This window comes from Streptomyces nanshensis, from assembly GCF_001751255.1.
Classification (GTDB): Bacteria; Actinomycetota; Actinomycetes; order Streptomycetales; family Streptomycetaceae; genus Streptomyces; species Streptomyces nanshensis_A.
In genome coordinates this window covers 1-44,728 of record NZ_LJGW01000406.1, presented here as the reverse complement: position 1 = coordinate 44,728, position 44,728 = coordinate 1, and the positions used below count along the sequence as shown (strand labels likewise).

General features: G+C 71.7%; 39 protein-coding genes, 1 tRNA gene and 1 pseudogene. 23 read left to right on the top strand and 18 right to left on the bottom strand.

What is annotated here, in order from left to right:
* Positions 1-175: 175 nt before the first annotated feature.
* Together AN218_RS25460 and AN218_RS25455 are read right to left on the bottom strand one after the other, a co-directional pair.
* Complete coding sequence (locus AN218_RS25460) at positions 176-922, bottom strand: cache domain-containing protein (protein ID WP_070019264.1); 747 nt, start codon at positions 920-922, stop codon at positions 176-178.
* A 22-nt stretch (positions 923-944) separates the two neighbouring features.
* On the bottom strand, positions 945-1,796 hold the full coding sequence (locus tag AN218_RS25455; RefSeq protein WP_079132576.1) for a FadR/GntR family transcriptional regulator: 852 nt from the start codon (positions 1,794-1,796) through the stop codon (positions 945-947).
* Between the two features lie 123 nt (positions 1,797-1,919).
* Between AN218_RS25455 and AN218_RS25450 the strand changes: the two genes are divergently transcribed.
* From AN218_RS25450 to AN218_RS25435, 4 genes are all read left to right on the top strand, one after another.
* Positions 1,920-2,987 carry an ABC transporter ATP-binding protein gene (locus AN218_RS25450; RefSeq protein ID WP_070019259.1) on the top strand — a complete coding sequence of 356 codons (1,068 nt, stop codon included), beginning with the start codon at positions 1,920-1,922 and terminating at the stop codon, positions 2,985-2,987.
* A 134-nt stretch (positions 2,988-3,121) separates the two neighbouring features.
* The gene (locus AN218_RS25445; protein WP_171908789.1) at positions 3,122-4,309 is read left to right on the top strand and encodes an ABC transporter substrate-binding protein; all 1,188 of its coding nucleotides are present in this window, start codon (positions 3,122-3,124) and stop codon (positions 4,307-4,309) included.
* Between the two features lie 112 nt (positions 4,310-4,421).
* Positions 4,422-5,312, top strand: a complete 891-nt coding sequence (locus tag AN218_RS25440) for an ABC transporter permease (RefSeq protein ID WP_070019257.1) — start codon at positions 4,422-4,424, stop codon at positions 5,310-5,312.
* A 27-nt stretch (positions 5,313-5,339) separates the two neighbouring features.
* Positions 5,340-6,155, top strand: a complete 816-nt coding sequence (locus tag AN218_RS25435; RefSeq protein WP_070019256.1) for an ABC transporter permease — start codon at positions 5,340-5,342, stop codon at positions 6,153-6,155.
* 73 nt (positions 6,156-6,228) lie between these two features.
* Here the strand turns inward: AN218_RS25435 and AN218_RS25430 are convergent, their stop codons facing one another.
* The 4 genes from AN218_RS25430 to AN218_RS25415 all read right to left on the bottom strand — a co-directional run bounded on the left by AN218_RS25430 (position 6,229) and on the right by AN218_RS25415 (position 10,538).
* Complete coding sequence (locus AN218_RS25430) at positions 6,229-7,020, bottom strand: hypothetical protein (protein WP_070019255.1); 792 nt, start codon at positions 7,018-7,020, stop codon at positions 6,229-6,231.
* A gap of 154 nt (positions 7,021-7,174) precedes the next feature.
* Entirely contained in the window at positions 7,175-8,527 is a 1,353-nt protein-coding gene (locus AN218_RS25425; protein WP_070019254.1) for a hypothetical protein, read from the bottom strand.
* Between the two features lie 293 nt (positions 8,528-8,820).
* Positions 8,821-9,498, bottom strand: coding sequence for a peptidoglycan-binding protein (locus AN218_RS25420; RefSeq protein WP_244900700.1), 678 nt, complete (start codon positions 9,496-9,498; stop codon positions 8,821-8,823).
* 404 nt (positions 9,499-9,902) lie between these two features.
* Complete coding sequence (locus AN218_RS25415; protein WP_079132575.1) at positions 9,903-10,538, bottom strand: TetR/AcrR family transcriptional regulator; 636 nt, start codon at positions 10,536-10,538, stop codon at positions 9,903-9,905.
* Between the two features lie 80 nt (positions 10,539-10,618).
* Between AN218_RS25415 and AN218_RS25410 the strand changes: the two genes are divergently transcribed.
* The 3 genes from AN218_RS25410 to AN218_RS25400 all read left to right on the top strand — a co-directional run bounded on the left by AN218_RS25410 (position 10,619) and on the right by AN218_RS25400 (position 14,216).
* Complete coding sequence (locus AN218_RS25410) at positions 10,619-11,794, top strand: oxygenase MpaB family protein (protein WP_079132574.1); 1,176 nt, start codon at positions 10,619-10,621, stop codon at positions 11,792-11,794.
* Between the two features lie 327 nt (positions 11,795-12,121).
* Entirely contained in the window at positions 12,122-12,358 is a 237-nt protein-coding gene (locus AN218_RS25405) for a DUF5133 domain-containing protein (protein ID WP_070019251.1), read from the top strand.
* 253 nt (positions 12,359-12,611) lie between these two features.
* The gene (locus AN218_RS25400; RefSeq protein WP_141747692.1) at positions 12,612-14,216 is read left to right on the top strand and encodes an RNA polymerase sigma factor; all 1,605 of its coding nucleotides are present in this window, start codon (positions 12,612-12,614) and stop codon (positions 14,214-14,216) included.
* Between the two features lie 175 nt (positions 14,217-14,391).
* Here the strand turns inward: AN218_RS25400 and AN218_RS25395 are convergent.
* Positions 14,392-14,466, bottom strand: a tRNA-Cys gene (locus AN218_RS25395).
* 562 nt (positions 14,467-15,028) lie between these two features.
* On the opposite strand from AN218_RS25395, the gene AN218_RS38935 reads away from it, so the two are divergent.
* From AN218_RS38935 to AN218_RS25370, 6 genes are all read left to right on the top strand, one after another.
* Positions 15,029-15,142 (top strand): putative leader peptide, encoded by a 114-nt coding sequence (locus AN218_RS38935; protein ID WP_338059641.1) that lies wholly within the window; start codon positions 15,029-15,031, stop codon positions 15,140-15,142.
* A gap of 317 nt (positions 15,143-15,459) precedes the next feature.
* Positions 15,460-16,311 carry a glutathione S-transferase C-terminal domain-containing protein gene (locus AN218_RS25390; protein WP_070019249.1) on the top strand — a complete coding sequence of 284 codons (852 nt, stop codon included), beginning with the start codon at positions 15,460-15,462 and terminating at the stop codon, positions 16,309-16,311.
* A 184-nt stretch (positions 16,312-16,495) separates the two neighbouring features.
* On the top strand, positions 16,496-17,224 hold the full coding sequence (locus AN218_RS25385) for a glycoside hydrolase family 75 protein (protein ID WP_070019248.1): 729 nt from the start codon (positions 16,496-16,498) through the stop codon (positions 17,222-17,224).
* 491 nt (positions 17,225-17,715) lie between these two features.
* Complete coding sequence (locus AN218_RS25380) at positions 17,716-18,363, top strand: FMN-binding negative transcriptional regulator (protein WP_070019247.1); 648 nt, start codon at positions 17,716-17,718, stop codon at positions 18,361-18,363.
* 12 nt (positions 18,364-18,375) lie between these two features.
* Complete coding sequence (locus tag AN218_RS25375; RefSeq protein ID WP_070019246.1) at positions 18,376-19,083, top strand: B3/B4 domain-containing protein; 708 nt, start codon at positions 18,376-18,378, stop codon at positions 19,081-19,083.
* A 260-nt stretch (positions 19,084-19,343) separates the two neighbouring features.
* Complete coding sequence (locus tag AN218_RS25370; RefSeq protein WP_070019245.1) at positions 19,344-19,985, top strand: HAD family hydrolase; 642 nt, start codon at positions 19,344-19,346, stop codon at positions 19,983-19,985.
* Positions 19,986-20,167: 182 nt separating this feature from the next.
* Here AN218_RS25370 and AN218_RS25365 read toward each other — a convergent pair whose 3' ends face one another.
* The 3 genes from AN218_RS25365 to AN218_RS25355 are packed head-to-tail and all read right to left on the bottom strand — an operon-like array spanning position 20,168 to position 25,166.
* On the bottom strand, positions 20,168-21,610 hold the full coding sequence (locus AN218_RS25365) for an MFS transporter (RefSeq protein WP_244900702.1): 1,443 nt from the start codon (positions 21,608-21,610) through the stop codon (positions 20,168-20,170).
* A 53-nt stretch (positions 21,611-21,663) separates the two neighbouring features.
* On the bottom strand, positions 21,664-23,676 hold the full coding sequence (locus tag AN218_RS25360) for a PEP/pyruvate-binding domain-containing protein (protein ID WP_070019244.1): 2,013 nt from the start codon (positions 23,674-23,676) through the stop codon (positions 21,664-21,666).
* Positions 23,673-25,166 (bottom strand): ATP-grasp domain-containing protein, encoded by a 1,494-nt coding sequence (locus AN218_RS25355; RefSeq protein WP_070019243.1) that lies wholly within the window; start codon positions 25,164-25,166, stop codon positions 23,673-23,675. Before AN218_RS25355 ends, AN218_RS25360 begins: the two co-directional genes overlap by 4 nt.
* Positions 25,167-25,580: 414 nt before the next feature.
* On the opposite strand from AN218_RS25355, the gene AN218_RS25350 reads away from it, so the two are divergent.
* The 8 genes and pseudogenes from AN218_RS25350 (at position 25,581) to AN218_RS25315 (ending at position 33,138) form a co-directional block, all read left to right on the top strand.
* The gene (locus AN218_RS25350) at positions 25,581-26,876 is read left to right on the top strand and encodes a PAS domain S-box protein (RefSeq protein ID WP_070019242.1); all 1,296 of its coding nucleotides are present in this window, start codon (positions 25,581-25,583) and stop codon (positions 26,874-26,876) included.
* A gap of 53 nt (positions 26,877-26,929) precedes the next feature.
* Positions 26,930-27,456, top strand: a pseudogene (locus AN218_RS38510) (dihydrodipicolinate synthase family protein).
* 389 nt (positions 27,457-27,845) lie between these two features.
* A complete protein-coding gene (locus AN218_RS25340) occupies positions 27,846-28,616 on the top strand; it encodes a hypothetical protein (protein WP_070019241.1) in 771 nt (256 codons plus the stop codon).
* Positions 28,617-30,214: 1,598 nt separating this feature from the next.
* A complete protein-coding gene (locus tag AN218_RS39110) occupies positions 30,215-31,597 on the top strand; it encodes a serine/threonine-protein kinase (RefSeq protein WP_079132577.1) in 1,383 nt (460 codons plus the stop codon).
* 279 nt (positions 31,598-31,876) lie between these two features.
* Entirely contained in the window at positions 31,877-32,257 is a 381-nt protein-coding gene (locus AN218_RS25330) for an ArsR/SmtB family transcription factor (protein WP_275936997.1), read from the top strand.
* Complete coding sequence (locus tag AN218_RS25325; RefSeq protein ID WP_079132571.1) at positions 32,254-32,730, top strand: ATP-binding protein; 477 nt, start codon at positions 32,254-32,256, stop codon at positions 32,728-32,730. Before AN218_RS25330 ends, AN218_RS25325 begins: the two co-directional genes overlap by 4 nt.
* On the top strand, positions 32,730-32,960 hold the full coding sequence (locus AN218_RS25320; RefSeq protein ID WP_070019239.1) for a hypothetical protein: 231 nt from the start codon (positions 32,730-32,732) through the stop codon (positions 32,958-32,960). The genes AN218_RS25325 and AN218_RS25320 overlap by 1 nt, the downstream gene beginning before the upstream one ends.
* Positions 32,950-33,138 carry a DUF6126 family protein gene (locus AN218_RS25315; RefSeq protein ID WP_070019238.1) on the top strand — a complete coding sequence of 63 codons (189 nt, stop codon included), beginning with the start codon at positions 32,950-32,952 and terminating at the stop codon, positions 33,136-33,138. Before AN218_RS25320 ends, AN218_RS25315 begins: the two co-directional genes overlap by 11 nt.
* Before the next feature lie 100 nt (positions 33,139-33,238).
* Here the strand turns inward: AN218_RS25315 and AN218_RS25310 are convergent, their stop codons facing one another.
* From AN218_RS25310 to AN218_RS25275, 7 genes are all read right to left on the bottom strand, one after another.
* A complete protein-coding gene (locus AN218_RS25310) occupies positions 33,239-34,756 on the bottom strand; it encodes a hydrogenase large subunit (protein ID WP_070019237.1) in 1,518 nt (505 codons plus the stop codon).
* A 2-nt stretch (positions 34,757-34,758) separates the two neighbouring features.
* Positions 34,759-36,393, bottom strand: coding sequence for a proton-conducting transporter transmembrane domain-containing protein (locus AN218_RS25305; protein WP_070019236.1), 1,635 nt, complete (start codon positions 36,391-36,393; stop codon positions 34,759-34,761).
* Entirely contained in the window at positions 36,393-37,208 is an 816-nt protein-coding gene (locus AN218_RS38500) for a hypothetical protein (RefSeq protein ID WP_244900698.1), read from the bottom strand. Before AN218_RS38500 ends, AN218_RS25305 begins: the two co-directional genes overlap by 1 nt.
* A 6-nt stretch (positions 37,209-37,214) precedes the next feature.
* The gene (locus AN218_RS25290) at positions 37,215-38,168 is read right to left on the bottom strand and encodes a respiratory chain complex I subunit 1 family protein (protein WP_070019235.1); all 954 of its coding nucleotides are present in this window, start codon (positions 38,166-38,168) and stop codon (positions 37,215-37,217) included.
* Positions 38,165-40,204, bottom strand: coding sequence for a proton-conducting transporter transmembrane domain-containing protein (locus AN218_RS25285; protein WP_070019234.1), 2,040 nt, complete (start codon positions 40,202-40,204; stop codon positions 38,165-38,167). Before AN218_RS25285 ends, AN218_RS25290 begins: the two co-directional genes overlap by 4 nt.
* Positions 40,201-40,683, bottom strand: a complete 483-nt coding sequence (locus AN218_RS25280; RefSeq protein ID WP_070019233.1) for an NADH-quinone oxidoreductase subunit B family protein — start codon at positions 40,681-40,683, stop codon at positions 40,201-40,203. Before AN218_RS25280 ends, AN218_RS25285 begins: the two co-directional genes overlap by 4 nt.
* A 108-nt stretch (positions 40,684-40,791) precedes the next feature.
* The gene (locus tag AN218_RS25275) at positions 40,792-41,169 is read right to left on the bottom strand and encodes an ArsR/SmtB family transcription factor (RefSeq protein WP_070019260.1); all 378 of its coding nucleotides are present in this window, start codon (positions 41,167-41,169) and stop codon (positions 40,792-40,794) included.
* A 374-nt stretch (positions 41,170-41,543) separates the two neighbouring features.
* Between AN218_RS25275 and AN218_RS25270 the strand changes: the two genes are divergently transcribed.
* Together AN218_RS25270 and AN218_RS25265 are read left to right on the top strand one after the other, a co-directional pair.
* Positions 41,544-42,167, top strand: coding sequence for a TetR/AcrR family transcriptional regulator (locus AN218_RS25270; protein ID WP_070019232.1), 624 nt, complete (start codon positions 41,544-41,546; stop codon positions 42,165-42,167).
* The gene (locus AN218_RS25265) at positions 42,164-43,078 is read left to right on the top strand and encodes an SDR family oxidoreductase (RefSeq protein WP_070019231.1); all 915 of its coding nucleotides are present in this window, start codon (positions 42,164-42,166) and stop codon (positions 43,076-43,078) included. Before AN218_RS25270 ends, AN218_RS25265 begins: the two co-directional genes overlap by 4 nt.
* A gap of 31 nt (positions 43,079-43,109) precedes the next feature.
* Here the strand turns inward: AN218_RS25265 and AN218_RS25260 are convergent, their stop codons facing one another.
* Complete coding sequence (locus AN218_RS25260; RefSeq protein WP_070019230.1) at positions 43,110-44,435, bottom strand: acyltransferase family protein; 1,326 nt, start codon at positions 44,433-44,435, stop codon at positions 43,110-43,112.
* Positions 44,436-44,728 lie beyond the last annotated feature (293 nt).

Below are 44,728 nucleotides of genomic sequence, written 5' to 3'. Positions count from 1 at the left end.
GACCGTGGCGGAGGGGACGGGCGTGCTGCCGGGCCGGTGCGGCCAGGGCGTTCCGTGCGGACGGTGCGTTCCATACGGCCCATGATGGGCCCGCGTCACTTCGGCGGACGCCGAAGTGTGCGCCCGGTATCGCGGTAGCCCTCTCCGTCAGGGCCCGCCCGTCAGTCCCCGCCCGTCAGTCCCCGCCCGTGACCAGGATCAGCGGAAGGCCGCCGCACGCGCGCAGCGTCAGCCCCTCATGGGTCACGCGCCCGTCCGCGCTGTCTGCGCCGTCGCCGCTGTCTTCGCCCTCCGCGGGCCCGGACGGTACGGACGCGAAGTCCGGCCCCTTGAGCAGCGAGCCCGCCAGATACTGCGGATTCGTCGAAGCGGCCACGCGTCCGCGGGAGTTGACGAGGCACGCGGGCTCCGGGAGCCGCTGCAGAACCGGCATGACGGCCGCCTCGAAGTCGGGCAGATACACATCGGCGGCGCCCACGCCCGCGAACCGTCCGCCGACCGTCACCGGTGCCGAGAGCGTCAGGCTGTACTCGTCGGAGCACAGATAGTCCACGTACGGGCCCGCGACCGCCCGCCGGCCCGTGTCCCGGGCCAGCGCGTACCACTCCCAGTGCGTGTAGTCCGCGTACGCCGAGTGCTCCGGATCGAGGTCCAGCAGCAGCGGACGGATCTCGCCGCCCTGCCCCCGCTGCCACCACTCCAGCCACGCCTCCGCGTCGGCGAGCAGGCCCGGCGCGGCGACGAAGCCCGCGCCCGACATCAGCGCGAGCCGCTCCAGCCGCTCGCGCAGTCCGGGCCGGAGCGCGGCGAGGTCGGCGGTCGCCGGGGGTCTCTCCTCGGCCGCCACCCGGGCCAGAAGCGCCGCGGTCTCGGTCGTCGTCTCGGCCACCGCGTCGAAGACGCACTCCAGTGCGTCGCACACGCCCGCCGCCGCGGCGTCGTCGTCAAGGACGCGTGCCGCCCCGCCTCCCGCGGGCGCCGGACGCGCGTACGGAGGACGAGGAGGAGTCGGACTGCCGCCCACGGGCGCCCTCCTTGCTGTGCTGGCCGCCGGCCCGTACGGGCGAGCCGAGGCGGAGTTCGACCAGGCGCTTCATCGAGACCTGAACGCACTCCTCGGCATGGGCTCTTGCTTCTTCCGCCGCATCATCCTGCACCGCACAGATCACGGCGCGGTGACGATCGCAGACGTCTTTGAGATGCCTTTCCTCGCCGAGTACGAGACACACGAGCGCGCCCGCCTCGGCGTGCAGGCCCACCAGTTCGCGCGTCAGACGCGCCGACTGGGCCGCCGCGGCGAGTTCGACGTGGAAGCGTCCGTGCAGCCGGCCCCGCGCCGGCACCTCCGGAGCCTCGCTCAACTCCTCGACGGAACGGTGCAGTTGGCGCAGATCCTCGGGGCCGGTGCGCTGTGCCGCGAGGCGGGCGGCGGCACCGGAGACCGCCGTCCAGTGGTCGCCGAGGTCGCGCAGCTCCTCGGGGCTCCAGTCGTCGAGATGGGCCAGCAGCCGTTCCTCGACGGGGCCTTCGGGGACGGTGACGAAGCTGCCGCCGCCGCGTCCCCGGCGGGTGGTGACCAGTCCGCGCTGGCGCAGCGCCATCAGCGCCTCGCGCAACGTGACGGTGGAGACGCCGAGTTGGGCGGCGAGTTCGCTCTCGCCGGGCAACTGCTCGCCGTCCGCGAGCAGTCCGAGCTCGATGGCGTCGCCGAGGCGCCGTACGACGGCCTCGACGCGGGCCTGCGCGCCGATGGGCGTGAAGACGGTTCTTCGGGCGCCGTCTTGATCTCTCCTCACGGCCACCACCTTGTCAGTTGGCTCAGGCTTTACCCGAAGAGGGCTCGGGGACCCCTTGAAGCATGAACTATGACTTCATATATTTACCCGCCAACGACCACGGCGGCAGAAGGGTTCCCGTCCATGGAGGGAAAGGCCATCCGGTTGCGGGGCCTGCGCAAGGTCTTCGGCAGGACCGAGGCCGTCTCGGACGTCGATCTGGCCGTCTCCGACGGCGAGTTCTTCTCCATGCTGGGGCCCTCGGGCTCGGGCAAGACCACGGTGCTGCGCATGATCGCGGGCTTCGAGACGCCCACCAGCGGCACCGTCGAACTCGACGGACAGGACGTGACGGCCCTCGCGCCCTTCGAGCGCGACGTGCACACCGTCTTCCAGGACTACGCCCTCTTCCCGCATATGACGGTCGAGCAGAACGTCGCGTACGGGCTGAAGATCCGCAAGGTCCCCAAGGCGGACCGGCTGCGCCGGGCGGCCGAGGCCCTGGAGAGCGTCCGCCTCGAAGGCTTCGCCAAGCGCCGCCCCGCACAGCTCTCCGGAGGGCAGCGCCAGCGCGTCGCCCTCGCCCGCGCGCTCGTCACCCGTCCCCGTGTGCTGCTGCTGGACGAGCCGCTGGGCGCGCTCGACCTCAAGCTGCGCGAGCAGATGCAGATCGAACTCAAGGAGCTGCAGCGGGAGGTGGGCATCACGTTCGTCTACGTCACCCACGACCAGGACGAGGCGCTCACGATGAGCGACCGCATGGCCGTCTTCGACAACGGCCGCATAGAGCAGACCGGTACGCCCGCCGAAATATACGAGCGCCCGGCGACTCCCTTCGTCGCGGGCTTCGTCGGCACCTCCAACCTGCTCACGGGTGAGAGCGCCGAGCACGTCGTCGGCAAGGCGGGCACGTTCAGCGTCCGCCCGGAGAAGATCCGGGTGCTGAAGGAGACTTCGGACGGCACCGGGGGCGCGGACGGCGCCGCCGCGGCGCCCGAGCCCGGACACACCGCCGCCACGGGCACCGTCGCCGAGGTCGTCTACCTCGGGGACGCCACGCGCTTCCTCGTCGACCTCGACGCCGGCGGACGGCTCACCGCCGTCCAGCAGAACCTGGAGACCTCCTCCGAGGACGTCGCCGCCTACCGCGGCTCACGGGTGCGGCTCCAGTGGCACGAGCGGCACAACTTCCCTGTCACCGGGGCGACATGAGCACCCGTCGCCGCCGCGTCCCCTGACCCCTGTCCGTCGACTCCGCCCGTCCCGACGATCCCCGTACGCCCCGACCCCGTACCGCAGCCGCACTCACTCCGCCGCCCCGCCAACCGTGGGAGATCCACGTGCGCATGTCCCGATCGTTCAAGGCCCTCGCCGCGGCAGGCGCCCTGCTCCTGGCCGCCGCCTGCGGCTCCTCCGGCTCCTCGTCCTCCACCGGCGCCGTCGACCCGCCCGACCTCAAGCCGCAGAAGAAGCTCGGCAAGACCGAGAACGCGGTGAACCTCATCGCCTGGGCCGGCTACGCCGAGGACGGCAGCAACGACCCCAAGGTCGACTGGGTCACGCCGTTCGAGAAGAAGACCGGCTGCAAGGTCAACACCAAGACGGCCGCCTCGTCCGACGAGATGGTCAGCCTGATGAAGACCGGCCAGTACGACGCGGTCTCTGCCTCCGGCGACGCCTCGCTGCGGCTGATCGCCTCCGGCGACGCGGAGCCCGTCAACACCAAGCTCGTGCCCAACTACAAGGACATCTTCAAGGGGTTGAAGAACCAGGACTGGAACTCCGTCGACGGGAAGCCCTACGGCATTCCGCACGGACGCGGCGCCAACCTCCTCATGTACAACACCGAGAAGGTCAAGCCCGCCCCCGACTCCTGGTCCGCGGTCTTCGACGACGCCGGACAGCACAAGGGCAAGGTCACGGCGTACGACTCGCCGATCTACATCGCCGACGCCGCGCTGTATCTGATGAAGCACAAGCCCTCGCTGGGCATCAAGAACCCCTATGCCCTGGACCAGAAGCAGTTCGACGCCTCGGTGGACCTGCTGAAGAAGCAGAACGCCGACATCGGCGAGTACTGGAGCGATTACCTCAAGGAGATCTCCGCCTTCAAGAGCGGCGACTCCGTCGTGGGCACCTCGTGGCAGGTCATCCTCAACACCGCGCAGGACGAGGGCGCGAAGGTCAAGGCCGTGCTGCCCAAGGAGGGTTCGACGGGCTGGTCGGACACCTGGATGGTCTCCTCCAAGGCCAAGCACCCCAACTGCGCGTACAAGTGGCTCGACCACATCGCCTCGCCCGAGGCCAACGCCCAGGTCGCCGAGTACTTCGGCGAGGCACCGGCCAACGAGAAGTCCTGCAAGCTGACGGCGGACAAGAACCACTGCCGCGTCTACCACGCCGCGGACGAGCCGTACTGGAAGAAGGTCCACTACTGGACCACGCCCACGCAGCAGTGCCTCGACGGCCGCAAGGACGCCAAGTGCGTGCCGTACGCGAAGTGGGTCCAGGCCTGGACCGAGATCAAGGACTAGGCGCGACACGGCACTTGGCGCGACCGAGGGCCGGGACCGGCCGGGACCACGGACGAGAGCACAGACGAGAGCACAGACGAAAGCACGCACGAGGGCGAGGAGCAGGACACCGATGAGCGAGACCGAGCCGGCCGCCGGGCGCAGCACCGCCCGGCGGCTCGCCGGGGCCCTGCACCGCCGTCCCCGGCTGCAACTGTCACTGCTGCTCTCCGCGCCGCTGACCTGGCTGGTCCTGGCCTATCTCGGGTCGCTCACCGCGCTGTTCATGTCGGCGTTCTGGACGACGGACACCTTCACCTCCAACGTCGTGAAGGTCTGGTCGCCCGACAACTTCGTCACCCTCTTCACCACCGGCGTCTACCGGCAGGTGGCGCTGCGCAGCGTCGGCGTCGCCCTCGCGGTCACCGTCGTCTGCGTGGTGATCGCCTTTCCCGTCGCCTTCTTCACCGCGCGCGTCGCCGCGCCCAAGTGGCGTCCGCTGCTCGTCGTCGCCATCCTCACGCCGCTGTGGGCGAGTTACCTCGTCAAGGCGTACGCATGGCGGCTCATCCTCGCCGAGGGCGGACTGCTGGACTGGCTGCTCTCGCCGCTCGGCCTCGACGGGCCCGGGTACGGACTCGCCGCCACCGTCATGGTGCTGACGTATCTCTGGCTGCCGTACATGATCCTGCCCCTGCACACCGGCCTGGAGCAGATACCCGACAGCCTCCTCGACGCCTCCTCCGACCTCGGCGCCCGTACGGGACGCACCTTCCGCTCGGTGGTGCTGCCGGTGCTGCTGCCCTCGATCGCCGCCGGGTCCGTCTTCACCTTCTCGCTCAGCCTGGGCGACTACATCGCCGTGCAGATCGTCGGCGGGAAGACCCAGCTCATCGGGAACATCATCTACTCCAACATCACGCTGGACCTGCCACTGGCCGCGGCGCTCGGCACCGTCCCCGTGGTGATCATCGTCCTCTATCTGCTCGCGGTGCGCCGCACCGGCGCCCTGAGCAGCCTCTGACGGCACGAGACGCGAAGGCATCCGACGATGAAACTCTCCCGGCCCGCACGCATCACTCTGCGCGTCGCCGCCGTGCTCGGCTTCGCGGTCATCTATGTGCCGCTGCTGCTCGTCCTGGTCAACTCCCTCAATCCCGACCGCAGTTCGAGCTGGCCGCCGCCCGGCGTCACCTTCCACTGGTGGGCGGACGCATGGGGGAGCGCGGGCGCGCGGCACGCCCTGGTCACCTCGCTGAAGGCCGGAGCGGGCGCGACGGGCGCGGCGCTCGTGCTCGGCACGCTCGTCGCCTTCGCCGTGCAGCGCTTCCGCTTCTTCGGCCGGGAGGCGCTCTCGTTCGCGATCGTGCTGCCGATCGCACTGCCCGGCATCGTCACCGGCGTCGCGCTGAACACGGCCTTCCGTACGGTCCTCGAACCGCTCGGCGTCGGCCTCGGCCTGTTCACCGTCGTCGTCGGCCACGCCACCTTCTGCGTCGTGGTCGTCTACAACAACGTGATCGCGCGCCTGCGCCGGATGCCCGGAAGCTTCGAGGAGGCGGCCATGGACCTGGGCGCCAACACCTTCCGCGCCTTCACCGACGTCACCTTCCCGCTGGTGCGCTCCGCGCTCGTCGCCGGCGGACTGCTGGCCTTCGCGCTCTCCTTCGACGAGATCATCGTCACGACGTTCACCGCGGGGCCCGACACCCAGACGCTGCCCATCTGGATCTTCTCCAACATGGCGCGCCCGCAGCAGGCCCCGGTGGTCAGCGTCGTCGCGGCGGTGCTGGTGCTGCTGTCGGTCGTGCCGATCTATCTCGCGCAGCGGATGTCGTCGGACACGGCGTCCGGCAGCCGCATCTGAGCCGTCCGGCAGCCCTGTCTGAACCGTCCGGCAGCGGCGGGGATCCCGTCCGTACGACTGCCGCTTCCGCGGGTCAGAGCACGGGAGCGGTGCTCGGCTCCGAGCGTGTGCCGAGGGCGTCCAGCCGCTCGGGCATCGTCAGCTCCGTCAAGTGCCGCCAGCGGCCGCAGCGTTCGAGCAGGAACATGCCGTGGATGCCGGCGGCGAGCGAGGCCGTCTTGACCGCGGGCCAGTCCAGGAGACGTCCCATCTGGGACATCACCGACAGCGAGACGTCACGGTGCACGACGATCTCCGCGAGGGCGGTACGCCGCAGCGACCGCTGGATCGCCGCCCCGTGGCCCCCGGCGGTCAGCCGCAGCAACTCCTCGTGGCAGTACGCGAGATGGTTGTCCTCGTCGTTGCTGATCATCCGGATCGCGCGGCCGGTCTCCAGGTCCTCGTCGCAGCTCTCCAGCAGCATCGCCATCTGGTCGGAGGCCCGCTGCTCGGTGACCCTGCTGTGCGTCAGATAGACGATGACGTCGTGCTCGGTGAGCGGCTCGTCGCGGCGCAGCTTCTCGTGCATCAGACCGATGCCGCGCCGCTCCAGCAGCATCGTGTAGTCCGTCTCCAGCGGTACGGGCACGGGCTTGAGGCCGCGCTTCTTCAGCAGGGCGTGGAAGATCCGGCCGTGCTTGTCCTCGTCCGTGCCGTGCTTGGTGATCTTCGGCGCCAGGTCCCGCATGCTCTCCGGGACGAGCGCGGCGATCCGGGCGTTCTCCCAGCCGCCCTGCGCCTCGCCGCTCGCGGCGATCGAGCAGAAGAGCTGGAAGGAGCGGTCGTTCTCCAGGATCTCCCGGAACAGGCTTCGGGACGAGAGCATCAGTGCCACCTCCGTACGGCGTCCGCACCACCGAGTCAAAGCGGACCGCGGGCAACCGGCAACCGCGGCGCCGCTTCCGGTCTGCCAATCGAGTACGGCGTGCCTGACCGCGGCCGCCACGGGCCCCGGATGCGGTCCGGCACCCAGGCGCGGATCAGAAGCCTCCGCCGCCGAAGTCGCCGCCCCCGAAGCCCCCTCCGTCGCCGAACCCGCCGGTGCCGAAGTCGTCGCCGCCGCCGTCCCCGAATCCGCCGTCTCCGAAGCCTCCGTCGAAGCCCCCGTCCCCGTAGTCGCCGTAGCCCCAGGGCCCGAGGGCGCTCCCCAGCAGCGTGCCGGCCAGCAGCCCCGGCAGGATGCCGCCGCCGAAGTAGCCGCCCGCCCAGGGTCCGTAGACCGGTCCCGCCTCCCAGTACGGACGGCGCCCGTCCGGGGTGTCCACGGTGCGCGCCATCGGCTCCTCGCCGTACCGCAGCCGTGCCGCGTCCGCCGCGCAGACCGGCACCGTGCGCTCCGTGCCGCCGGGCGGCGCCCACCGCACGTCCTCCGTGGACGGCCCGTGGCGCGGGTCGAAGAAGCACGGCATGCGGCGCTCCGGCAGCGGTTCGCCCGCGCGCCGTGCCTCCAGCGTGGCGAGCGCGAAGCGCCCGTCCTCCAGGGACTCGGTGACAGGGCGTACCTCGCCGGGGCCGCGGGCGGCGTCCATCTTCTGCTTCGCATCGTCGTAGGAGTCGATGGCCCGGGTGTAGTCGGCGCGCATCGCGTCGTCCGAGCCGGACGCCTGCGGGTCGAAGCCGATGCGGTCCAGCTCCTCGCCGAAGGCCGTGATGTCCTCGTCCACCACGGGACGCAGCTTCTCCAGCTCCGCACGCTCCCGCTCCGCGCGGCGCTTACGGGCACGGCCGCGTACGAGGAACCCGCCCCCGGCGCCCAGGAGCAGCAGCACCACGAGGGCCCCCAGCACATAGCCGCCGCCCATGCCGCGGTCGGTTCCGCCGTTCCAGGAGGCGGGCGCGTCGCCGCGGGCGTCCGCGGTCGCCCCGTCGACGAACCGGTCGAGCTTCGCCTTCGTGTCGCCACCGGTGCCCTCGGCGGAGCGGCGCAGGTCGTTCACCCTGCCCTGCGGCATGACGGACCGGTCGGCGCCCGCCGCGAAGCGGTCGCCGAGCACGACCCCGTACACACCGCGGTCGCCGACCTGTGCGCGCAGATCCTGCAGCAGATTGCCCGGCGGGAACTCGCGGGCCTTCGGCAGCACGGCGATGAAGACCGGCTTGTCCGACTTCTTGATCTTGTCGGTGAGGTCCTTGGCGTCGGCGCCGGAGAGCCGGCCCGCGGCGCGCGGATCGACGTAGACGGGACCCTCCCGCAACGCGGCGGCCACCTCCCCGACGCTGTCCGCCCGGGGCGTCGCGCCCGCCGCGGGTGCCAGGGCGAGCACCGGTACGAGGACGGCGGCGAGAAGCGCGAGGACCACCCGCAGGGGGCTTGTTCGACGTATTCGGTCCATACGCCGTGAGTACCCCGGAAGGTCACGAGTGCACTGAATCCGCACGGTGTGCGGGCGGGGCCGGTCCGTGACCGGAGCCGGGGCGGGCACGGCCTGCGACGTCGTGTCACGCGTCCGCGGGGCCGCTGCTCCGTCTCCGTTGGGGGTCCCGCGAGGCGGGCGGAGGAGGCAGCGGCCCCGCTTCATATGGGGGGTGGAAAGCGGCCGTTGTGACGTCGGGACGCCGCGGACGACGTCGGACGCCGATGTGACGTCAGGGGCGCGACGTCAGGAGCGTGGCGTCAGAGGTGGCGTCACGGGATGGGGTCGACGCCGGGCCCTTCCTGGGCGAGCAGGTCGCGGGCGAACTGTTCCCACTGGGCGTACCGGTCGGGGAAGGCCGAACCCTGGACGGCCTGGCAGACGTCGCCGGGGGCCATGCTCTCCCAGCCGTCGATCTGGATCAGGCCGGGGTTGGAGCCGAACGGGGCGACGCCGTAGAAGGACTTGGAGGAGGTGGGGACGTCGGTGATCTGCTCCGGCGTGCCCCAGCCCGTGCTGGGACGCTGCTGGAAGATGCCGAGCGAGTCGTGGTCGACGGGCGTCGTGTAGTTGACGAACTTCGACTCCTGCATGGCCGTCATCAGCGCGATGACGATGCCCTGCTCGGGGATGTTCGCGCCCTTGCCGACGCCGATGACCGTACGGGCGTTGGCCAGCTCCTCCGGGCCGAGGTCGGCGGCCGTGCGGAAGACCTTGCGCAGTTCGCTGTCGGGGGCCTTCTGGAGCTGCTTGGCCGTGGACGAGTTGACCGAACCCGTCGCCTTGAGGCCGTGGTTGGCCTGGAACCACTTGATGCCGTGGCCGGCGTCCTTCGCCGAAGCGCCCGCGGCCGGCTCCGACGTGACGGCCCCGGCGACCGTCGGCGTGACGAGCAGGGCGCCCGCGGCGGCGATTGCGGCGGCTGTGATGGTTGCTCGTTTTCTGTTCATGCCGCGACACATTGACGTGTACACGTAAAACATGTCAAGAGATCACGAACCCGGCAAAAGCGATTGATGACGTATGTACCGAACGAGGCCGCTTTGTACGGAAGTTGATCCGGGTCCATGACGCCTCGGCCCGACGGGCGGCGGTCGGCGCGTGATGCCTGGTCCGCGGCGGGCGGCCGTCCGTCGGGTGGCGTGTGGTGCGGTGCTCTGTCGGCGTGCACACGCGCCACACGTATGAGCCGCCGTCCCTGTATGACATCCACGGGTGTGACACATGCCACTCCGTATGCCGCTTCGAATGCCACCCCGTATGCCGCTCCGGTCGCCTCAAGGCGGCCCGGACGGCCGGGTGTTCGGCGGGGGCGCACGAGGCGGGGGGCGCGGGGTCGGCGGACCCCGGAGTCTCACGCCGTGATGAGACCGGCCAGGGCCGAGACGAGGCGTTCCTTCGGGTACTCGGCCGGGCGTTCCAGCGTGAGCCGCGCGAACTCCTCGACGGTGACGACGAGAACGTGGGCGAGCACGCCCACGTCGAGACCGCCGGCGCCCCGCGACTCCAGCGCGGTGGAGAGCCCGCGCTCCACCCGCGCCCTGACGAGGTCGCGCGTCTCCTCGATGCGGTGGCGCACGACGGCCGGGGTGCCGTGGACCAGGCCGAGGACCGGCCGCCACACGTCGGGGTCGGCCGCCACGCAGTCCAGGAAGCGCGAGACGGACACCGTCAGCCACTCCTGGAGGTCCTCCGGTTCGCTCCCGCCGTCGAGGACCGCGACCGCCTGCTCGTACGCGCGGTTCCGGGTGCGCTCCAGCAGGGCGAGCATCAGCGCCTCCAGGCCGTCGTACGCGCTGTAGACGACCGGTCTGGTCACCCCCGCCTCCTGGGAGATGGCGCCGACGGAGACCTGGTCGTACCCGTCGCGCACCACGATCCGCAGCGCGCAGTCCAGCAGATGTTCCCGGCGCTGCTCGGGCCGCATGCGGGGGGCGTAGCGGCGTCGGGGCGTAGCGGCGGACGGGGTGGTGGAGGTGCCGGATGCCATGGGGCGAGGGTACTTCTCACGAAAGCTACTCCCATGTAAATTTCGTTGTGCCCCGGAGCCGCAAGGAAGCGAGTACGCCCATGCCGGAGAAGACGGCGGAGAAACAGAAGCAGACGAGGCCCCAGCAGACGAGGCCCCTGCGCTCGTACCTCCGATTCAGGTCCCGCAAGGGATGGCGGAACCACTTCCCGCCCCACGACGACTACGGGTTCTTCGGGCCGGGGTCGGTCTCGTGGAAGGTCTGGGGACACCCGACGTCGTACGTCCTCGGCTTCGCCCGCTCGGTCACCATCGAGCACCTCGACCCGAACCTGGCCGCCGCCGTCGTGCAGTCCGGCGGGGTCAAGTACCGCCCGCACACCCGCTACGGGCGCACCATGCACTACTTCTCGCTGATGGCGTTCGGGGCGACCTACCCCACGGCGAAGGCGGCCGACGTCCTGGTCAAGGTGCACTCCAAGGCCATCGGCAACGACCCGGTCACCGGCGACACCTACGACGCCAACCGGCCGTCGTCGCAGCTCTGGATCCATATGACGGCCTGGCACTCGATCCTCTACTGCTACGAGAAGTTCGGCCCCGGGGCGCTGAGTTCACAGGAGGAGGAGCAGTACTGGGCCGAGTGTGCGCGCTCCGCCGAACTCCAGACCATCGATCCGCGGACGGTGCCGCGCAGCCGTGCCGCCGTCCGCGAGTACCTCGAGAACTGGCGCCCGCACCTCGCCGCCTCCGAAGCCGCGCAGGACATGGTGGACTTCATCCTGCCGCTGGACGTCGCCCTGCCGCCCAACCTCAGCCGGGCCGGGCGCATCGCGGTCGCACCGGTCGTGTGGATGCTCAGCAAGGGCGTGGCCGCCACGTACCCGAAGTACATCCGCAAGATGTTCGGCGTGCGCCAGGGACCCGTCATGGACGCGCTGGCCGTGGTCCTCAACAAGGGCTACCACGCCCTGCTCTACCGGTCGTTCACGATGAAGTTCTTCATGATGAACCTCCTCGCGCCCGGCGCCATGCAGGTCGCCGCGCCGGCGATCCTCGGGATACCGGCGAAGAACCCGGTCACGATGACGCCGCGCGAGGCCCAGCAGAAGTACGGCTTCGCCGAACCGGCCGACGCACACCCGGACTTCCGGGCCCGGCAGCACGAACGGGTCTTCGGCAAGGGCGAGAAGCCCAGCGACGAGGGCCTGAACGAATCCCAGCAGCACTTCGGCGCGCTGAACGCCGGGGACGTCCGCAGGGATGCGGCCGCCTGACGGGCCGGGCGGGCGGGCGGCGTCCAAGACCGGCCCCCGGTCCCGTAGCCGGCTGTTACGTCCGCATCCGGGTCCGTCGCCGGGGCCGCCGCCGGGCGGTCACCGGGCGGTCACGGGTGGTCCGGTTGCCGCCGGGGCGCTCCTCGGGACACTGGAGGATGGAAGGACGAAGCGGTCACCCCGGGCATTTCACGCCAGGCCGTGTCCCTGTCCCGTACGGGCCCGTGCAGATCCGTAAGGGCTCATACGGGACAGGGATCCGCACGGGTGCGCTCAGGCCGCCGAGCAGCCATGGCCGCCATGGCGTGACGACGGAAGGAACGACCCATGCTGAAGGCCCACCCCGCCGTGCTCAGGGATCTCCTCACCCGGTACGAGACCCTCCGCGACGCCGCCGAGGACGGCGCCGACGAGGGCGCGGAGTCCCGCCGTCGCCTTGAGGACGTCTCGTACACCCTGTGCATACTGACCGGCACGCGCCACATCGACGCCGCGGTCAGCTCCGCGCGTGACGACCTCGCCCGGCGCGGGGCACGGGACGCGACGACGACGCCGGTGCGCTGAGCGGCGGGGGCGCGGGGTCACGGAGACACGGGGTCGCGGGGCCGCGAGCTTGAGGGAACGGCGGGCTTTACGGGGCCCGTTGCGCCGCGTCGAAGCGGCGGCAGGGGCCGGGCGGGGGCGGCGAGCGGCCCGTGACGGTCTCAACTGTGCATCACGGCAGGTCCCGACGGCTTTCCTCCCTTCCCGAGCGGTTCGCCCATCGACCACAATGGGCGGCTCGCTCACAAGGCAAAAGGGAAGGCGCGGGTGACATATGCCAGGGAAGCGCGAAGCGTCACGCAACTCCGGTGCGGATCGCGCCGAGTTGACGGACGAGCCCGGTGCGACGACCGCGTACGACGGTCTGTTCCGGCAGCACCGTTCCGCTGTCTTCTCCTACGCCGTCGCCTGCTGCTGCGACACGAAGTCCGCCGAGGCCCTCACATCGGAGGCGTTCGCGCGCGCCGTGCAGGCGCGGCGCGGCGGCGGCCCCGTCCTCGCCTGGCGGCCTCAACTGCTGGTCTTTGTCCGCCGCACGGCCGCCGAGTGGGCGGCCACGAGCCGCCGCGCCGACCTCTCTCCCGACTTCCTCCAGTGGTACGAGCACACCGTCGCGGGAGGCACCGCCGACGGTGCCGCCGACGAGGGCGGCATGGCGCGGCTGGAGGAGGAGCGCGTCGTGCTCCGGGCGTTCCGCGCGCTGCCCGAGCGCTGGCAGACCGTGCTGTGGCACACCGCCGTCGAGGAGGAACCGGCCGACAAGGTCGGCGTCCTGCTCGGCATCCTGCCCGGCAGCGTCGGGCAGTTGGCCTCGCGGGCCCGGGACGGGCTGCGCGAGTCCTACCTCACGGCGTACGACGAGTCCGGGGCCGAGGGGGGCGAGTGCCACCACTACGCGGCGCTGCTCGCCGCCGCCGTTCGCGGCGCCGGGCTGCGCGCCGACGACGACCTCGGCCGGCATCTGCGGGAGTGCGGCCGCTGTCGCCGCGCCCAGGACGAACTGGCCGACCTCGACCGGCGGTTGGGCGCCACGCTCTCCTCCGGCGTACTGCTGTGGGGCGGCTCCGCGTACGTCGCCACGCGCCTCGCCGAGGCGGGGACGGCCGGCGGCAAGGAGAAGAACGCGGACGCGGAGCGGAGTTCACACGCCTGGTACCGCGGGCTGAGGAGTCTGTCGCTGCCCGCGGCGGTGCTCGCCGGCTCGCTCGTCGCCGCGGCGGGGCTCATCGTCTATCTGATTCCGGTGACATCGCTGTCGGACGACGAACCGCCCGGCACCTCCCTCCAGGTCGTCAGCGGCCCCCCGGAGACCGTCGTCAAGGACGGCCCGACCATCACCTCCACGGCCACTCCCGCCCCGTCGGCCACCGCCTCCGGCCACGCGCCCCGACTCCCGGAGCAGCCGGGGGACTTCACCTCCCTGAGTCTGCGCTCCGACCAGTCGCTGGGCGCCGCCCAGGCCGGTACGGACACCGTCACGCTGGCCGCCACGACCGGCAACCACGACGGCAGGCCACACGATCCGGTGACCTTCGTACGGGAGGGCGTCACCGCCCAGTACCGCGGCGGGACCACGCGGTTCGACCTGTCCGTCGACTCGGGCACGACCATCGGCAACGGGCCGCAGGTCCGCATCTCCTACGACCTGACCGGCAACGGGAGTTGGGACCGCGTGGAGACCTACCGCTACTTCGAGAGCGACGCCGCGCCCGGCTTCGAGCACTACACCCACACCCGCGGTCTGACACCGGGCACCACGGGGACCTTCGGCGATCTGGCGGAGGGACGCGTCAAGGTCGAACTCTGGGACGCCATCGGCGCCGGCGCCAGCACGGTGCGTACGGGCAAGGGCTCCTTCATCAGGATCCCGTTCTCCTGACGCGTGCGCGTATGCGTGCGCGTACGCGTCAGGCGGTACGTGGAACGCGGAGGCGTACGAGGGGAGTCGGGCGCGGGGCGGTCCGCGGCGGGTACGTGGGCGCGGCGCGGAGGGCGCTGCGCGGACGTCGAAGCACCGTCCGGCCGGTACGGGCGCACGCGGCCGGACGGTGCGGTGGAGGCCGTGGCGGGATTCGAACCCACGTAACTCGCTTTGCAGGCGAGCCCCTGAACCACTCGGGCACACGGCCGGGCCTCTCCGGTCACTCGACTCTAGGCAGGCCGTGCGCCGGGCGGGAAGGGTGTGCCGTGGTCTGCCGGAAGACCGCAATGTGCTGTTCATGAGCGGGGTGGTGGGGGCGGGGCGAGCGGGACGGGGGGAGTGGCGGTGGCGGCGGTGGCAGCGGTGGGCGTTCAGGCGGCGGAGGTCGGGCGGCAGAGGCCAGGCGGCAGCGTTGAGAGGGCAACGTTGAGAGGACAGCGGTCGGGTGGCAGCGGTCAGATGACAGATTTCAGATTCTGTCAGCCGTCAGCCGTCAGCCGTCAGCCGTCAGCCGTCAGCCGTCAGCCGTCGCCTGTCGGCACGCTCGTACGCGTCCCGCATCCCAGCCGTACCCGGCTCGCATGCCGAACCGGCTACCCGAACCCGCGCTCGCGTCCGTACCCGTCCTGCCACCCGCGCCCACACCCGCACCCGCCGCCCCCTCGCCGAAGTGTGGCCGGAGGCGGCCTTGACCGGATGCCTCGTGGCCGCCGAGAATTTCCGGTACCAGCCAAGACAGGGCGTACAAACCCGACTTGAGGCGGATTGCGATGACTCGTGCGGGCAGGGATGCCACCCGTGACGTCTTCCGCACGTGGATGCTGACGTCCCGCCGCCACATCGATCTGCTGCGGGTGTGCAGCGCAGTCAGTCCGCTGTACTGACGCTCCTCCGCTCCCGGCTGTTCCCGGTCCGTACCCGGCTGTTCCCGGCCGTCCGGCTGTCGCCGTACGCCCGGGTGCCGCGCCGCCGGCCGACTGTCGACTCCCGGGTGCCCCGCGGCGCTTCCGCCGCTTCCGGCGTGCGCTGCCGCACCCCCGCAGTCGTCCCCCGTACTCGTCCCGTACTCGTCCCGTACTCGTCCCAGTCCTCCGCGCCTCAGCACTCAGCACCTCAACGCCGCAGCTCCGCCTGCCCGTTGTCCGCGCGAGCACCCCGTGTGCCCGGCGCGGCGGACAGGCCGCTACCCCGAGGGAGAGCCATGTCCAGGACGACGCCCGTCACCCCGTACTCGATCCGTACCAGGATCGGCCGCGACGCGAGCAGCGGCTTCTACGCCGTACCGCACCGCTACCGGCTGCATCTGTCGCTGTCCTGTCCGGACTGTCTGCGCATCGCGATCACCCACGCCCTGCTCCGGCTCGACGACATCCTCCCGCTGACCCTGCTCCCGGAGCACCCGGACGACGACGGCCGCGCCGCGCTCCAGCAGATGTACGAGGCGACCCGGCACGGGAGCGGGCGGCCCGCCACCGTGCCCGCGCTGAGCGACAGTTGGACGGGGCGGATCGTCAGCAACCACGCTCCCGACATCCTGCGCGACCTCGCCACCTGGTTCCGCGGGCCCGGCGCCGTCGATCTGCACCCGGCGCACGCCGAGAGCGAGAGCGGGATCCTCACCAGGATGCTGGACGAGGAGATCACCGCCGCCGTCCAGCCCGCCTGCCGCGGCGAACGCGTCGACGGCGAGCGGCTGGAGACGCTGTTCGCCGCGCTGGACGACCTTGAAGCGCGGCTGGCCGTGCGGCCGTATCTGCTGGGAAAGTCGCTGACGGCCGCCGACGTCCATCTCTGGGTCACGCTGCTGGAGTTGGACACGGTGCACCGGCCGCATCTGGACGCGTCGGCGGTACGCCGGATCGCCGCCCGGCGGCGGCTGTGGGAGTACGCGCGGCGGCTCTGCGACCAGCCGGCCTTCCACCGCCATCTGCGGGCCGAGGAGGTCGCCCGGCGGCACGGGCGGCGGTGCCGCGGAGCCGAACCGGCCGGTGGTGAGGGGCAGTTCGGCGAGGGGCGGTTCATCGACTGGACGTCGTCGCGGGCGGCCGTCTGACGCCCCGCCCGGAGCCGGTCCGGGAGCCGAGGGCCCCACGTCGCACCCGGGGCGGGGCCCCGTGCCCCGGTGCAGCTCAGGAAGGTTTCCTAACGAATGGCTTGTTGAGGCCATGCCAGGGTCAGTAGGTTCGCCTACCGAGAACGGGCAGATGCGTCGACACCGAGAAGGATGTGCCCCCCACATGCGCAAAAGCCTCATAGCCGCCATCGGCGGATCCGGAGTCTTCGTCGCGGCAGCGCTGCTGATCCCCTCGGCGGTCGCGTCTCCGGGCGATGCCACCGCACACGACCAGGCCGGCCACGCCGCCGCCAAGGACACCAGGGAAGGCTCGGTCAGCGCCGACGACCTGCTGGCCAAGGTGAAGGACTGCGACCAGATCTCGAACGGCAAGTACAAGCCGGACGAGGACGGTTCGGCGACGGTCCCGGTCTGCGACGCCGACAGCGCCGTGTTCTGGAAGGCCGACCTGGACGTCGACTGCGACGGCCAGGAGACCGAGCAGTGCAACCTGGACACCGATCCCGCCTACCAGGACGACACCGCCTTCCACACCTCCGACGGTCAGCCGCTGGACGCCGCGAAGACGCCGTACGTCGTTCTGCCGGGCAAGAGCGACATCTGGGACTACAGCGACTCCGGGCTGGAGGGCGGCAGCATCGTCGCCGTCATCAACGGCGACAAGGTCGAGTACGCCGCCGTCGGCGACATCGGTCCCGAGGAGGCCATCGGCGAAGCCTCCTACGCCGCCGCCGACGCGCTCGGCATCGACCCCGACCCGGCCACCGGCGGGGCGGACGACGGCGTCACCTACATCGCGTTCAAGAACTCCAAGACGGACGCGATCGAGGACCACGACAAGACGGTCGAGCTGGGCGACAAGCTCGCCCAGGACTTCGTCAACGGAGGCTGACCCTCTGGCAGTCGGCGCCCGTCCCGCCCGGGACGCGGCCCCGCGGTCTTCCCGCGGCCCCTCTCTCCGTCACCGGTGGGAGGGGCCGTTGCCGTTGCTGCTGCCGTCGCGCTCGCGTGCCGGCGCTCCGACTCTCCCGCCGGGCGGACGCGGGCCGTTCAGGTCCGTCGAGCAGAGCGGACACCGAGATCCGGCGCGAGCGCACGGAGGGCCGCCGCGGGGACGGCGTCTGTCCCGGGCACGGGATTGATCTCCGTACTGGCGGCCGTCTTGAGCGCTGAACGCGGTCGCCGGACCCGTCGGTTGACGACGTACGGTCGCTTCACCGTACGGTCCGGTCGTTCCGTCGTTCCGTCGTTCCGTCGTTCCGTCGTTCCGTCGAGGACGTCACGTGTCCGCTTCGTCGCCGGCCCTGGGCGGCCCTCCCTCCGCCGCCGTTCCTGCCCCCGTTCCCGCCCGCCCGTCGTCCCTCACGCCGAAGGAGAACCCGTATGTTCATCCATCCCTGGGACGCCGCCCTGGACGAGAACGAGTGGCAGAACTGGCTCGCCGACGGGCACGACTTCGGCCAGCTCAGCGTCAACGGCCTGCCAGGGCAGGCGCCCGTGGTCGTCCCCACCCACTTCGTCGCCGACGACGGCCGGCTGCTCGTCCATCTGGCCCGGCCCAACCCGGTCTGGAAGGCGATCGAGCACGACCCGGACGTCACCTTCAGCGTCATCGGCGACTACGCGTTCATCCCCGGCACATGGCGCGCCAAGCCCGGAGTCCCGGCCACCGACGGCGTGCCCACCAGCTACTACGCGGCCGTCCAGTTCACCTGCCGCGCCCATGTCGTCGACGACCCCGAGGCCAAGGCCGAGTTGCTGCGCCGGCAGTTGGCGCACTTCCAGCCCGACGGCGACCACGCGGCCGTCGAGGCCGACCGGCCGCCGTACGGGCGGATGCTCTCCGGCATCCGCGGCCTGCGTCTCGATGTCACCGCCGCCGTGGCCAAGTTCAAGTACGACGACCAGAAGCCGGTCGAGCACCGTACGTCCGTCGCGGACCGTCTCACCGCGCGCGGCGACGGGCTGGACGTGCCCGCCGCCCGTCAGCAGCGCCGCCGTCTGGACCGCATCGGTCCCTGGACGTCCTGACAGGAAGAGGCCATGACCACCTTCCATCTCACCCCCGCCGTCGCGGACGCCTTCCCCGGTACCCGTATCGCCGTGATCGGCGCGAGCGGTCTGCGCGGCCGCGAAGCCTGGCCCGACACCACGGCCGCCCTGGAGGAGCTGGAGTCCCAACTCGCCGACGGCGCCTGGCAGCCCGCCGACGAGAGCGATCCGCGCATCGAGTCCTGGCACACCGCCTACCGCGCCTTCGGCACCAACCCGCGCCGCGTCCGGCCCAGCGTCGACGCTCTCGGCCGCCGTATGGCCAAGAAGGGCACGCTGCCGCGCATCAACCCGGCCGTCGACTCCTACAACGCCGTCTCCGTCCGCCACGGACTGCCCGCCGGCGCCTTCGACCTCGACCGCGTCACCGGCGGCGTCGGGATCCGATACGCGGACGGGAGCGAGGAGTTCACCCCGCTCGGCGAGCCCGGCACCGTCGAGAACCCCAAGCCCGGCGAGGTCGTCTACACCGACGGCGCCGGCGTGCTGACCCGGCACTGGAACCATCGCGACGCCCACCGGACGCGCGTCACCGAGGACTCCGCCCGCGTCGCCTTCCTCATGGAGACCCTGCACGCCGACCGTGACGGCGACCTGCTGACGGCCGCCGCCGGCGAACTGCGCCGACTGCTCGACGCACACGCCGAGTCGACCACCGTGCACTACCTCGGTGCGGCACATCCGCACGCCGTGGCCTGACGGCGGTCCGTACGGCTCGTACGGTCCGTACGGCCCCTGCGGGACGACGGTCCGGACGACGAACCGGCGACGGTCCGGACGCTCGGCCGCGGCGAACTCCGCGAGTGATCCGTGTGGTTCGGGGGTATGGGGGTCGAGCGGTGGCAGGAAGCACGTGCTTCCGACACGCGAGACGCACGCGGCGATCCCGCGTTTTCGCGTGTCATGCCCCGGACATGCACGCATCGTGTGATGCGTCCCGATGGAAAGGCGCCGACGCCATGAACAGACCCGCCTCCCGCAGCATCCTCCGTACCGGCCTCGCGATCGGTGCCGTACTGGCGTCGCTACCGCTGGCCACCGCGGCCGGCGCGACCGAGCACCCGGCCGGGCACCCGGCCGAGTCGCACGAGGCGGCCGACGGGGCACGGGCCGCGGACCGGCACGGCTGCGCCGTCGTCTGGTTCGACCTGGGCGAGACCCTGGTGCACACGGCGGAGGACGAGAGCACCGCCTATATGCCGGGTGCGGCGGCCTACCTGCGCGAGCTGCGGGAGCGGGACATCGAGGTCGGCCTGATCACCAACGTCCCGCCCTCCTGGGGCGACACCGACGCCAAGCGCGCGGCGGCCCTGAAGAAGGAGGTCGACAAGACCTGGAAGGGCTCGACTCCCTTCGCGTGGAAGGACTTCGGCGACCGGATCCTCACCCCCCGTACCGAGGCGGAGAGCAAGCCCGCGCCCGCGCTGTGGGAGCGCGCCAAGAAGAACGCGGACGGCTGCCGCCTCGTCTACCAGGCCGAGACCGCCGAGGAGACCGACGCCGCCGCCGAGCTGGGCTATGTCGCCTACCAGGTCGGGCAGCCCGACCGCCCCGCCTTCCTGCCCGCCCGCGTGATCGAGCACCTCGCCGACGGCTCCTGAGCGAACGCGGACCGCGACCGCGACGGCCACATGCGACAGCGGCGTACGGGAGTNCCACATGCGACAGCGGCGTACAGGAGTCACTCCCGTACGCCCGCCGCGGCCCGCTCCGCACGCCCGCGCCCCGTACATACCGGGGGGCGCGGGCGTGCGCGCGTTCTACGTCCCTACGCCCCTAGCCCCTACGCCCCTACGTCCCGGCCCCCGGGGTGCACGCCGGTCACCGCGTCACCGCTCGCGGAGCTGCCGGCCGCGGCCCCGGCCGGTACGGCACGCTCGCGCCCCTCGCGTACGGGGCCCGTCTCCGCCGCCCGGACTGCGGGCGCGGGCGCCGACGCCGACGCCCGTCTGCGCAGGACGAGTTGGAAGGCGCCGAGCAGGACCGCCGTCGCCAGGGCGCTGTGCCAGAGCAGTTCGTCGAGGTGTCCGGCGGAGAGGTACGCGCCCACGGCGACCGCCGCCAGCGCGCACACCGCACGGTCCACGATCGACTCGACCGACAGCAGCGTGGTGCGCGGGGCGTCGGCCGGTACGGCGTCGTTGACCAGCTTGCGCTGCACCGGGTAGGCGAAGCCGGTCGCGGCGGCGAACAGACAGAGCAGGGCGACCACCGTCCACGGCCCGCCGAGGGTGATGCCCGCCAGGGTGCCCGCGAGCGCGAGGCTGAGGACGGAGACCCACGCCACCGGACTCAGCCGGCGGCTGAGCCACTGCGGACGCGCCGAACCCACGGCCTCCGCGACCGTCATCGCGGCGAGCACCCCGCCGTGCGAGGACTCCCCGATGCCGTGGTCGAGCAGGATCGGCTGGAAGAGGTTGACCTGGCAGATCCGGGACAGCGTGAAGACGCCCACGCCCTGCACCATCACAAGCGCCAGCCACGGCGAGGACGCCACGCAGCGCAGTGCGGCCTTCGCCTCGCGCAGCGAGGTGCCGCGTCCGCGGCGCCGTGCTCCCCGTACCCGGCCCGCCCTGCCCGGTGAACTCGCCCCGGACGACGGGTCGTTGCCGTTTCCGCCGTCCGTACCGGATCCGGCAGTGGCCAGCCGCGGCAGTGCCACGACGCAGATCAGCGAGCCCGCCGCGCTCGCGGCGCTCAGCACATACGGGGCGGGGTGGGCGAGCGCCATCAGCGGCCCGACCAGCGGCCAGCAGACCACCTTCGCGGCGAGGCCCAGCGCACGCGCCGTGCCCTCGGCCTTCAGATAGTGCTCGTCGCACCCCTCGGCGCGCAGCCCGTCGTACAGATACGCGCTGGCGGCCCCCGAGGTGAGGGAGCGGCCCGCGGCGATCGCGAGGAAGTGCAGCAGAAAGCCGCTGTAGGACGGGCTGAAGACCGGCGCGAGGTTCGCCGCCGTCATCACGACGGCGCCGGCCCGCAGACAGTTGCGGGCGCCGATGCGGTCGGCGATCAGCCCGGTCGGGATCTCGAAGAGGCAGAACGCCACGTAGTAGATGCTCTGGATGCCGAAGATCTGCCCGTCGGAGAGGCCCGCCTCCTTCTGGTACGCGTAGAAGACCGGCATCCACCACAGCAGGTTGAACAGAAGCTGGAAGCCGTAGTTGAGGCGGATGATGCGGCGGGCGACGGGAGTCGGGACGCCGGACGTCACATCGGCCGGCACGGCGGTCGCGGTGCCCGCGGCGGAGCGCCGGCGCAGGCGCGGGAGGCGGGCGCTCACAGCGCGTACGGACGGATCTGGACCAGGCGGAAGTCGCCCTGGTCGGTCAGCAGCCACTCGATGTCGAGCGGGGCGTCCACGTCGGGCGCGCTGAAGTGCGACTGGAGCAGCCGCCCGGTCAGCGACAGGTCCGCGAGCCGGGACCGCATCCCGTCGGGCTGCCCCTCGATCGGCGAACCCAGCGCGACCGTACGGCCGCCGCCCTCCACGGTGTTGTAGAGGTACTGGTGCGGAAGGACCGCTCCCTCGACGACCTGTTCCGGCGAGCCCGCCGAGCAGTTGAGGTAGACGTTGCGGAAGTCCTCGCGCCGGGTCGGGTTGCAGGTGACCAGGACGCCGCCGAGCGCGGCCGGCACGTACACCTGGACGATCACGCCCATGTATGTGTCGTCCAGGGAGATGCCCACCTGGTGGCGCAGGCGCACGCTGCGCGGCGAGAGCAGCGAGGCCCACACCTGGCGTACGGCGTCGAGGAGTTCGTCCGTGCCGCGCGCGGTCGTCACGGAGTCGTACACCCCGGCCGCGGAAAACCCGGGCAGGTCCTCGGCGTTGGAGGAGGAGCGCACCACGAGGCGGTCGCCCGCGGCGAGCGGGCCCGGGAAGGCCCGGACGATCTCGTGGGCGACGGACTCGGGCATCGGCGCGTTCCGGATCAGTTGCTGGATCTGGAGGCAGAGCGGGTCGAGGACGTCGGTCGCCTCCAGTTCGAGCGCCATCTTCAGCTTGCCCAGGCCCTGTTGGAGCGCCGGGACGGAGGTGAGGAAGCGGTGCTGGAGGGAGAAGGGCAGCGCGACGCCGTCGGGGGCCTCGACCGTGCCGGCGACGAACGACGTTGCGGCGGTGCGGAGTTCGTCGGGGGAGGGGCCGTTCAGGCCGAGCCGGGCGGCGAGATGCCCGTAGAGGTTCTCGCGCGGCGGGCGGGGACGGCCGTGGAAGGCGGTCAGGTCGGCGCTGCGGCTGTCGAGGACGTGGTGCAGTTCGCCGAGGTTGGCGGCCTTGGTGCCGTAGCGGTCCCGGTCGGCGCTGCGCAGCCGGTGCAGGGCGAGGACGGGCGCGTCCTCCAGCAGCGGCGGTTCGAGCCGTATGCGCTGCTGGTGCCAGACCGGCGCCGCCAACTCAGGGGCGTGCTCCAGCCGTTCGAGGGTGACGTCGTCGTCCTGCACCCGGTAGCGGACCCAGGCGCCGTCCAGGCCGTCCCGTTCGGCGATCTCCGGCAGGTCGCGGACGATCGCGTTGGGGATGCCCCAGCCGGAGGCCAGGACGTTGGTGTGGGAGAGCGGTGTGATGGGCGCGGTGTTGACGAACCCGGCGACCCGCTGCACGTCGTCCGGGAGGCAGGGCATGGCGACGATGTCCGACCAGCCGAGTCCGGCGGCGGCCGCCTCGTACTCCTCGACGCTGCCGAAGCAGCGCAGACGGCCCGTCGCCTCACCGGTGTTGAGCGGCGTACGGGTGCGGGTGCCGAACAGCTCGTGGCTGAGGATGCGCGGTACGCGCTGCTCGCTGACCGCGACCAGTTCCTCCTCCTGGCCGTGGTTGGCGGGCTTGAGCAGCAGCGGCAGCCGGGCGTCGACGCGCTCGCGTACGAAGGCGTGGAAGTACTCCAGCAGCTCCGCGTGCATGGTGTCGGCCTCGGTCGTCTCCAGTACGAGGAAGGTGCGTTCGCGGCCCTCGGCGTCCTCGTCGGTGTGCAGGGAGAGCACGCCGAGCAGGAAGCGGCGTCCCGGGTCCATGTAGACGGAGGCGTTGAACTCGTCGAGGGAGGCGTCGAGTTCGGCGAGGTCCATGCCGAGGATGCGGGTGGCGACGTAGTCGACGTGGAAGGGGTGTGCGGCCGTGTCGAGCACGTGCCAGGTCTCCTCGGCACGGTCGACGACGACCTTGAGGTACGGGTGGCCGGCCAGGGTGCCGGACAGCGCGCGGAACAGCGGCAGCGAGAGGTTCTCGCCGACGACCGTGCGGTCGACCGCGGGTACGGGGGCGCCGGCGGCGAGTTGAGCGGTGCTCATGCGGGGACCTCCTCGGTGCGGGCGGCCGTACGGAGCCGGGGGCAGGCGGCGGCCGTGGAAGGCACCACGGCGACGGCGGGTGCGGGAGTGGCAGGGGCCGGAGCCGGGGCGGCGTTCGTGTCCGTCGGCTCGGCGGCGACCGCGGGCGGCAGCACGCGGGGCAGGGCGTCCACCAGGGCCGTGAAGTCGCGGAGCACGGTGGGCGCGTCGGCGGCGGACAGCAGACACAGGGCGGCCATCGTGTTGGCGCCGCCCGCCGGTTCGTAGACCGGGACGGCGCTGCCGTCGGGCAGCGAGGACTCGGGCACGACCGACAGGGCGCCGCCCTCGCTCAGGGCGACGGCCTCCCGTACGGCGGTGAAGTCCCACACCCGGCGGTCCGGCCAGGCGTGCCCGTCGCCGTCCACCGCGAGGACGACGAGGGAACCCGCCGCGCCCCGCGCCTGATCAGGGCCGAGGGCGCCCTCGGGCCAGTCGACCGTGCGGCCCAGCAGATGGTCGACGAGCATGCCGACGAGGTCGAGTCCGAAGACCTCCTCGATCTGCGGGACGGTCATCGCGCCGCCGAACCGCGCGGCCGTCTCGATCAGCCACATGCGCCCGTCCGCACCGAGCTTGATCTCGGTGTGCGTGCCGCAGTCGCGCAGACCGAGGGCGTCGACGGCCTCACGGGCGAGCGCGACGACACGGTCCTGGAGGCTCGCGGGCAGCGGTGCGGGCGTGATGCTGGCGCGCTCGGTGAACGGCTCCACCGTGGGCATGCGGCCGCTGACGCAGACCGGGTGGAAGACGCCGCCGGCCACGACGCCCTCGACGCTGACGTAGTCGCCCCAGCCGGGTTCGTCGAACCACTGCTCGGTGGTGCCGGTGACGATCTGCTCGACCACGAAGTGCGCGTCGGCCTCGGCCACATGGAGCTCCGCGAAGCCCAACTGGGCCGATTCGGCCATTACTTCGCGCGAGCAGCGCCACGCGGCGTCCGCCTCCTGCGGCGAGCCGATGATCTGGTGCGCGGTGGAGCCCGCGCTCCAGGCGGCCTTCAGCAGCATGGGGAAGGGCAGCGCCGCGACGGCCTCCCGCAGATCCGCCCGGGTGGCGACGGGCCGGAACTCCGGCTGCGGCAGGCCGCGTTGACGCCAGGTGTGCCGCATCATCCGCTTGTCGCGGGCCAGTCGGGCGGCGCCTCCGGGACCGGCGAGACCGAGCGTCTCGCACGCCTCGGCGACGGCCACGACCGCGTACTCGGAGAAGGTGAGCACCGCGTCCGCCCCCACGGCCCTCGCCCGCGAGACGATCAGCGAGCCGAGATCGGCCCGTTCGGCGCCGGAGGGCGTCTCCACCGAGGCGCACAGCTCCTCGGCGAGGGCGGCGACCGCCGGCGGAAGCGCGCTGAGCGCCAGCAGGTGTACGTCCGCTCTCGCCGCCGTCCGGGAGAGGACGTGACCGAGCGGCGGGCCACCCTTGGCGTGCACCAACAGCACTGTGCTCACAGAAGTTCTTCTCCCATCGGTTGTCCGGTACGGGACGCCGGGCGGTGGCCCGTTCCCTCCTCCGGCCGTGCGGCCGGGGCCGTACGCGGGCGCATCCCCGGGCCGCGCGGGCGCGCACGGACGTGCGCGCGAGCTACGACGCGCGTAGATTCACGGGGTGTAACTGGCGCCGTACACAAGGGAATCAGGCGCGCGGGGTCCGCGGTGCCACCGGAGGCCGGACCCGGTCAGGCAAATGCCAAAGTTGCAGACATTGGCAGGTGATGGTGAAGATTCCGTGATCACACAGACCGTGCCCCGCGGACGGCCGCCCGCTCCGCGGGGCGCACCGGCCGGGCAGGGGCGGCACCCGCGCGGGAGCGGCGTCGCGGCGCCCCTCCCGCCGGTCCGAGGGAGACGGACGGAAGGGCCGCCGTGGACGATTCCAGTCTGAAAGCACTGCTCCAGCACCTCCCCGTGTCCTGGTGGGAGACCGACGAGCGGTGGCACGTCCTGGAGAGCGGCGGAGGCGCCTTCGCCGACCCGGACACCGCACGGCGCTTCCTCGACCGCGTACGGGAGGAGACGTCCCTGCCGGAGCGCTCCCGTCGACAGGGCCACCGGCTGGTCCGGTTCGACGGCAGGACCTTCGATGTGAACTGGCCCCTGGCGGGCGGCAGTTCACGCGGCCACCGCGGGCTCGCCGTCGAGGTCCCCGAACCTCCCGCCGACCTCCGCCAGTACGCCGCCTTCGCGGACTTCGCCGACTACGCGCCCGCGGCGGCGTTCCTGCGCGACCGCGACGGGTGCTACCTGTGGGCCAACCACTCCTACGCGCATCTGTACGGCACGACACCGGAACAGGTCGCCGGCAGCAGCATCGAGGACCTCGACTCCCCGGCGGACGCCGCCCAGTTCCGCGCCCTGGACCAGGAGATCCTCAGCCGCGGCAAGCCGGTGCGCCACACCCTCACCTACCACCGCTCCGACGGCACCACGGGGCAGGCGGCCGGGCACCGCTTCCCCGTACAGGAGAACGGCCAGACCTGCGTGGCTGGCATCTACGTCGACATCACCGAGCACACCCGCGCCATGCACCAGCGCCGCGAGGCCGAGGAACACCTCCGGGCGCTGCGCGACCACAGCGGACTGCCGTGCGCGCTGCTGTCCGCCAACGGCCGTATAGAACAGGCGAGTACGGCCGCCGCCGACCTCTTCCGCACCCGCCTCTCCGACCTCCTCGGCCGCCGCGCGCACACCCTGCTCGCCGCCGCTCCCGAACTGAGCCGGCTGCATCTGGCCTGGGAGGCGCTGATAGCCCGCCGCGTCAGACGTGTGGAGACCTCCGCCCTGCTGCTCGACGCGGAGGGCCGCCGGCGCCGCGTACAGCTCCACTTGACCACCGTGAACGCGACGGGCGGCCGCGCCGCCCGCGTGTGGGCCGTCGTCACCCACCAGGGCCTGGCCCACGAGGCCCGTCCGCCGCTGACCGCCGCGCAGTTGCGCATCCTCTCCCTCCTCGCGGAGGGCAGCACCAACGGCGAGATCGCCGCCTCGCTGAAGCTCTCCCGGCAGACGGTCGACTACCACCTCAGCCGCCTCCGCGCCCTGCTGGACGCCCCGACCCGCCCCGCCCTCGTCGCCCGCGCCTACGTCCTCGGCGTACTGGCACCCCGGGCGTGGCCACCGCGCCCGGCGGGGGCTCCGGGGGGCGGGGCGGGAGCGGGGTGAGAGACGGTGTCGACGGGGTCGTCGCCTGCGGCTCCACCGGCGAGTTCGCGGCGATGATGGGCGACGAGCGGCGCCTGCTCGTCGAGACCGTGGTCGACCAGGCCGGCGGACGCGTCCCGGTCGTCGCGCAGACCGGAGCCGTCAACACCCTGAGGCCGTGGGGCTTTCGCGGCACGCGGAGGCCGCGGGCGCCGACGTCCTGATGGTCGTCGCCCCCTGCTACGAGCCGCTGACGACGCACGAGACGCTGCACTACCTGCGCACCGTCGCCGACTCCGTACAGATCCCGGTCATGCTCTACAACCTGCCGGGCGCCACCGGCGTCAACCTCGACCCCGACACGGTCGCCGCCCTCGCGTACGAGCACGAGAACATCCGGTACATCAAGGACACCGTCGGCGACATGTCGCAGGCCGGGAAGCTGATCCACCACCACGGCGACGTGATCTCCACGTTCATCGGCTGGGACGCCCCGCTGCTGGGCGCCGTCACCGAGGGCGCGGCCGGCGTCATGGGGGGCACCGCGAACGTCATGCCCGCCGAACTGGTCGTGGTCCACCGGGCGTTGCGCGACGGGTGACCCGCCCCGTGCCCGCGAGGTGTGGGACACGGTCTACCCGCTGGTGGACACCCTGAGGTCCGCCCCCGTTCATCCAGGCCGTCAAGGCTGCACTGGAGGAACTCGGCCTCCCCGTCGGCCCTCCGCTCCAACCGCTGCTCCCCGTGGACGACGCGGCCCCGCGCACGCATCGCCGCCGAACTCGCCGCGCTGCCACAGCTCGTGGCGTGAGAAGCGCGGAGTTGTCAGCCCATGATGAGACCCACCCATCGCTGGAGCCTTTGCGACTGCGCGCGACCTGTGCCTGGTCGCCGGTGTGATCATGGCCGAGTTGCGCCCTATCTATGGCACTTCGTTACTGCTGCCATGAACGAAGGAGCGGAGGGGACCGCGTCGATGCAGGGGGCGGGATGGGTACGTCCACGCGTTGGAAGGGTCCGGGCGGCGGCCCGTGGAGTGCAGCCGGCGGACGGCTGGCTCAGTGGAATCCTGACCGTCCGCATGCCGAGGAGCGGCTGGAAGAGATCGCCGCGGATTACCTGACTGCGCTCCACCAGACCATTCGCACGGACCGCTCGGCGTTCGGGCTGTACGACGCAGTCCTTGCAGCCGGTGACCGACTCGCCCTCCAGATGAGCTCGTTGAGAGAGGAACATCCGGACTCTGCGGAGGCGTTCATGGCGCTTCTCGCCGAGCAAGTGGGCGGGGACGGGGGAACCGTTACGGACGCTTGCATACGCAGAGCGGCTGTCGCAGCCGGCCGTGACGTATTGGCACAGCATCCGGAATTGGAGCAAGCCTGGGCATCGGGCGACACAGGCGGACGAGGCTTCCCATCGGACATCCTCTGCGATCTCTACCGGCTGTTCTTCGGTGACGTAGTGGCCGAATTCCTGCGTTCCGTCGTGGCAGAACACGTCAAGTTGGCAGTGCCCGTGCTGGCCGGGGCCGATCCGGGCGACCAGATAGCTGACTGGATCGCCGACCAGGTTCTCACCCTCGTTCCGGACCCGTGCGAGAAGGCGGCAGAAGTGACGGACAGCGTGGATGAAGCGGGGGCGGCCGTGGAAGCAGTTGAGAACCCCGTCTCGGTGCTGCCTGCCATCGCGCGAAGTCTCGTGCCGCACGCGGCCAGAGGGGTCTTGGGACTGATCACTGGAGAAGAGGAGACAGCGGCATGACCTCTTCCCAAGCGTTCGTCTGGTGGCGCAGCCATGCAAAGGACACGTCTCCGGGGGACATCCCATGGCTGGAGATCGGTGAGGACTCTTTCCAGGAGAGAGAGCGTCGAATCACCGGTCGACACCGCTTGCCCGGTCCGGTCCCCGACTGGGCTGACGACCTGTTCCGAATAGCTCGGGCGGCGTTCCTCGCCGACAAGTACGTACGGCGGGCCGGCACAGAGGACAGATGGACTCGGCATATACGCCTGTCCGTACCGGTCCTGGACCGGGATCGCTGGGAGTCCACGACAGCCTTAGGTCACATCACCGCGCTACTTGAGACTCTGACGTCCGACGTCTGGGAGGTGGAATACCGAGGACTTACCCAACACCACGTGGAAGAGGCAATACCCGATCTCGGAGCCGAGCGCGCCTCCGAAATAGCGCTTTTTTCGGGTGGACTTGACTCTCTCAGCTGGGCCGCTAGTTGCGCCCGCGCCAACACCACGCGCCCCCTTCTCCTTGTGATGTTCCGCGAGATCGGCCTGCTGCGGCTTCAACAGCAGGTGTACGCATCGGTCAAGCGCATCGCGAAGAGCAGGGAGATCCTGCTGCTGCCGATGAGTCAAACCCCTGCCGGAGACGGCTCAGGGAAACGGCCGGAGACCTCTTCCCGCAGCCGGGGCCTTCTGTACATGGCGGGCGCGATACGCGCCGCTACCGCGCATGGCGGGACAACAGTCCATGTCCCCGAGAACGGACAGTTGGCCCTCAACCCCTCTTTGACATCCGCTCGTTCGGCAGCGTGCTCCACTCGATCCGTACACCCGTGGACCTTGCAGCACCTGAATCGGCTATTGGCCGCAGTCATCGGAGATGAGAGCACCGTAGAAGTGGTCAACCCGTTGGCCCGGCTGCCGAAGGGCGAGGTGTGCCGCGCCGCACGGGCCTCGGGCCTGCACCCGTCCGACTTGGAGGCCACGCTCAGCTGCGGCCGGCCTCCTGCCCGTCGCCGTCACGGTCCGCGACTTGCCAACTGCGGCATCTGCTTCCCCTGTCTCGTGCGTCGCTCAAGCCTTCTGCACGCAAACGGCACTGATCACACTCCGTACGCCGCCTCTCCCTGGACCGAAGACCCCGAGTCGCAGCGGATGGCGGACTGGCGGGCACTTCAGCGGTGGCTGCACCGCCCGTACTCCATGGCCGACCTCCTTGCCGACACACCTCTGCCGCAGGGAACGGACCGTCGGGCAGCCCTTGATGTCCTTACGAAGGGGCGAAAAGAACTGAGTCAACTGCTCAGTGAAACAAGGTCCGCTGACCACGAGTCAGGCAGTGTGCCGACGACCTGCTCTGCCAGCGCTTCGACGTGTTGTAGCTGAGGGCCGCATCGGCGGTTACGTGAAGTCGCGTGCCTGCGTGTGCCGTAGCCGTTGCTGCCGTTTGCCCGGTAACCCTTCCCGGGCGACTGAGCCGCCCGTCTCACCCCACCTCTGTTGTCTGGGCGAGGACTCACGGCGGGGGAAGGGGGAAGAGCCGCACAGGGACATGCTGCGCCCGAGGATCCGGAACACATAGGCCGGTACCGGTTGTTGGGCCGGCTCGGCGAGGGCGGCATGGGGCGGGTGTACCTGGCCCGTTCGGACCGGGGACGCACGGTTGCGGTCAAGGTGGTGCAGGCCGAACTCGCCCGGCAGCCCGACTTCCGGCGGCGCTTCGCGAAGGAGATCAACGCCGCACGGCGGGTGGGCGACGCATGGACCGCCGCCGTGCTGGACGCCGACACCGAGGCCGCCACTCCCTGGGTCGCCACCGGCTATGTCGCCGGTCCCTCCCTCCAGGAGGTGGTCGACGGACTGTACGGTCCGCTGCCGCAGTTCTCCGTCACCGCGCTCGCCTCCGGACTGGTACGGGCGCTGGAGGCGATCCACGGAGCGGGCCTGGTCCACCGCGATCTCAAGCCCTCCAACATCCTGATCACCATCGACGGTCCGCGGGTCATCGACTTCGGCATCGCGCACGCGCTGCACACCGCCGCCGGCGGCGGACTCACCCGTACCGGCGCGGTGATCGGCTCTCCAGGCTTCATGTCGCCCGAGCAGGTACGCGGTGAGACGGTCACCCCGGCCTCCGACGTCTTCTGCCTCGGCGCGGTCCTGGCCTACGCGGCCACCGGCCGGATGCCGTTCGGCACGTCCGCCGACGGGATACACGCCCTGTTGTTCCGCGTCGCCGAGAAGGAACCGGACCTCACCGGCCTCGACGGCTCCCTCCGCGAACCGGTCGCCGCCTGCCTGCACAAGACTCCCGCGGAGCGGCCCTCGGCGCCCGCCCTGCTCACGGCCTTCGGCGACGGGTCCGCGCTCGACGGCACCTGGCTTCCCGCGGAGGTGCTGGCCCAACTCGACCGGCACGCCGTCCGGTTCCTCGACTCCGAGGAACCGGACGCCCGCGTCGGCCATCAGCCGACCCAACTGGACGGCGCGGGCGCCCCGTTGGCGGGCCCGGGCACACCTCCGGCGAGCGCCGGTACGTCCGGCCCATCGCCGTACGGTGACGCGACCCCGCACGCGACCCCGCACGCACTCACGGCGACCGCCCCCGGTCCGTCCCCGCACGCCGGGCAGCGCACCCCACACCACCAGGTCCCCGGCCCGGCGGACGGTCCGGCGCCCGGACGAGGACCGACGCGGCCGGTGCAGCCGCTGCGGTCGCTGGCGGGTGTCCTCATCGCGCTGCTGGGCGTCCTCAGCGCGGTGACCGTCGCGAAGGTGATCGTCGATCTGCGGACCTACAGCCGTCTGAGCGGTCTCCAAAAGCCCGGCTGGCAGCTCCTGTTGGACTCCGGACGGCTGGACGGCCACCGGCTCGCCACCGATGTGACGACCGTCCTCACCGTGGTCACCGTGCTGCCGGTGATCGCGCTGACCGCCGCGGTTCTGGCGATCCTGGTCGTACGGCGGCTGACGGGCTGGCAGGAACGGCGCCTGGCGCGCTGAGCAGCGGCTCCGTCGCGGGACCTGCTTCTCTGCCGGGCCGGCGCAGGGCTGGTCGGCCGCACCGAAGTTCGGGCAGCGGAGCGCCGACGCCCCTCTTCTCCCCTCGACTTGAAGAGTTCTTCAATTCGCAAGTTGCTACACTTCGATGGGTCCGCGCGCAGTGGGTGCGGAGTGGATGAGGACGCCGCGCAGGACGCACAGGAGACAACGCACGGCAGACGTACGGCGGACGGCGTCGGCCACGGGAACCAGGCACCGGGCCGGAGAGTGAGTCAGAGCGTGAACAAGGGCCAGATCCCGCTGTACGAGGCGAAGGCGGAGTTCTTCCGGATGCTGGGGCATCCCGTGCGTATCCGTGTGCTGGAACTGCTTCAGGCCGGACCGCTGCCGGTACGGGATCTGCGGGCGGCCATCGAGGTCGAACCCTCCAGCCTGTCGCAGCAGTTGGCGGTGCTGCGCCGCTCCGGGATCGTGACGGCCACCCGTGAGGGATCCACGGTGATCTACGCGTTGGCGGGCGGCGACGTGGCCGAGTTGCTGCGCGTCGCGCGGAGCATCCTCACCGAACTGCTCGCCGGGCAGCACGAGTTGCTCGACCAACTGCGCTCGTCCCAGGACGTGTTGCCGCAGGACGCCCTGGCGCGGCAGGAGGGGCCGTGAGGAGACCGGGCGAGTTCCGGCCGAGGCCGCAGTGTTCGTCGTGGGCCGCCCGCGAGGGTACGGCGCCCGTGCCGTGGCGGTGCGCCTTCGTCGTCCCCACGGAGCCCGGTTCGGTCCGTCTGGCCCGGCAGACGGCGGCGGCACGGCTGACCGAGTCCGGCGTCCCCGCGGGTTCCGTGCTCGCCGATGCGGCGCTGCTGGTGCTCAGCGAACTGGTCACCAACGCCGTGCGGCACACGGCCGATGTGTCCTCCAGCACGCGGGTGGCCATGACCGCCGAGGCGGACAGGCTGAGCATCGCCGTCGGGGACCGGGACCGCCGTACGGTCGATCCGGCCGGCGCCCCGGCGACGGGCGGCCTGGGCACGGTGCGTGAGCTGGCCGCCGCGTTCGGCGGCGGCGTCCGTGTCGAACCGGCGATGAGGGGGCGGGGCAAGACCGTTGTGGTGTGGTTCCTGCTCGCGGACGCCTGATGCCCGCGGTGCCGGAGAGGGACGCGTCCGGGCACTTCGAGATCACGTTCCTGCACGGTGCGGGCGAGGACACCACGCGCACCGTGGACGCGGCCGAACTCCGCTCTCTCGTGGGGTGGGCCGGACGCATGGGTGTCCGTGTGTGCATCCGCCCCCGCGCGCCGTACGCCGTGGACGGTGGCCAGGAAGAAGACACCGAGAGACGACCGGAGTCCGACCGTGACCGATGACGCCGACGACAAGCCCGTGCCCGCTCCCGCTCCCGCGGTGAGCCGCTCGGACGCCGGCAGCGAGGAGTGGAAGGAGCGCGGGGTGTTCTGGCGGGCGTTCTTCTACATCGTCGGGACACATTTCCTGCTGGCCTTCATGGCCCTGCTGTTCTACGTGGGGGACCACGCGAACAAGTAGCGCGCGGGCCAAGTAGGGGGAATCCGCCCGCCGTTGGAGCCACGGCGGCGACGGCGGGCTTATGCCGTCGGACCGCGCCCGTACGGCCCTCCCGGAGCGGTCAGAGATCGTTGCCGGCGTAGGAGAGATTGAAGCTCTTGTTGGTCAGCGGGAAGTCGGGAACGATCGTGTCCGCCAACGCGACCGGCAGAGCGGGCCAGTTGAAGAACGAGGGATCGACCGGCTTGACCCGGCCGAGGGTGTGCTCCGGGGTGATCTCGACGCGGGTGGTGATCGTGCCGCGCCACCCTTCGACGATGCCGACCCCGGACCGTACGGTCTTCGCGTCCTCCCGCGGGCCCGGGACCGTCGTCGGCCCCGAAGTGAGGCCCTGCGCAAGGCGGTTGACCAGCGCGACCGACGCGTCGATCTCCTCCGCGCGCACCAGGAACCGCGCCAGCACATCGCCCGTCGTGTGCACGGGAACGGTCGGCGGCTCGTCGTACGCATGGAAGGGATGGGCGATGCGGGCGTCGTAACCGAGACCGCTGGCGCGGGCGACATAGCCCAGGCACCCCAGGTCGCGGGCGACCCGCGCGGGCAGCGCCGAGGTGCCGGTGAAGCGGTCGCGGACGGTGGAGTGGCCCAGGGCCAGGTCGGCGACCTGGCGGACGTCGTCGCGAAGTGCCCGCAGCCGGGCGGCATCCGGCACCGCATGCAGATGGGCGCCGCCGAGGACGACACCTCCGCGCAGCAGCCGGTGTCCCGTCGTCTCCTCGTTGAGACGGAGCAGTTGCTCGCGGATCCGCAGGGCGTGCGCGTTCAGTACGGAGTGGCCGACGTCGTTGCACAGGGCTCCGAGGTCGGCGACATGGTTGTGGATGCGTTCCAGTTCCAGCAGCAGCGCGCGGGCCTGCCGTGCCTCGCGCGGGACGCCGATGCCGGCGGCCTCCTCGACGGCCAGGCAGTAGGCGAGGGCGTGGCCGACGGCGGTGTCACCGCTGATGCGCTCGGCCAGCGGAAGACCGGCGTCGAGGGTGCGGCCCTCGAAGAGCTTCTCGATGCCCTTGTGCACGAACCACAGACGGGCCTTGAGCTTGAGGATGGTCTCGCCGACCACGGAGAAGCGGAAGTGGCCGGGTTCGATCAGTCCCGCGTGCACGGGGCCGACGGGGATCTCGTAGACGCCCGCGCCCTCGACCTCCAGGAACGGGTAGGGGCCCTCGGGTTCGGCGAAGGGCGGCGGCGGTCCGGCGTCGGGCCGCATCGGGTACCAGCCCCGGGGCCAGTGGAAGTGGCGTACCAGCCGGCGCGGCAGGGGATGGCCGAGCGGTACGACGCCGTGCAGATCGCGCATCTCCCGCTCGAACCTGCCGGTGGCGAAGGACTGCGGAGCCAGTGTCGTCAGCCGTGGATCGTCCGCGTCGAGACGTACCCGCAACTCGACGCGGACGTCGGGCGGTCCGGAGACGAAGAGATAGACGACGCGCACGGCCCGGCCGCCGGGGGCGGTCTCGTCGTCGTGGTGCGCCGCCACCAGGGCGAGCCGGTGTCCTTCGCGCAGCAACTCCCCGGCGCGTGCGGGGAGTTCGGACGCCTCGGTCTCGACGACGGTGCGTCGCGCGGGCAGGGGGATCATCGTCACTGTCCTCCGATGACGGCGGCGCCGGCGGCCAGAAGGCGGGTGAGGGGCCCGGCGGCCACGCCGAGGACCGCGCAGGCCGACAGGCTCAGTACGAGCGGCAGTCCGGCGGCGAATCCAAGACGTACGGGCCGCGCCTCGGTCTCCGGGGGCCGGGCGCCGGCGACCGGCAGGACCGCGGTACGGGATCCCGCCGTCCCGGAGCCGGCAGCGGCGACCGGGCCCTCCCCGCGGGAGCCCTCCGGGCGCTCCGGAACAAACGACGGCGCGTCGGCGGGTGTTGGCGACGGCACCGGACGCCCGTCCAGCAGCATCCGCGCGGTGCGCGCCGACAGCGCGCCGAACGCGATCAGCACCAGCACCAGGGCCACGGCAGTCGGTCCGCCCAGCCCCGCCGCGAACCCCGCCCGTACGATGCCGAGTTCGGACGCGAACAGGCTGAACGGCGGGAGCCCGAGCAGGGCGAGCACGGCCAGGCCGAAGGCGGCGCCCAGCGCCGGGGCCTGCGCGAGCAGTCCGCGGATCCCGTCGATGCGGGAGGTGCCCCGCAGTTGGAGCAGATGTCCCGAGGAGCAGAAGGCGACGGTCTTGGCCAGCCCGTGTCCGGTGATGTGCAGCAGCACCGCGGAGAGCGCCAGCGGCGTACCGACGGCCGCACCGAGGGCGATGAGGCTCATGTGCTCCATGCTCGAATACGCCAGCATCCGCTTGTAGTCGCGCTGGCCGAGGAGGAGACCCGCGGCGAGCGCGAGGGTGAGCAGGGCCATGGCCGTCAGCAGGACCCTCGTATAGCCGGTCCCCAGGGCGGCGTCGGCGATGGCCTTGCACCGCAGGACCGCCATGAAGGAGACCGACAGCAGGACCCCGGACATCAGCGCGGAGACGGGGGCGGGCGCCTGGCTGTGCGCGTCGGGCAGCCACGCGTGCAGCGGCACCAGACCCGCCTTGGCGCCGAAGCCCAGGAGGACCAGCGCGGTGGCGAGGCGGATGACGGGCGGGTCGAAGTGGTCGGCGTACGCGAGGAGGGTCGGCCAGTGGAGCGCGGACTCCTCGGGGACTCCGGCGGCACGGGCGGCGTGGTGGATGAGCACGATGCCCAGGAAGGCCAGGGCGATTCCGGCGGAGCAGATGACCACGTACTTCCAGGCCGCCTCGACCGAGGCGCGGGTGCGGCGGTGTCCGACGAGGAACGCCGTGACGATCGTGGTGGCCTCGACGGCCGCCCACAGCACACCGAGATTGGCGGTGAGCACCGCCGTGCACATCGCACCGAGGAAGAGGTGCACGAGCACCTGGTAGCGGCGTACGAACCGTTCACCGCCGCGTCCCGCCGCGCGTTCACCGGCCAGATAGGCGGGACCGGCGGCGCAGGCCGGCAGTGCGACGGCGCCGACGGCGAGCAGCATCCACACGGTGAGGGCGTCGGCCCGCAGCAGTCCTCCGAGGGCCGGGACCGCTCCGCCGCCGGCCGCCGATGAGGACAGTGCGGCGGCGGAGCCCAGTACGGCGGCGGGCGAGACCAGCGCCGCCCAGGGGGTGAGCGGGCGGCGGCGTGCGGCTGCGTAGAGGGCCGCGACGGCGAGCGGTACGGCCACGGGAGCGCAGAGCCAGAGCGCGGAGGCGTGTGCGTTCATCAGTCGTGCAGCTCCCGCAGGTCGTCCAGGTCGGTGGTGCCGAAGGCGGTCCGCATCCGTGTGGTGAGGATCTGCAGGACCAGTACGGCCAGCAACACGTCGAAGGAGACGCCGAGTTCGACGATCAGCGGCACGCCGGAGGTCGCGAGGAACGCGATGGCGGTGATGCCGTTGTCCAGCAGCAGAAAGCCCACCACCTGCGACAGGGCGCGCCGGCGGGTGGTCAGCACGAAGAAGCCGATCAGGACGACGGCCAGACCGACCGGCAGCGCCCGGGTGGCGGGGGAGGGGTCCAGGGCGATCAGCGGGCGGGAGACGGCGTAGGCCAGCAGCGTCAGCAGCGCTGCGGTCAGCAGCGAGGCCGCGACGTTGACCAGCGGCTGGGTCTCGCGTGCTTCGCCGGCGTCCGCCCGGTAGCGGTGCGTGCCGTCCGTACGGTCCGTACGTTCCGGACTGTGCGCGCCGTCCGTACGGTCCCAACTGGCCGTGCCGTACGGACCGTTCGTGCCGTACGACGCCCCGTCGTCCTCGTCCTCGTCCGCGTGCGGCGGCGCGGTGGTCGCGGTCAGCGCCCGCCGCATCAGATGCGGCAGAATCCCGGCGCGCAGCACCGCGATCCCGGCGGCCACCGCTGCCAGGTCCCAGCGGCCCTCGTGCCATCCGATCAGCAGCGGGACGGTGGCCAGCGCGACGCCCTGAAGGGCGAACACGTCGACGATGACGGACAGTTCACGCCGCCACAGCACCACGACGGCGGTCAGCAGGAACGCGCCGCAGGCCAGATCCAGCAGTTGAGTGAAGACGCTGTCGCTCACCGCACCTCACACCCCGCCCAGGAAGTAGGAGCTGGTGACGGCCAGCAGCGCCAACAGGAAGGAACCGGCGAGCAGTTCGGGCACGCGGAAGAGCCGCACCTTCGCCCAGAACACCTCGGCCGCCGCGAGCACCGCGCCCAGCATCGCCACCTTCGCCGCGAACAGCACCAGGCCCAGCGCCACGGCCGCGGCGGAGGCGCCGGTGGCGATCCCCCACGGGGCGAAGAGCGAGGCCAGCAGTCCCAGCAGCACGGTGAGCCGCATCTGGGCGCCGAGTTCGACCAGGGCCAGGTCCGGGCCCGCGTACTCCAGCACCATCGCCTCGTGGACCATCGTCAGTTCCAGATGGGTGGAGGGGTTGTCCACCGGAATCCGGCCGGTCTCCGCCAGGACCGCCACCGCGAGCGCGGCCGTGGCCAGCAGGCCCGCGGGGGAGGCCAGCCGCGCCGGTTCGTGCAGGGCGCCCTCCACGATCCGCGGCAGGTTGGTGGTCCCGGCCGGTATCGACAGCGCGAAGACCGCGAGCAGGATCGTCGGTTCGACCAGCGCCGCCACGGTCATCTCGCGTGAGGCGCCCATGCCGCCGAACGCCGTGCCCGTGTCCAGACCGGCCAGCGCGAGCGCCACCGAGCCCAGCGCCAGCAGCGCGACGACGAGGATCAGATCCGCTTCGCCGCTGACCGGGGTGGCCGTCGACGCCAAGGGGACGAGCGCGGCCGCGACGGCCGTCGTGGCCACCAGCAGGGCGGGAGCGACACGGAAGGCCGGTCCCGTACCGGTCGGTGTGACGGGGGTCTTGCGCAGCAACTTCCGCATGTCGCGCCAGGGTTGGGCGACGCCGGCACCGGCCCGTCCCTCCATGCGGGCCCGTACCTGCCGCATCAGACCGGTCAGCAACGGCGTCCCGAGGACGACCACGAGTACCTGCGCGGCCACCGCCGCGACGCCCACGCCGCTCACCAGCCCACCGCCAGCACCGCCAGAAGGAGCACCAACACGGCGAAGCCGTAACCGAGATAGAGATGGACGCTGCCGCCGGCCAGCCGCCGCGCGCCCCGTCCGGTCACCGCCAGGGCCGCCAACACGGGCCGGTAGAGGCGGTGTTCGACGCGGTCGGGCACGGCGTGCTGGAAGCGGACCCGTTCGACCAGATACGCCGACTCCCGTACGGGCGTGACGTCCACGTCCTGCTCGGGCGCCAGTACGTCGTCGAAGACCCGCTGCAACGGCTCGGCGAACGAGGTGGCGGTGTAGGCCATACGCGGTGTCGGGGAGCCGCCGCCGCAGTCCCAGAGCCGGACGTCACGGCGCCGGACGTGACGGGACCGCCGGCGCACGGCCAGGCGCGGAAGCGCGGCGGCCAGCACGACTGCCGCCGCCAGCGCGGCCGTTACCCACAGGGGCGAGAGCCGTGCGGCGAGCCCGTCCAGCTCCACCCGCAGTCCGCCGCCCGTCAGCGGACCCGCGCCGGTGAGCCCGGCCGTGGCCACCGCCCGGTCCAGAGCGCCGCCCAACAGGCCCGGAACCAGGGCCAGTACGCCGCATCCGGCGGCCAGCAACCCCATGCCGGCCAGCATGCTCGCCGGGCTCTCCCGCGCCTCGGCGGCCTGCGGGCTGCGCGGCCTGGCGAAGAAGGAGACCCCCAGCGCCTTCACGAACACCGCCGCCGCCACCCCCGCCGACAGGGCGATGAGCGCCACGGCCAGCGGCAGCACGATCGCCGTCGACAGGCCGGGCACCGCCAGCCCGTGGATGAGGGACTGCAACAGCAGCCACTCGCTGACGAACCCGTTGCCCGGCGGCAGCGCGACCGCGCCCAGGGAGGCCAGCGCGAACAGGCCCGCCGTCACCGGCATCCGCGCCCGCAGTCCGCCCAGCCGGTCCATGTCGCGTACGCCCGTGGCACGCAGCACCGAACCGGCGGCACAGAACAACAGGGCCTTGAACGCGGAGTGGTTGACCACATGCAGCAGAGCGGCCCCCAACGCCAGGGCCGCAGGCCCCCGTTGGCCCGCCGCGGCGAACAGCCCCGCCGCGCCCACCCCGATGAGGACCAGACCCATGTTCTCGCTGGTGGAGTACGCCAGCAGACGTTTGAGGTCCGAGGAGACGGCGGCCTGCAGAATCCCGTACACGGCCGACAGCCCGCCCACGGCGATCAGCACCAGCCACCACCAGCGCGCACCGCCGCCCAGCAGATCGAAGCCCACCCGCACGATGCCGTAGACGCCGAGGTTCACCATCGCCGCGCTCATCAACGCCGAGATGTGACTGGGCGCTTCGGGATGCGCCCGTGGCAGCCACGCGTGCAGCGGCACCGCGCCCGCCTTCGACGCGAACGCCGCGGTCACCAGCAGGAACACCCCTCCGCGCGCGGCGGGGGACAGGTCGCCGGCGCCCTCGCGCAGCGATGCGAAGTCCTCGCCCCCGGCGCCGGCCGCGAACCACGCCAGCCCCGTCAGCAGCAGCACCAGGCCCAGATGTGTCATCACCGCGTACCAGACCCCCGCCGTCCGCACCGAGGGCCGCTCGCGGTGCTCGGCGAGCACCAGCAGCAGCGAGGCGAGTGCCATCGCCTCCCACAGCACCAGGAAGGTCGACACCGAGGCGGCGGCCGGCACCAGCACCAGCGTCAGCGCGAACAGCGGGAGTACGCCCTGTACGCCGCGCGAGGCCGCGCCGCCTCGCCCGTGCCCGCTGTAGCCGACGCCGTACAGGGACACCGCCGCCACCACCGCACCCGCGACGGCCATGAACAGCCCCGACAGGGCGTCGACGTGGAGGTGCACACCGGCCAGCGGCAGCAGCCACGGCAGCTCGGCGGACCACCGGGCGCCGCCCAGCGCGGCGACTCCCGCACAGCAGCCGGCGACACCGCTCACGCCCGTGCACACGCCGACGACCGCCGCCCGTACCCGGCCGGATATCAGCGACGCGGCGGACCCCGACGCGGCGGATCCCGCCGCCACGGCGAGCGCCGTCGCGACAGTGTTCACCGGCCGGTCACGGTGCGCAGCGCCGCGACGATCTCCTCGGGCCGCGGCGGGCATCCCCGTACCTCGACGTCGACGGGCACCACGTCGCCGACGGCGCCCTCCACCCCGTAACCCCCGGCGAACTCACCGCAGTTCAGGGCGCAGTCGCCCACCGCGACGACCACCCTCGGCTCGGGCATCGCCGCGACCGTACGCCGCAGCGGCTCGGCCATGTTGCGCGTCACCGGCCCGGTCACCAGGGCCACGTCGGCGTGCCGCGGCGAGGCCACCAGCCGCGCCCCGTACCGCTCGGCGTCGTAGACCGGGCCGAACGCCGAACCGATCTCGATCTCACATCCGTTGCACGAGCCCGCGTCCACGCACCGCACCTGCGCCGAGCCGCGCAACTCCCGTGCGGCGTCCGGTGCTTGACCCTCCGGACGCGGCGGAGCCTCCTCGGCCACGCGTCCCGTACCGCGGATCTTGCGCAACAGACTCACCACATGCTCCTACAGCATCAGACTCGTATCCCGCCGGGCGAAGGGCGGTCACCCCTCGCTCACTTCGCAAGGGGCTCCCTCACCGGAGACGGCCGCAGCACCGAGGACTCAGGAACGTCCGCGCCCCCGGGCGTTCCCCTCCGGGGATCCCTCCGGCGCCGCGGAGGACCGCAGATCCGCCAGCAACTCGGCCTGTCCCGACAGCACTCCGGAGAGAATCACCCGGGCCACCCGCAGCAGCTCCGCCACCTCGGGGCTGGTCAGCGAGTAGTAGACCGTCGGCCCCTCCTTGCGGGTCACCACCAGGTTCATCCGCCGCAGCACAGCGAGCTGTTGGGACAGATGCGGCGGACCGACGCCCACCTCCGGCAGCATCTCCGCCACGGCATGCTCCCGTTCGCTCAGCAGCTCCAGCACGCGAATACGGACGGGGTGCCCCAGCGTCTTAAAGAACTCGGCCTTGAGCTGATACAGCGGAGTGGTCACCGAGCCCGCCTCCCGATGCGCTTCGTCACCGGCCGCGGTTCCGGCCTCGCCATCCGCTCTGTACATCGTCCGTGCCTCATTCCAGGGACCCTACGGTCTCCGCCGTCCGCACTGCGCAATGGATGATCCCTGCAATTGCTAATTTTCGCAACTGGCTACATGTGCAGGTGACGCCGGACGCTCCGGGCCCGGCCGGATCGCCCTCCGGCGCCGCGCACCCGCACCGGCCCGCGGCCCCTTCCCCGACTTCCCCCCCCCGCCTTCCCTTCGGCCCGAACCAACGTCCGCAGAGCGGCAGTTGGCCTCGTACGCGCCGTCCACGACCGGGACGCTCCGGACGCTTCAGATTTCCGAATCGTGGTTCAATAGCCCCCATGGCGCGTCCCAAGTCCATCTCCGACGGCGAGTTGCTGGCCGCCTGCGAGCGCGCCATCGGGGAGCACGGTCCCCACTTCACGCTCGCGCAGGTCGCCGTCGTCGCGGGTGTCTCGGTCGGCACCGTCGCCGGACGGTTCGGCTCCAAGCACGCCCTGCTTCTCGCCCTCATAGCGGGAGGCACCGCGACGCTGGAGGCCCGGATGCGGGACGTCATCGAGAAGCACAGCGACCCCGTGGACGCGGTGCGGGAGGCCCTGGTCCTCGCCGCCGAAGGGATCGACGACCCGGAGACCGCCGCCCAGCATCTCGCCCAACTCGGCAAGGACCTGGCCGATCCGGGGCTCCGCGAGGGGATCGCCGGCCTGCGCAGGACCGTCCGGTCCGTACTGACCCCGTTGCTGGAGACGGCCCGACTGCCCTACGCGCCCCCGGCGGTTCAGGCCGCCGGAGTCCTCGCCGCCCTGGCCAACGGACTCCAGCAGGACTGGGCGCTGTGCCCCCAGGGCGAGTTGGCCGACCGGCTGCGCCAGGACCTCGACGCGGTCCTGTCCGCCTGGCGCGGTCCGCAGGGCGTCTCCCCACGACCGTCGGACGATTCGAAGAGAGAGGTCGATCAATGACATCCGCACTCGCCGGCAAGGTCGCCGTGGTGGCCGGAGCCACCCGCGGCTGCGGCCGGGCGATCGCCGTCGAACTCGGTGCGTCGGGCGCGACGGTGTTCGCCGCCGGACGCTCGACCCGCGAGCGGCGCAGCGAGATGAACCGGTCCGAGACGATCGAGGAGACCGCGGAGCTGATCACCGCGGCGGGCGGCACGGGGATCCCGGTGCGCTGCGACTTCCTCGTCCAGGACGACGTCGACGCACTGCGCGGGCGGATCGCCTCCGAAGCCGGCGGACGGGTCGACGTGCTCATCGACGACGTCTGGGGCGGCGACCCCTTCATCGACTGGGACACCCCGTTCTGGGAGCAGGACGTGGAACGGTCGGTACGGGCCTGGCGCAACGGCCTGGAGACCCATCTGCGCGCGCTGCACGCCCTGCTGCCGCTGGTGACGGCGGGCCCCGGCGGGCTCGTCGTCGAGGTCACCGACGGTGTGGCGGACGGCAATTCGGGCTCGCTCGTCTACGACCAGGTCAAGGCCGGAGTGCGGCGGCTGGCCCTCGGACTCTCCGAACAGCTCCCGGAGTTCGGCGGTACGGCCCTGGCGGCCACGCCCGGCTTCCTCCGGTCCGAGGCGATGCTCGACCACTTCAAGGTCACCGAGGAGAACTGGCGCGACGGCATCGCCGTCGATCCGCACTTCGCCCTGTCGGAGACACCGCATCTGCTCGGCCGCGGCATCGCACGCCTCGCGGCCGACGAGGAGCGCGCCCGCTGGAACGGCGACATCGTCACCTCGCATGCGCTGGCCGACGCCTACGAGGTCGACGACCTGGACGGCTCCCGCCCGGACTGGCCGCGCTGGATGAAGGACGTGGTCTCGGGCGGACTCCCGGTGGAACAGGCGGACCCGGCGGCGTACCGCTGAGCGCGCGTGTCCCTTCGCCTCAACTCCCGGTCTAGCCGGGTTCGTTGGCCGGGGCGGCGGCAGCCGCCGCCCCGGGGACGACTGGGGTGCTCCGGGTCACGGGCGCCCGGCCGAGCCGGGGACGCAGCCGCATCACCGGACGCTCCACGGCGTAGAAGCTGAGCGTGGCGGCGGCCAGCGAGGCGACCAGCACCAGCCCGAGCAACGGCACGAAATCCGCCGTGCCCTGGGGCGTGTGGCTCCAGGCGTAGTAGCCGTCCAGTACGAACAGGTGCCACAGGAAGACGCCGTAGGAGATCCTCCCGCAGAACTGGACCGGGCGGCTGCCGAGGAACGTGTGGACGGGGGAGCGCGGGGCGGCCGTCGCGGTCAGCGGTGCCACCAGCAGGGCGCTGATGAGCAGGAACCACAGCTTGGTCAGCAGGGCCTGCGGCACCGACGGGTAGTCGATGGTGTGGGGAGTGCCCAGCGGTGTGCACGCGCAGACGAAGGCCGCGGTGGCGAGCACCCAGGACGTGCCCGGGTGCGCCATGAGCCACCGGTACGGTTCCCAGACGCGCACCCCGAGTTGCAGACAGACCGACAGGGTGGCCACGGCCATTCCCGCCGCGAAGTACGTCAGATACTCCGGCAGCCACAGATAGATGAACGGGTAGTCGCCCATGCGCGGCAGATGGGACAGAACCGTCCACCCGGCGCTCAGCACGGCGACGGTCAGCAGAACCCACAGGACTCTGCGCGCACGGGCTGCTGTGTCTCCCGCCCGTCGTGCCCAGCGTGTGCACGCGACGGAGAACAGCGGCAGCAGCGCGTAGAAGCTCACCTCGACGGCGAGGCTCCAGGTCTGTCCCATGCCGGCCGGGAGCACGTCCTGCTGGTAGATGTGCAGCAGCAGCAACGGCCGTACCACGTCCCACACTCCGTGCAGGGTGGGACGTGCGAGCAGGAGGAGCGAGGCGACGGCCAGCACCCAGAACGCCGGCAGAATCCGCAGGGCCCGGCGCCACAGATAGGGACGCGGCGCGGGCGGGGCGGTGTCCGTGAGGGCGGCCGTCACAAAGGGTCTGTACAGAAGCATCCCGGAGAGCAGGAAGAAGATCGGGAGTCCGGCTTCGGCGTTGGCCAGCACGGCCGCGCCGAGCGTGTTCCCGGACTGGTTCCACATCGAGGAACCGACCTGTCCCGAATACACGCCGACGTGGTAGAGGAGGATCATCAACGCGGCGATACCGCGCATCCCTTCGATGCTCCGGAAGAAGCGCCGAGGCGGTCCGGCGGATTGCGCGTGGCCGACGGGCGCGGTGTCACCGGGTTTTCCCGTGTACTCACGGCGTCCGAGATCGTTTTCCTCACCCATCGAATTCCCCCTCCTTCTGCGAGGCAGGCCATGGTGCAGCACCCGGAGCCGGCGGGGGAGCGGAGTAACAGAAACACGAAGGAATTCCGGTCCCCGTGCGACGAGTTGACCTTCTGTTCGCCGTTCCTCCGCGGATCCTGTGCGCCGCCGGGAATCGGAAGTCGCCCTTGTGGCCCGTGCCGTGGCCGTTTACGGGAAAGGGGACGGTCTCGTCTGCGGGAGCCCGTCCGAGGCTGAAAGAAGCCGGACAGAAACGGCGCACAGGCCGGCGTCGCCGCACCGCGAACGGTGCG

Coding starts and splice junctions, on each gene's coding strand:
- AN218_RS25410 (WP_079132574.1), top strand. CDS start 10,619: ATGCCGGAGAAGACGGCGGAGAAACAGAAGCAGACGAGGCCCCAGCAG.
- AN218_RS25305 (WP_070019236.1), bottom strand. CDS start 36,393: ATGAACGCACACGCCTCCGCGCTCTGGCTCTGCGCTCCCGTGGCCGTA.
- AN218_RS25425 (WP_070019254.1), bottom strand. CDS start 8,527: ATGGACCGAATACGTCGAACAAGCCCCCTGCGGGTGGTCCTCGCGCTT.
- AN218_RS25310 (WP_070019237.1), bottom strand. CDS start 34,756: ATGATCCCCCTGCCCGCGCGACGCACCGTCGTCGAGACCGAGGCGTCC.
- AN218_RS25400 (WP_141747692.1), top strand. CDS start 12,612: ATGCCAGGGAAGCGCGAAGCGTCACGCAACTCCGGTGCGGATCGCGCC.
- AN218_RS38935 (WP_338059641.1), top strand. CDS start 15,029: ATGACTCGTGCGGGCAGGGATGCCACCCGTGACGTCTTCCGCACGTGG.
- AN218_RS25260 (WP_070019230.1), bottom strand. CDS start 44,435: ATGGGTGAGGAAAACGATCTCGGACGCCGTGAGTACACGGGAAAACCC.
- AN218_RS25390 (WP_070019249.1), top strand. CDS start 15,460: ATGTCCAGGACGACGCCCGTCACCCCGTACTCGATCCGTACCAGGATC.
- AN218_RS25420 (WP_244900700.1), bottom strand. CDS start 9,498: ATGAACAGAAAACGAGCAACCATCACAGCCGCCGCAATCGCCGCCGCG.
- AN218_RS25270 (WP_070019232.1), top strand. CDS start 41,544: ATGGCGCGTCCCAAGTCCATCTCCGACGGCGAGTTGCTGGCCGCCTGC.
- AN218_RS25360 (WP_070019244.1), bottom strand. CDS start 23,676: ATGAGCACCGCTCAACTCGCCGCCGGCGCCCCCGTACCCGCGGTCGAC.
- AN218_RS25415 (WP_079132575.1), bottom strand. CDS start 10,538: ATGGCATCCGGCACCTCCACCACCCCGTCCGCCGCTACGCCCCGACGC.
- AN218_RS25375 (WP_070019246.1), top strand. CDS start 18,376: ATGACCACCTTCCATCTCACCCCCGCCGTCGCGGACGCCTTCCCCGGT.
- AN218_RS25265 (WP_070019231.1), top strand. CDS start 42,164: ATGACATCCGCACTCGCCGGCAAGGTCGCCGTGGTGGCCGGAGCCACC.
- AN218_RS25370 (WP_070019245.1), top strand. CDS start 19,344: ATGAACAGACCCGCCTCCCGCAGCATCCTCCGTACCGGCCTCGCGATC.
- AN218_RS25430 (WP_070019255.1), bottom strand. CDS start 7,020: ATGCTCTCGTCCCGAAGCCTGTTCCGGGAGATCCTGGAGAACGACCGC.
- AN218_RS25450 (WP_070019259.1), top strand. CDS start 1,920: ATGGAGGGAAAGGCCATCCGGTTGCGGGGCCTGCGCAAGGTCTTCGGC.
- AN218_RS39110 (WP_079132577.1), top strand. CDS start 30,215: ATGGGGCGGGTGTACCTGGCCCGTTCGGACCGGGGACGCACGGTTGCG.
- AN218_RS25320 (WP_070019239.1), top strand. CDS start 32,730: ATGCCCGCGGTGCCGGAGAGGGACGCGTCCGGGCACTTCGAGATCACG.
- AN218_RS25440 (WP_070019257.1), top strand. CDS start 4,422: ATGAGCGAGACCGAGCCGGCCGCCGGGCGCAGCACCGCCCGGCGGCTC.
- AN218_RS25435 (WP_070019256.1), top strand. CDS start 5,340: ATGAAACTCTCCCGGCCCGCACGCATCACTCTGCGCGTCGCCGCCGTG.
- AN218_RS25445 (WP_171908789.1), top strand. CDS start 3,122: ATGTCCCGATCGTTCAAGGCCCTCGCCGCGGCAGGCGCCCTGCTCCTG.
- AN218_RS25405 (WP_070019251.1), top strand. CDS start 12,122: ATGCTGAAGGCCCACCCCGCCGTGCTCAGGGATCTCCTCACCCGGTAC.
- AN218_RS25385 (WP_070019248.1), top strand. CDS start 16,496: ATGCGCAAAAGCCTCATAGCCGCCATCGGCGGATCCGGAGTCTTCGTC.
- AN218_RS25380 (WP_070019247.1), top strand. CDS start 17,716: ATGTTCATCCATCCCTGGGACGCCGCCCTGGACGAGAACGAGTGGCAG.
- AN218_RS25340 (WP_070019241.1), top strand. CDS start 27,846: ATGGGTACGTCCACGCGTTGGAAGGGTCCGGGCGGCGGCCCGTGGAGT.